At 64.3% G+C, this 51,385-nt stretch carries 47 protein-coding genes; 13 read left to right on the top strand and 34 right to left on the bottom strand.

Features of this window, described 5'->3' with window-relative positions; translation table 11 throughout:
* Positions 1–121: 121 nt before the first annotated feature.
* The 14 genes from E5X34_RS28040 to E5X34_RS27975 form a co-directional block, all read right to left on the bottom strand.
* Positions 122–745: a sarcosine oxidase subunit gamma family protein gene (locus tag E5X34_RS28040; protein ID WP_292571651.1), complete on the bottom strand. Its 624-nt coding sequence runs from the start codon at positions 743–745 to the stop codon at positions 122–124.
* Positions 738–3,719: a sarcosine oxidase subunit alpha gene (locus tag E5X34_RS28035; protein ID WP_292571648.1), complete on the bottom strand. Its 2,982-nt coding sequence runs from the start codon at positions 3,717–3,719 to the stop codon at positions 738–740. Before E5X34_RS28035 ends, E5X34_RS28040 begins: the two co-directional genes overlap by 8 nt.
* The gene (locus E5X34_RS28030) at positions 3,719–3,994 is read right to left on the bottom strand and encodes a sarcosine oxidase subunit delta (protein ID WP_292571645.1); all 276 of its coding nucleotides are present in this window, start codon (positions 3,992–3,994) and stop codon (positions 3,719–3,721) included. Before E5X34_RS28030 ends, E5X34_RS28035 begins: the two co-directional genes overlap by 1 nt.
* Before the next feature lie 15 nt (positions 3,995–4,009).
* Positions 4,010–5,263, bottom strand: a complete 1,254-nt coding sequence (locus tag E5X34_RS28025; RefSeq protein ID WP_292571642.1) for a sarcosine oxidase subunit beta family protein — start codon at positions 5,261–5,263, stop codon at positions 4,010–4,012.
* Positions 5,264–5,301: 38 nt separating this feature from the next.
* Positions 5,302–6,609 carry a type III glutamate--ammonia ligase gene (glnT, locus tag E5X34_RS28020; RefSeq protein WP_126062335.1) on the bottom strand — a complete coding sequence of 436 codons (1,308 nt, stop codon included), beginning with the start codon at positions 6,607–6,609 and terminating at the stop codon, positions 5,302–5,304.
* A 35-nt stretch (positions 6,610–6,644) separates the two neighbouring features.
* Positions 6,645–7,973 (bottom strand): FMN-binding glutamate synthase family protein, encoded by a 1,329-nt coding sequence (locus tag E5X34_RS28015; protein WP_292571639.1) that lies wholly within the window; start codon positions 7,971–7,973, stop codon positions 6,645–6,647.
* A gap of 8 nt (positions 7,974–7,981) precedes the next feature.
* Positions 7,982–8,713, bottom strand: a complete 732-nt coding sequence (locus E5X34_RS28010; protein WP_292571636.1) for a GXGXG domain-containing protein — start codon at positions 8,711–8,713, stop codon at positions 7,982–7,984.
* Positions 8,714–8,717: 4 nt separating this feature from the next.
* Positions 8,718–9,614 carry a glutamine amidotransferase family protein gene (locus E5X34_RS28005; RefSeq protein WP_127409650.1) on the bottom strand — a complete coding sequence of 299 codons (897 nt, stop codon included), beginning with the start codon at positions 9,612–9,614 and terminating at the stop codon, positions 8,718–8,720.
* 86 nt (positions 9,615–9,700) lie between these two features.
* Positions 9,701–10,030: a hypothetical protein gene (locus E5X34_RS28000; protein ID WP_292571634.1), complete on the bottom strand. Its 330-nt coding sequence runs from the start codon at positions 10,028–10,030 to the stop codon at positions 9,701–9,703.
* Complete coding sequence (locus E5X34_RS27995; protein ID WP_292571632.1) at positions 10,027–10,716, bottom strand: hypothetical protein; 690 nt, start codon at positions 10,714–10,716, stop codon at positions 10,027–10,029. The genes E5X34_RS28000 and E5X34_RS27995 overlap by 4 nt, the downstream gene beginning before the upstream one ends.
* A 45-nt stretch (positions 10,717–10,761) precedes the next feature.
* The gene (locus E5X34_RS27990) at positions 10,762–12,168 is read right to left on the bottom strand and encodes an amino acid permease (protein ID WP_126078667.1); all 1,407 of its coding nucleotides are present in this window, start codon (positions 12,166–12,168) and stop codon (positions 10,762–10,764) included.
* Between the two features lie 13 nt (positions 12,169–12,181).
* Positions 12,182–12,343: a hypothetical protein gene (locus tag E5X34_RS27985; RefSeq protein WP_042645899.1), complete on the bottom strand. Its 162-nt coding sequence runs from the start codon at positions 12,341–12,343 to the stop codon at positions 12,182–12,184.
* 16 nt (positions 12,344–12,359) lie between these two features.
* Positions 12,360–12,737 (bottom strand): hypothetical protein, encoded by a 378-nt coding sequence (locus E5X34_RS27980; protein WP_042645898.1) that lies wholly within the window; start codon positions 12,735–12,737, stop codon positions 12,360–12,362.
* A gap of 12 nt (positions 12,738–12,749) precedes the next feature.
* Positions 12,750–13,037: a hypothetical protein gene (locus tag E5X34_RS27975; protein ID WP_126062327.1), complete on the bottom strand. Its 288-nt coding sequence runs from the start codon at positions 13,035–13,037 to the stop codon at positions 12,750–12,752.
* Positions 13,038–13,332: 295 nt separating this feature from the next.
* On the opposite strand from E5X34_RS27975, the gene E5X34_RS27970 reads away from it, so the two are divergent.
* From E5X34_RS27970 to E5X34_RS27955, 4 genes are read left to right on the top strand one after another with little or no spacing between them, the layout of a single operon-like run.
* Entirely contained in the window at positions 13,333–14,466 is a 1,134-nt protein-coding gene (locus tag E5X34_RS27970; RefSeq protein ID WP_292571629.1) for an aminomethyltransferase family protein, read from the top strand.
* A 41-nt stretch (positions 14,467–14,507) separates the two neighbouring features.
* Positions 14,508–15,104: a dimethylamine monooxygenase subunit DmmA family protein gene (locus E5X34_RS27965; protein WP_292571626.1), complete on the top strand. Its 597-nt coding sequence runs from the start codon at positions 14,508–14,510 to the stop codon at positions 15,102–15,104.
* Entirely contained in the window at positions 15,101–16,066 is a 966-nt protein-coding gene (locus E5X34_RS27960) for a PDR/VanB family oxidoreductase (protein ID WP_292571623.1), read from the top strand. The genes E5X34_RS27965 and E5X34_RS27960 overlap by 4 nt, the downstream gene beginning before the upstream one ends.
* 9 nt (positions 16,067–16,075) lie before the next feature.
* On the top strand, positions 16,076–17,116 hold the full coding sequence (locus E5X34_RS27955) for a DUF3445 domain-containing protein (RefSeq protein WP_292571620.1): 1,041 nt from the start codon (positions 16,076–16,078) through the stop codon (positions 17,114–17,116).
* A gap of 145 nt (positions 17,117–17,261) precedes the next feature.
* Here the strand turns inward: E5X34_RS27955 and E5X34_RS27950 are convergent, their stop codons facing one another.
* The gene (locus E5X34_RS27950; protein WP_292571617.1) at positions 17,262–17,984 is read right to left on the bottom strand and encodes an XRE family transcriptional regulator; all 723 of its coding nucleotides are present in this window, start codon (positions 17,982–17,984) and stop codon (positions 17,262–17,264) included.
* Between the two features lie 306 nt (positions 17,985–18,290).
* Between E5X34_RS27950 and E5X34_RS27945 the strand changes: the two genes are divergently transcribed.
* Positions 18,291–19,649, top strand: a complete 1,359-nt coding sequence (locus E5X34_RS27945) for an NAD(P)/FAD-dependent oxidoreductase (RefSeq protein ID WP_127875542.1) — start codon at positions 18,291–18,293, stop codon at positions 19,647–19,649.
* 68 nt (positions 19,650–19,717) lie between these two features.
* On the opposite strand, the gene E5X34_RS27940 is transcribed toward E5X34_RS27945, so the two are convergent.
* The 3 genes from E5X34_RS27940 to E5X34_RS27930 form a co-directional block, all read right to left on the bottom strand.
* Positions 19,718–20,482, bottom strand: a complete 765-nt coding sequence (locus E5X34_RS27940; protein WP_292571613.1) for an SDR family oxidoreductase — start codon at positions 20,480–20,482, stop codon at positions 19,718–19,720.
* An 85-nt stretch (positions 20,483–20,567) separates the two neighbouring features.
* Positions 20,568–21,458, bottom strand: a complete 891-nt coding sequence (locus E5X34_RS27935; RefSeq protein ID WP_366664920.1) for a DUF427 domain-containing protein — start codon at positions 21,456–21,458, stop codon at positions 20,568–20,570.
* 2 nt (positions 21,459–21,460) lie between these two features.
* Positions 21,461–23,119 (bottom strand): ABC transporter substrate-binding protein, encoded by a 1,659-nt coding sequence (locus tag E5X34_RS27930; protein WP_292571607.1) that lies wholly within the window; start codon positions 23,117–23,119, stop codon positions 21,461–21,463.
* A gap of 129 nt (positions 23,120–23,248) precedes the next feature.
* Between E5X34_RS27930 and E5X34_RS27925 the strand changes: the two genes are divergently transcribed.
* A complete protein-coding gene (locus E5X34_RS27925; RefSeq protein WP_292571604.1) occupies positions 23,249–24,157 on the top strand; it encodes a LysR family transcriptional regulator in 909 nt (302 codons plus the stop codon).
* Here E5X34_RS27925 and E5X34_RS27920 read toward each other — a convergent pair whose 3' ends face one another.
* The 8 genes from E5X34_RS27920 to E5X34_RS27885 all read right to left on the bottom strand — a co-directional run bounded on the left by E5X34_RS27920 (position 24,158) and on the right by E5X34_RS27885 (position 33,895).
* Positions 24,158–26,191 (bottom strand): ABC transporter ATP-binding protein, encoded by a 2,034-nt coding sequence (locus tag E5X34_RS27920; protein ID WP_292571601.1) that lies wholly within the window; start codon positions 26,189–26,191, stop codon positions 24,158–24,160.
* Positions 26,184–27,065: an ABC transporter permease gene (locus E5X34_RS27915; protein WP_292571598.1), complete on the bottom strand. Its 882-nt coding sequence runs from the start codon at positions 27,063–27,065 to the stop codon at positions 26,184–26,186. Before E5X34_RS27915 ends, E5X34_RS27920 begins: the two co-directional genes overlap by 8 nt.
* Positions 27,062–28,015 carry an ABC transporter permease gene (locus E5X34_RS27910; protein ID WP_292571656.1) on the bottom strand — a complete coding sequence of 318 codons (954 nt, stop codon included), beginning with the start codon at positions 28,013–28,015 and terminating at the stop codon, positions 27,062–27,064. The genes E5X34_RS27915 and E5X34_RS27910 overlap by 4 nt, the downstream gene beginning before the upstream one ends.
* A 70-nt stretch (positions 28,016–28,085) precedes the next feature.
* Positions 28,086–29,750, bottom strand: coding sequence for an ABC transporter substrate-binding protein (locus E5X34_RS27905; RefSeq protein ID WP_292571595.1), 1,665 nt, complete (start codon positions 29,748–29,750; stop codon positions 28,086–28,088).
* 241 nt (positions 29,751–29,991) lie between these two features.
* The gene (locus tag E5X34_RS27900) at positions 29,992–31,176 is read right to left on the bottom strand and encodes a mandelate racemase/muconate lactonizing enzyme family protein (protein ID WP_292571591.1); all 1,185 of its coding nucleotides are present in this window, start codon (positions 31,174–31,176) and stop codon (positions 29,992–29,994) included.
* Position 31,177: 1 nt separating this feature from the next.
* Positions 31,178–32,281, bottom strand: coding sequence for a mandelate racemase/muconate lactonizing enzyme family protein (locus E5X34_RS27895; protein ID WP_292571588.1), 1,104 nt, complete (start codon positions 32,279–32,281; stop codon positions 31,178–31,180).
* A 15-nt stretch (positions 32,282–32,296) separates the two neighbouring features.
* Complete coding sequence (locus tag E5X34_RS27890) at positions 32,297–32,986, bottom strand: GntR family transcriptional regulator (protein WP_292571585.1); 690 nt, start codon at positions 32,984–32,986, stop codon at positions 32,297–32,299.
* Between the two features lie 117 nt (positions 32,987–33,103).
* Positions 33,104–33,895 carry a 2OG-Fe(II) oxygenase gene (locus tag E5X34_RS27885; RefSeq protein WP_292571582.1) on the bottom strand — a complete coding sequence of 264 codons (792 nt, stop codon included), beginning with the start codon at positions 33,893–33,895 and terminating at the stop codon, positions 33,104–33,106.
* 101 nt (positions 33,896–33,996) lie between these two features.
* Here E5X34_RS27885 and E5X34_RS27880 point away from each other — a divergent pair, with 101 nt between their 5' ends.
* Positions 33,997–34,920: a LysR substrate-binding domain-containing protein gene (locus tag E5X34_RS27880; RefSeq protein ID WP_292571580.1), complete on the top strand. Its 924-nt coding sequence runs from the start codon at positions 33,997–33,999 to the stop codon at positions 34,918–34,920.
* A gap of 73 nt (positions 34,921–34,993) precedes the next feature.
* Here the strand turns inward: E5X34_RS27880 and E5X34_RS27875 are convergent, their stop codons facing one another.
* The 3 genes from E5X34_RS27875 to E5X34_RS27865 are packed head-to-tail and all read right to left on the bottom strand — an operon-like array spanning position 34,994 to position 39,662.
* Positions 34,994–36,142, bottom strand: a complete 1,149-nt coding sequence (locus E5X34_RS27875; protein ID WP_292571577.1) for an efflux RND transporter periplasmic adaptor subunit — start codon at positions 36,140–36,142, stop codon at positions 34,994–34,996.
* A gap of 14 nt (positions 36,143–36,156) precedes the next feature.
* Positions 36,157–39,354 (bottom strand): multidrug efflux RND transporter permease subunit, encoded by a 3,198-nt coding sequence (locus E5X34_RS27870; RefSeq protein ID WP_292571575.1) that lies wholly within the window; start codon positions 39,352–39,354, stop codon positions 36,157–36,159.
* Entirely contained in the window at positions 39,348–39,662 is a 315-nt protein-coding gene (locus E5X34_RS27865) for a hypothetical protein (protein ID WP_292571572.1), read from the bottom strand. Before E5X34_RS27865 ends, E5X34_RS27870 begins: the two co-directional genes overlap by 7 nt.
* Positions 39,663–39,834: 172 nt before the next feature.
* On the opposite strand from E5X34_RS27865, the gene E5X34_RS27860 reads away from it, so the two are divergent.
* Entirely contained in the window at positions 39,835–40,416 is a 582-nt protein-coding gene (locus E5X34_RS27860) for a TetR/AcrR family transcriptional regulator (RefSeq protein WP_292571569.1), read from the top strand.
* A 54-nt stretch (positions 40,417–40,470) separates the two neighbouring features.
* Positions 40,471–41,259: a methyltransferase domain-containing protein gene (locus E5X34_RS27855; RefSeq protein WP_292571567.1), complete on the top strand. Its 789-nt coding sequence runs from the start codon at positions 40,471–40,473 to the stop codon at positions 41,257–41,259.
* 350 nt (positions 41,260–41,609) lie between these two features.
* On the opposite strand, the gene E5X34_RS27850 is transcribed toward E5X34_RS27855, so the two are convergent.
* The 5 genes from E5X34_RS27850 to E5X34_RS27830 all read right to left on the bottom strand — a co-directional run bounded on the left by E5X34_RS27850 (position 41,610) and on the right by E5X34_RS27830 (position 46,937).
* Positions 41,610–42,632 (bottom strand): LacI family DNA-binding transcriptional regulator, encoded by a 1,023-nt coding sequence (locus tag E5X34_RS27850; protein WP_292571564.1) that lies wholly within the window; start codon positions 42,630–42,632, stop codon positions 41,610–41,612.
* A 59-nt stretch (positions 42,633–42,691) separates the two neighbouring features.
* Positions 42,692–43,486: an ATP-binding cassette domain-containing protein gene (locus tag E5X34_RS27845; RefSeq protein WP_292571561.1), complete on the bottom strand. Its 795-nt coding sequence runs from the start codon at positions 43,484–43,486 to the stop codon at positions 42,692–42,694.
* Positions 43,487–43,490: 4 nt separating this feature from the next.
* Entirely contained in the window at positions 43,491–44,477 is a 987-nt protein-coding gene (locus E5X34_RS27840; RefSeq protein ID WP_292571558.1) for an ABC transporter permease, read from the bottom strand.
* Positions 44,478–44,577: 100 nt separating this feature from the next.
* A complete protein-coding gene (locus E5X34_RS27835; protein ID WP_292571555.1) occupies positions 44,578–45,510 on the bottom strand; it encodes a substrate-binding domain-containing protein in 933 nt (310 codons plus the stop codon).
* A gap of 269 nt (positions 45,511–45,779) precedes the next feature.
* Positions 45,780–46,937 (bottom strand): fumarylacetoacetate hydrolase family protein, encoded by a 1,158-nt coding sequence (locus tag E5X34_RS27830; RefSeq protein WP_292571552.1) that lies wholly within the window; start codon positions 46,935–46,937, stop codon positions 45,780–45,782.
* A 235-nt stretch (positions 46,938–47,172) separates the two neighbouring features.
* Here E5X34_RS27830 and E5X34_RS27825 point away from each other — a divergent pair, with 235 nt between their 5' ends.
* The 4 genes from E5X34_RS27825 to E5X34_RS27810 all read left to right on the top strand — a co-directional run bounded on the left by E5X34_RS27825 (position 47,173) and on the right by E5X34_RS27810 (position 51,326).
* Positions 47,173–48,414 (top strand): FAD-dependent oxidoreductase, encoded by a 1,242-nt coding sequence (locus E5X34_RS27825; RefSeq protein ID WP_292571549.1) that lies wholly within the window; start codon positions 47,173–47,175, stop codon positions 48,412–48,414.
* Between the two features lie 111 nt (positions 48,415–48,525).
* Entirely contained in the window at positions 48,526–49,413 is an 888-nt protein-coding gene (locus E5X34_RS27820; RefSeq protein ID WP_292571654.1) for an ABC transporter permease, read from the top strand.
* On the top strand, positions 49,410–50,228 hold the full coding sequence (locus E5X34_RS27815; protein ID WP_292571546.1) for an ABC transporter permease: 819 nt from the start codon (positions 49,410–49,412) through the stop codon (positions 50,226–50,228). Before E5X34_RS27820 ends, E5X34_RS27815 begins: the two co-directional genes overlap by 4 nt.
* A gap of 27 nt (positions 50,229–50,255) precedes the next feature.
* On the top strand, positions 50,256–51,326 hold the full coding sequence (locus tag E5X34_RS27810; protein ID WP_292571543.1) for an ABC transporter substrate-binding protein: 1,071 nt from the start codon (positions 50,256–50,258) through the stop codon (positions 51,324–51,326).
* Positions 51,327–51,385 lie beyond the last annotated feature (59 nt).

The raw sequence follows: 51,385 nt of genomic DNA, 5'->3' as shown, positions 1-51,385 counted from the left end.
GCGCCGAGACGGATGAGGGGTGTTCCAGCGGAGTGAGACGCTGGCGTTCCCTGGAGCCCCCTCATCCGTCGCCTTCGGCGACACCTTCTCCCACAAGGAGAGAAGGAGAGGGCGCGCGTCGCTACGCCAAGTCTTCCGAATGGCCGACCGCCACGCCGTACTCTGCAGCCGAATCCAGAATCGTGTGCCATAGGCTTTCGGCGAAGGTTGCAAACACCAGCAGATTGAAAACAGCCTGCCCGTTGCGATCACCACCGCGCCAGAGCGTGACGCTCGTATGATCCATCGAGGTCGCCGCCGCCGCACCTACGCCAAATACACTGGGGTGCAAATCGATCGACGACAGCTTGGCGAGCATCGCGCGCGCCTTCTCTCCGGAGACGCTGATCAACGCCCGCGCATGCGACTGGTCGGACAGCGATGCCGAACCGGCAAAGACGGAGGCTAGTGCCTCGATCGAATGCTTGCCACCCTTGGACAGCACCAGGAACTGATCCGGTCCCGACCAGATCAGTGTCGCATCGGCAGTGCCGGTCGCCTTAGGCGTCTCCGGCGCGGCAACGCCGAAGCGCGCCTGCGCGGCCTTCGCCGTCTCGTCGGCCTTGCCGCGCCGCGCCATCACCTGGACGAGGTCGAAATTGCGGATCTCGGTCAGCGCCACGCCGGAGTCGCCCTGCGCGCCGTAAGCGCCGGCGACCAGTGCTCGCTGGAGCGGGCTGCGGACGTCCCAGGAAAACTCAGCCACGCTGGCGCCCTCCATCCGGATCGTAGAAGACGGAATTGCAGAGCTCGACATCGTAGTCCTCTGAGCGCAGCGGATCATGCGCGCGCACGATCTCACCAATGCGCTCGCGGCCGCGCTCGACAAGGCCGAGCCCGATCCACTGGTCGAGCATCGGCGAGAAGCAGACCGAGGTGACATAGCCCTGGTCGTTCTCGGGGCCAGGGGTCTCGCCCTTCGGAATGATATGCGCGCCGGAACGCAGTCGGCGCGCCTTGTCGGTCGGCTTGATGCCGACGACCACCTGCCGGTTGGGCGCGACCAGTGCCTCGCGGCCGGCCATGACGCGGCCGATGAAATCCTTCTTGGTCGACATCATCTTGCCGAGGCCGAGATCGCCGGCCGTGGTCGTGCCGTTGAGCTCTGGCCCGGCGACGTGCCCCTTCTCGATGCGCATCACGCCGAGCGCTTCTGTGCCGTAAGGCGTCACCCCGAATGGCTTGCCCGCAATCATCAAATTGCGCGCCATCGCTTCGCCATAGCGTGCCGGCACCGAAATCTCGAACGCCATCTCGCCGGAGAAGGAAATGCGGAACAGCCGCGCTTTCAGGCCGCCGCACAGCTGGACCTCGCGCGCGCCCATGAACGGGAAACCTTCGTTCGACAGGTCCTCGGCCGGATCGACGACCTCCTTCAAGAGATCGCGGGTCTTCGGCCCGGCGATCGAGAACTGCGCCCACTGATCGGAAACCGACGTGAGCTGCACATCGAGCTCGGGGAACAGCACTTGGCGGCAGAATTCCAGATGCTGCATCACCAGTCCGGCCTTGGCCGTCGTGGTGGTGAGGAAATAATGGTCCTCGGCCAGGCGCGAGGTGGTGCCGTCGTCGTAGACAATGCCGTCCTCGCGCAGCATCAGCCCGTAGCGCGCCTTACCGACGGCGAGGCTGGAGAAGGCGTTGATGTAGACGCGGTCGAGGAAGGCGCCGGCATCCGGACCATGCACGTCGATCTTGCCGAGCGTCGAGACATCGCAGAAGCCAACGCCGTTGCGCACCGCCTTGACCTCGCGCGTCACCGATTCCAGCCAGTCCTTCTCGCCGGCGCGGGGATACCACTGCGCCCGTTTCCACAGGCCAGTGTCGACAAACACCGCACCCTGTTCGGCCGCCCAGTGATGCGACGGCGTCAGCCGCGTCGCATGGAAATTCTCGTCGCGGTGATGGCCGGCGAAGGCGCCGATGGCGACCGGCACATAGGGCGGCCGGTAGATTGTCGTGCCGGTCTCGGGAATGGATTTGCCGCTGACCGCCGCCATGATGGCGAGGCCGGCGACATTCGAGGTCTTGCCCTGGTCGGTCGCCATGCCGAGCGTGGTGTAGCGCTTCAGGTGCTCGACCGATTGAAAACCTTCGCGCTGCGCCAGCTCGACATCCGAAGCCGTGACGTCATGCTGCTGGTCGACGAAGGCCTTGCCCTTGCCGGCGACATGCCAGAGCGGGGTGATCGAGAAGGCCTCGTCGTCCGCGACCGGCATCGACCCGATATTGCCGCTGCGTCCGACATCGCGTGCGGCGGCAGCGCCGGCTTCGAACCCCTCGCGCAGGCAGGCGCCGAGACCGAAGGCGCCGTTGGCGGCGCCCGCGGCGACCATGCCGGGCGGCGCGCCGTCCGGCACGAAGGCGGCGATGTCGTCGCGCCATTTCGGCCGGCCGCGATGATAGGAAGTTAGGCCGACCGCCGGGTTCCAGCCGCCCGAGACAGCGAGCCCGTCGGCCTCGACCTCGGCGCGCGCGCCGCCGGTCAGCGAGACGGAAATCTTGCGCACTCCGCCCTTGCCGCCGTCGACGCCGCTGACGGAGCCGTGGAGCACCGGGAAGCCGCCCTTGCTGGCCAGCGAGCGATGCGCCGGCGACACATCCGGCCGGGCGTCGATCACCGCCGCCACCTGCAGCCCTGCCGCGATCGCCGTCTCGGCCGTGCGCCAGCCGTCTTCATTGTTGGTGAAGAGCGCGATGCGTCTCGCCGGCGTGGCGGCGTAGCGGTTGATGTAGCTGCGCATGGCCGACGCCATCATCACGCCGGGCGTGTCGTTGCCGGCAAAGACGACGGGACGTTCGATCGCGCCGGCGGCGACCACGCAGCGCTTGGCCACGATCCGCCACAGCCGCTGCCGAACCTGATGCTCCGGCGGCACCGGCAGATGGTCGTTGACGCGCTCGATCGCGCCATAGGTGCCGCCGTCATAGACGCCGAACAGGGATGTGCGCGTCATGATGCGCACATCGGGCATCGCAGCCAGTTCGGCAACTGCGCGCGCAACCCATTCGGCGGCGGGCAGCCCGTCAATCGCGCCGCCATCGGCAAGCAGCCGCCCACCAACGACGAAATCCTCCTCGCACAGGATGACGCGCGCGCCGCTACGGCCGGCGGCAAGGGCAGCCGCCAGACCGGCCGGCCCGGAACCCGCGATCACCACGTCGCAATGCGCCCATGCCTTGTCATAGTGGTCGGGATCGGAAACGCCCGCCGCGCGGCCGAGGCCGGCGGCGCGGCGGATCGCCGGCTCGTAGATCGCTTCCCAAAATTTTGCCGGCCACATGAAAGTCTTGTAGTAGAAGCCGGCGACGAAGATCGGCGAGAACAACTGGTTGACCGACATGACGTCGAAATTGAGCGACGGCCAGCGATTCTGGCTGGCGGCTTCGAGGCCTTCATAGAGCTCGGCCGTCGTCGCCTTGGTGTTCGGCTCGCGCCTGGCGCCGCTGCGCAATTCGACCAGCGCGTTGGGCTCTTCCGACCCTGCGGTCAGGATGCCGCGCGGGCGGTGATATTTGAACGAGCGGCCGACCAGCTTGACGCCGTTGGCGACCAGCGCGGAAGCCAGCGTGTCGCCCTTGAAGCCCAAAAAATTCTTGCCGTCGAAACGGAAGCTGAGCGCGGTCGAGCGGTCGATGAGGCCGCCGGATGTGAGACGGTTTGCCTGATCGCCGGCCATCACGCACCAACCTTGGCGGCGCCGGCGCCTGCAGCCGCCTCGACCGCCGAAATCTCATGCGTCAGCGTGTTGCGGGTGACCTTCAGCCATGCCCGGCAGCCGCCGCCATGGTACCAATGCTCGCTCATCACGCCGGCGATGTTGTCGCGCAGATAGACATAGTTGTAGACGGCGTCCTCGCCGGCGTCGGCCGCGGGGCGCTGTGGCTTGGCGTCGCCGAGATAGGTGAACTCGCCGAGCTCGCGTTCGCCGCAGAAGGGACAGGTGATACGCATGGTCTTCTGGCGGCCTCAGTGCAGGTTCGGTTGGGCACCCTGGCCCTTCTCGTCGATCATGGCGCCACGCTGGAAGCGGTCGAGGCGGAAGAGCGCGGCTTCCTTGTGCGATTGATCGCGGGCGAGGAGATGGGCGAAGACGAAGCCCGAGCCCGGCGTCGCCTTGAAGCCGCCATAGCACCAGCCGGCATTGATGTAGAGGCCGTCGACCGGGCTTTTGTCGATGATCGGCGTGCCGTCCATCGACATGTCCATGATGCCGCCCCATTGGCGTAAGAGCCGCACGCGGCCGATCATCGGGATCAGCGCCATGCCGCCTTCGCAGACATCTTCCATCACCGGCAGGTTGCCGCGCTGGGCATAGGAATTGTAGCCGTCAATGTCGCCGCCGAAGACCAGCCCGCCCTTGTCCGACTGGCTGACATAGAAGTGTCCGGCGCCAAAGGTCATGACATTGGGAAGCAGCGGTTTGATCGCCTCCGAGACGAAGGCCTGCAGCACATGGCTTTCGATCGGCAGGCGAAGCCCCGCCATAGCCGCGACGCGTGACGAGGAACCCGCCACCGCCATGCCGACTTTCCCAGCGCCGATCTTGCCGCGCGACGTCTCGACGCCGGTGACCTTGCCGTTGGCGTCGCGCGTGAAGCCGGTGACCTCGCAATTCTGAATGATGTCGACGCCGAGCGCGCTCGCCGCATGCGCATAGCCCCAGACCACCGCGTCATGCCGCGCCGTGCCGCCGCGGCGCTGCAGCAGCCCGCCCTGGATTGGGAAGCGTGCATTCTCGAAATTCAGGAATGGCAGCATCTTGCGCAGTGCCGCCTGGTCGAGCAGCTCGGCATCGATGCCGTTGATGCGCATCGTGTTGCCGCGCCGGGCGAAGGCGTCGCGCTGCGCGTCGGAGTGATAGAGGTTGAGCACGCCGCGCTGGCTGACCATCGCGTTATAGTTGAGGTCCTGCTCCATCCGCTCCCACAGCTTCATCGAAAGCTCGTAGAAGCCGGTATTGCCGGGCAGGCCGTAATTGGAGCGGATGATCGTGGTGTTGCGGCCGGCATTGCCGGAACCGATCCAGCCCTTTTCGAGCACAGCGACGTTGCGGATGCCGAACTCGCTGGCGAGAAACCAGGCGGTGGCGAGCCCGTGCCCGCCGCCGCCGATGATCACCACGTCGTAGCGATCCTTTGGCGCCGCATCGCGCCACGTAGGCCTCCAGTTCTTGTGGCCGGAGAGGGCGGCGCGGGCGAGCGAGAAGATCGAATATTTCATTGCGTCATTCCGAGGCCGCTCACCCGCAATGCTGGATGCTAGATATCCAGCGTGTGGTCGCGCTCCCACTGGGTGAAGTGCGAAGCATAGGAATTCCATTCCTGCTGCTTCAGCTTTAGATATGCCGACGAAAATTCCTCACCCAGCGCCGCCTTGAGCGATTTGTCGTTGTCGAACTCGCGCAGCGCGTCGAGCAGGTTGAGCGGCAGTTTCGGCGCGTCAGTCACGGTATGGCCGAACTGGTACATGTCGATATCGTAGCGCTTGCCGGGGTCGGCCTTGGAGCGGATGCCGTCGAGGCCGGCGGCGATGATCACGGCCTGCAGGAGGTAGGGGTTGGCTGCGCCGTCAGGCAGGCGCAGCTCGAAGCGTCCAGGCCCAGGCACGCGCACCATGTGGGTGCGGTTGTTGCCGGTCCAGGTGACGGTATTAGGCGCCCAGGTCGCGCCCGAAATGGTGCGCGGCGCGTTGATGCGCTTGTAGGAATTCACCGTCGGATTGGTGATCGCGGCAAGCGCCGAGGCATGCTTCATGATGCCGCCGAGGAAGTTCCTGCCCTTGGCGGAGAGGCCGAGCTCCTCCGAATTATCGGCGAAGACGTTGGTCTTGCCGGCCTCGTCCCACACCGAGATATGCGCATGGCAGCCATTGCCGGTCAGGCCCTGGAAGGGCTTGGGCATGAACGTCGCGCGCAGGCCGTGCTTCTCGGCGATCGACTTGACCATGAACTTGAAGAAGGAGTGCTTGTCGGCGGTCGCCAGCGCGTGGTCGAAGGTCCAGTTCATCTCGAACTGGCCGTTGGCGTCCTCGTGGTCGTTCTGGTACGGGCCCCAGCCCAGCGCCAGCATATGGTCGCAGATCTCGGCGATCACGTCGTAGCGGCGCATCACCGCCTGCTGGTCGTAGCAGGGCTTCGACGCTGTGTCGTATTCGTCGGAGATCGCCTTGCCGTCCGGCGAGATCAGGAAGAACTCGGCCTCGACGCCGGTCTTGACATGCATGCCGTCGCGGGCGGCTTCGTCGATCACCCGCTTCAGCGTGTTGCGCGGCGCCTGGTCGACGAGCTTGTCGTCCATCACGCAGGTGGCCGCCACCCAGGCGACGTCTTTCTTCCACGGCAACTGGATGACCGAATCCGGGTCCGGCACGGCCAGCATGTCCGGATGCGCCGGCGTCAGGTCGAGCCATGTCGCGAAGCCGGCGAAGCCGGCGCCGTCCTTCTGCATGTCGGCGATCGCCTGCGCCGGCACCAGCTTGGCACGCTGCCCGCTGAACAGGTCGGTGTAGGAGATCATGAAATATTTGACGCCGTTCTCCTTGGCGAATGCGGCGAGATCGTTCCCCATTATAGTTCCTCGCTTATGTGGTCTTGGAAGTTGTCCTAGAAGCCGTTCTTTCCCGGTATCCAGTTGGTGCCGGCCAAAGGCACGCCGGCCATGGCGGCGGATTCGATGGTGAGCGCAACGAGATCCTCGGGCTCCAGATTGTGCAGGCTGTTCTTGCCGCAGGCGCGAGCAATCGTCTGCGCCTCCAGCGTCATCACCTTGAGGTAATTCGCCAGGCGTCGTCCGGCTGCGATCGGATCGACCCGCTTCATCAGCTCCGGATCCTGGGTGGTGATGCCGGCCGGGTCGCGGCCCTCGTGCCAGTCGTCATAGGCGCCCGCCGTGGTGCCCAGCGCATTGTACTCCGCCTCCCACCGCGGATCGTTGTCGCCGAGCGCGACGAGCGCCGCCGTGCCAATCGACACCGCATCGACGCCGAGCGCCAGCGCCTTGGCGACATCGGCGCCGTTGCGGATGCCGCCGGAGATGATGAGCTGCACCTTGCGGTGCATGCCGAGGTCCTGCAGCGCCTGCACGGCCGGCCTGATGCAGGCAAGCGTCGGCTGGCCGACATTCTCGATGAACACTTCCTGGGTTGCGGCCGTGCCGCCCTGCATCCCGTCGATCACGACCACATCGGCGCCAGCCTTCACCGCGAGCGCCGTGTCGTAGTAGGGGCGAGCGCCGCCGACCTTGACGTAGATCGGCTTTTCCCAGTCGGTGATCTCGCGCAGCTCGAGGATCTTGATCTCGAGATCGTCCGGCCCGGTCCAGTCGGGATGGCGCGAGGCCGAGCGCTGGTCGATGCCCTTGGGCAGCGTGCGCATCTCCGCGACGCGGTCGGAAATCTTCTGCCCGAGCAGCATTCCGCCGCCGCCGGGCTTGGCGCCCTGGCCAACGACGACTTCGATGGCGTCGGCGCGGCGCAGGTCGCGCGGGTTCATGCCGTAGCGCGACGGCAGGTACTGATAGACCAGCGTCTTCGAGTGGCCGCGTTCTTCCTCGGTCATGCCGCCGTCGCCTGTGGTGGTCGATGTCCCGGCGATCGTCGCGCCGCGGCCAAGGGCTTCCTTGGCGGGACCGGAAAGCGACCCAAAACTCATGCCGGCGATGGTGATCGGGATCTTGAGCTCGACCGGCTTCTTGGCATGGCGCGAGCCGAGCACCACCGAGGTGTCGCAGCGTTCGCGATAGCCCTCGAGCGGATAGCGCGAGATCGAGGCGCCGAGGAACAACAGATCGTCGAAATGCGGCAGCTTGCGCTTGGCGCCGGCGCCGCGGATGTCATAGATGCCGGTCGCGGCCGCGCGGCGGATTTCGGAAAGCGTGTAGTCGTCGAAGGTCGCGGATTTGCGCGGCGTCGTGGGAGGATTGTGATAGGCCATTTCTGTCCTCAATACGCGTCGGCGTTGTCGATGTTGAAATTGTAGAGTTTGCGGGCCGAGCCGTAGCGCTTGAACTCCGACGCCTTGACGCCGGTGACGCCGGCCTTGTCGAGCAGGCCCTGCAGCAATTCGATGTGCTCGGGCCGCATCTCCTTGGCGATGCAGTCGGCGCCGAGGCTCTCCACCTTGCCGCGCACGAAGAGCCGCGCCTCGTAGATGGAATCGCCCAGCGCGTCTCCGGCATCGCCCAGCACCACGAGGTTGCCGGACTGCGCCATGAAAGCCGACATGTGGCCGATATTGCCATGCACGACGATGTCGATGCCCTTCATAGAGATGCCGCAACGCGACGAGGCGTTGCCCTCGATGACCAGCAGGCCGCCGCGGCCGGTGGCGCCGGCATACTGGCTGGCGTCGCCCTTGATGACGATCGAGCCCGACATCATGTTCTCGCCGACGCCCGGCCCGGCTGAGCCATGCACGGTAATCGCGGCACCGTCATTCATGCCGGCGCAGTAATAGCCGACGCTGCCGCGCACATCGATGCTGACCGGCTGGTCGACGCCGACGGCGACCGAATGGCTGCCCTTCGGATTGAGCACTTCCCATGCGGTCTCGTTCGAACCGGGCGTGAGCTTGTGCAGCGCCTGGTTCAATTCGCGCAGCGAATGTAGCGAGAGGTCGAAAACCCTCGCATCGCCTTGCTCGCGCTCGGCCTTCGACATTGGGGTTGCCGGCATCGGCTCAATGCTCCCAGAAATAGACGGTTGCGGGCTCGGGCTCCCAGACCCGCGCATTGTCGATGCCGGGCAGCTTGGTCAGCGCGCGATATTCCGAGCCGAAGGCGACATACTGGTCGGTCTCGGCCATCACGGCCGGCTTGCAGGCGATCGGGTCGCGCACCACGCCGAAGCCGTTCTTGGTGCCGACGACGAAGGTGAAGAAGCCGTCGAGGTCGGAAAGCGTGCCTTCGAGCGCCTCGCCCAGATTCTTGCCATGCGCCATCCGGTTGGAGAGATAGGCGGCGGCAACTTCGGTGTCGTTCTCGGTCTCGAACTTCATGCCGTCGCGGATCAGCTCGCGACGCACATTGTTGTGGTTGGAGAGCGAGCCGTTATGCACCAGGCACTGATCGGCGCCGGTCGAGAACGGATGCGCGCCCATCGTGGTGACCGCCGATTCCGTCGCCATGCGGGTATGGCCGATGCCATGCGTGCCGGTCATGGAGCGCACGTGGAAGCGATCGACGACGGTTTCCGGCAGGCCGACCTCCTTGTAGATTTCAACTGCCTCGCCGGCCCCCATGATGCGGATGTCGGGCCTTAGCGTCTGCAGCGCCTCGCGCGCTGCATCGACCTTGTCCGGCGTGGTCCTGATGACGGCGTGCGTCGAATTCACCGCCACGCTCACCGGCGCGCCGATCGCCTTGGCGAGTTCGGCGTCGAGGCCGCGGAAATCGCGATCTGCCTTCGGTGACTGCACGGTGATCTTGGCTTCATTGCCGGTGGCCGCGCCATAGATGGCGATGCCGGCGCTGTCCGGCCCGCGGTCGCTGAGCGACACCAGCATCTCCGACAGCATGGCGCCGAGCTTCGGCTCCAGCGCCTTGTCCTTCAAGAAAAGTCCGACGATTCCGCACATGCCAGCCTCCGGCGTTTTTTGGCTCCCAGATGATGTACTCAATGAGCGAGCCGAATTCAATTGCTATGAAAGAAATTTTCCTGTGGTTACATGTTGGACGGCGTATCGCCCTCGGCACTATCGCCGTCCGGGCGCGCCTTGTGAACCCAGATCGCATGGCGGATGCGCGCAATCTTGTAGGCGTCGAGGATCGAGAAGGCATAGATCAGGAAAGCGCCGGCATGGCGGCCGATGAAGCTGGCATCGGCCGGCGCCAGCTTGGTCGTTATCCAGCCAAGGATCACCATGAAGAACAGGAACTGCAGGCCGCGTGCCGGCACGCCGAGCATGACGTGGCCGCTTGCCGGTAAAATGACCGCCGCGCCGAGGACGAGATAGGGATTGACGGGAGCAGGGGTGGCGGTTCCGTCGCTCATGCGGCCTGTCTTTCGCGCCGGTTGATGGCATGGCGAAGCGTGGAGGCGGCATCGAGCAGCCTTTCGATCAGGGCCTGGTCGAGCCCGGCATCGCTGAAGGCGGCCTGCCGGAACACGCCATAACGCGCGCGCTCGGCCTCGGCCAACAGCCAGACGATGCGCACGCCGTTCGGCGTGATCAGCAATTCCTTGGCGCGCCCCTCGGCAAAGATGTCGATATGCGCGGCGATCAGGTCCTGCGGGAAGGCAACGCCTCTGCGGTCCGTCTTGAGCACCGCGTCGGCGGGAAAGCCGAGCACCTTCGGGAGCGTGTGCGGCAGATGGTCGAAATTGGAGAACGTTGTCGCCGAATTCGGCCGCATCATCATGTCGAAGACACCCGGGACGGCGACCGGCTCGGTGATCGAAACGGCGAGCCAGCGAGTCGGCAGCTTTCGCGTCGCCAGCGTGTCGACGATGGTGCGCAGCTGAACGCGCTGGCCGTTCCACGTGCCGGCCCAGGTGACGATGCCGGCCGTGCCGTCGGAAATGTCGGCGGCATCGGGAACGACGCCGCGGACACTCGCCGTATCGGTGGCCAGGGCCGCCTTCGCCCTGTTGCGGCTGGCGCGCGCCAGCCAGGCAATATGGCCGGCGACCGCCAATGCGATCGCCCCGGCAAGCAGTATTGACGTCAGTTCCGACATTTCGACACGCCACGGCCCGCCGTCGAAGGCGGGTCTTCACTCCACTCAATAACCCTGCGGTTTCGGCCACGGCATGGAGAACTGGTCGCCGCGCCGCACGAACTTGTAGCGATAGAAGTGGAACCACAGCGAGATCAGGAAATAGAACACCGTCATCGCGATCAGCTGCGAGCCGAAGCCGAGGAAGATGGCGAAGAATGTCACCATGCACAGGCAGAACAGCACGATCGCCGGCAGCGGGTGGAAGGGGTGCGTGTAGCCGCGGCGGATCGAGCCCAGCGGCCACTTCTTGCGGAACATCATGATGTTGATGCTCATGAAGGTGTATTGCAGCACGCCCGACAGGATCGAGAAGGTGATCGCCTGGTTGAGGTCGGCGATGAAGGCGAAGGCGAGCGCGATCGGCAGCAGGAACAGGATCGAGCGGTAAGGCGTGCGGTATTTCGGATGCACCGCCGAGAACCAGCTCGGCAGGTAACGGTCGCGGCCGAGCGAGAACCAGGCGCGCGCCGCGTCGTTGATGCAGCCATTGGCCGAGGCCAGCGCCGCCAGCAGCGTCGCGATGAACAAAAGGTTCTCCAGCAGCGGGCTGCCGGTGAGCTTGCCGGCGTCCCACAGCGGATAATAGGTGATGCCAAGATATTCCCAGGGCATCAGCGAGGCGCAGACATACCAGGTCATGGCGGCCGCGATCAAAAGCGTGATCATTCCGGCCATGGTGCCGTAGGGCAGGGAGCGCGCCGGCGAGCGCACTTCCTCGGCCGCCTGCGTGGTGCCCTCGATGCCGAGGTAGTACCAGATGCCGAACTGGAAGGCGGCGATGACGCCGATCCAGCCATAGGGCAGCGCGTTGCCGGGCGTGACCAGCTCGTTGAGCTTCAGCACCGCGCCTTGCGTCCACGGGCTGACGGAGAAGAACAGGATGACGATCGAGACATAGGCGATAGCGGTGATGACGAAATTGACGTTGAGCGTCATCAGCACGCCGCGATAGTTGAGCCAGGCGAGCACGACGATGGTCGCGGCGATGAAGGAATTGTGCGTCAATCCTTCGACGCCGGCCTTGGCGACGATCGTGTCGCCGAGGAGGATGGCGTCCGACACTTCGAGCATGGTGTAGGCGAACACCAGGAACAGCGCGACGTTGAAGGCCATCAGCGGTCCGACAATGTGCTTGGCCTGCGCGTACTGGCCGCCGGCGGCGGCGACAGTGGACGTCACTTCCGAGTCGATCATGGCGACCGAGGTGTAGAGCAGTCCGACGATCCAGCAGACGATCAGCGCGGCCAGCGCGCCGCCCTTGTCTGCCGCGAAGTTCCAGCCGGTGAACTCGCCGACCAGCACGATGCCGACACCGAGCGCCCAGACATGGGCGGGGCCGAGCACCCGAAGCAGCGAGACCCTGTCGCCGTGGATCGTCGTCGTCAGTCCCGTTTCAACCGCAGCGGTCATCGTCAGTCCCCACTCAGATCCGGTGTTTCTCGGAAACGGCTTCAAGCTCGCCTTCGCGCGAGGAAGTCAGCACGTCCTCGGAATAGGTCGTGTCGATCTTGAACCAGTCGTAGAGCATCCAGAGCGCAAGCAAGACCGAGATGCCCCAGCAGGCGTAGTTGATTGCCATCCACATGGATCTTGTCCCCGAATTATTTGTCGTCGAATTTTTCGTTGATCACCTCGCGATACTCGCGATCGGAGGCGCGGAACAGGAAGACGAAATAGGCGACCAGCACGATCGCCATGATGATCAGCGTCGGCCAGTCGATGATGTAGTGGAAACGGTTCTGGATGATGTCGTGCGCGGTCTCGGGCGTATAGCCGAGCTTCTCCCAGATCGACGCCATGGTCGCATTCTGGCCAAGCGCGTCCCAGGTCTTGGCGTCCAGGGGATCGATGGATTTCGCCGCGCCGGCGAGGCCGAGCTTCAGCGGCAGCCACAGCGCCACGAAGATGGCGACCACAACGACGGCGATGTCGAAAATCTGGCCGGCCTTGCTCTGTTCCGGCGGGATGTAGCGGGACATGGTCTTTCCCCCTCAGGACTTGCTGTTGCGGAATGCGTCGGCGTTCTTGATATCGAGGCCGTAGATGAAGTCCTTGTCTTCCTTGTAGTGGTTGAGCATGGCGAGGATGGCGGCGGTGTTGAAGATCAGCACCGCGGCAGCCGCGATCACCACCACGAGCTTGATCCCGCTGTCGGGGATGTAGGCCCAGGTCATCAGGAGGACGAAGAGGATCGTCGCCCACAGGCATACGATCAGGAGCACGGATCCGCGCACGTCAGAACGGTACAGCGCTTCGATGCGCTGCTGCAGGTCGGACATCGGTTTTTCCCCTTCTGGCGACGTCCGGCCCCGAAATCGACCGGGCGTCCACTCTTTCTAGAGAGTGAAATTTTTTTCATAAATTCCGACCGATCTTCGAAATTGTCAAGCCGGATTTACGCTTCGTAAGGCGTTTGTCCACGGGCAAGAAATTTGCCTGACAATGAAATTATTTGCTTCAAGGGGATTGCAGGGTCTCATCGTTTGCGGTCAATATTCAGGCAAGCTCCGCCAGCAAGCAGGAGCAGGGAACAGCAACCGCTTAAAGCGACCTAATCGCACGGAGGACGATCGGATGACGGCATCCTGGAGATTCTCGACCCTGGCGGATCGCCATCGCGCGCTCGGCTCGAAACTCGAGGACTGGAGCGGCATGGGCACCGCCTGGACCTATGACAAGGATGCCGACGAGGAATATATCGCCATCCGCACCAAGGCCGGGCTGATGGATGTCTCCGGCCTGAAGAAGGTCCACATCACCGGGCCGCACGCCTCGCATCTGATCGACCTCGCCACCACGCGCGACGTGGAAAAAATCTATCCCGGCAAGTCGGCCTATGCCTGCATGCTGAACGAGGCCGGGAAGTTCACCGACGACTGCATCCTCTACCGCATCAGCCCGAACTCGTGGATGGTGGTGCATGGCTCCGGCACCGGCCATGAGGAGCTGCAGCGCGCTGCCATGGGCCGCGACGTCTCGCTGCGCTTCGACGACAATCTGCACGACCTTTCGCTGCAGGGGCCGACCGCCGTCGATTATCTCGCCAAGCATGTGCCCGGCATTCGCGACCTTCCTTACTTCCATCACATGCAGACGCAGCTCTTCGGATTCCCGGTGATGATCTCGCGCACCGGCTACACAGGCGAGCGCGGTTACGAGATCTTCTGCCGCGGCCAGGATGCCGGCACGATCTGGGACCGCATCCTGGAGGAGGGCAAGAGCGCCGGCATCATTCCGTGCCGCTTCACCACGCTCGACATGCTGCGCGTCGAGAGCTACCTGCTCTTCTACCCCTACGACAATTCCCAGAAATATCCGTTCGAGAACGAAGGCCCCGGCGACACGCTGTGGGAGCTCGGCCTCGACTTCACCGTCAGCCCCGGCAAGACCGGCTTCCGCGGCGCCGAGGAACACTATCGCCTGAAGGGCAAGGAACGTTTCAAGATCTATGGCGTGCTGCTCGACGGCAAGGAGCCGGCCGACGAAGGCGCGCCGGTTTATCGCGACGGCAAGAAGGCGGGCGTGGTGACCTGCGCCATGTATTCGCCGCTGGTCGAGAAATCGATGGGCATCGCTCGTCTCGACGTCGACTGCGCCGTCAAGGACACCAAGCTCGAGATCCGCAACAGGAGCGGTTCGATCAAGGCGACGGCGCAGCCCTTGCCGTTCGACGACCCGAAGAAGACCAAGCGCACCGCCAAGGGTTGAGGCAACATCAACGGGGAGGGGTTTTAGGGTACGAAGGACGAATGGCAGCCAAGACGATCATCAGCCGGCCCATTTACGGAACGCTCTCTCCGCAGCCGGGCAAGCATCATCTCTTCGTCGCCGATGCCGAAGGCGCGCTGGCGATCATCGACATGGCCGGCAAGGCGCCGCCCGGCTTTTTCGACGGCGCGGAAATCGACTTCATTCCAGGCCCGGAGGGCAAGCACATCGCCGCCCTTGAAGCATTGAGGCCGGCGCAACTCCACATCGCGCCGTCTTTCGCCAGCCTCCTGCCGCGTCTCAAGCAGACGCTGACCAACGCGCATATGGGATTGCGCCTCTATCTTGCCGGCACCGAGGGGCTGATCGGCCAAGCCATGCAGGTGGCGCTCGAAGCCGGCATGGACCACACCTCCATACAGACCGAGCATCGCGGCTCGCTGGCGCGCCGCATGCAATGCGTGCACTGCAAGGGCATCACCGAGAACGTCACGACGCAGCCGGCGCTCTGCGCGCATTGCGGCCTGCTGCTTCTGGTGCGCGATCACTATTCGAGGCGCCTCGCCGCCTTCCAGGGCGTGTGCATCAACGCCGAGGATCGCTCGGAGATTCCTCCGATGGAGGAGGCTTTCCCATGAGCACCGGCACCACCAAGCTCGATGTCGTCGTCAGCGACGTCGTTCCCGTCAACGACCTCGTCACCCGCTTCCATTTCCGCCGCCGCGACGGCGGGCTGCTGCCGACCTTTTCCGGCGGCGCCCATGTCGTGGTCGAAATGCGCGACAGTGATCGCACCAGGCTCAACCCCTATTCGCTGATGGGCTCGCCGCTCGACACGCGCGAATACACGATCTCGGTGCGCCGCGACGATGTCGGCCGCGGCGGCTCGCTATTCATGCACCGGCAGGTCAAGCCCGGCCTGGAAATGGTGATCAGCTATCCGGTCAATCTGTTCTCGCTGGATCTCAGGGCGAAGAAGCACCTGATGCTGGCTGGCGGCATCGGCATCACGCCCTTCATGGCGCAGACCTCGCAGCTGGCAGCGGCCGGCGGCAATTTCGAATTGCACTACACCTGCCGTACCGCTTCGCTCGGCACCTACGCCGATGTCTTGCAGCAGCGCTACGGCAACCGCGTCCACCTCTATCACGATGACCGCGAGCAGCGCATCGATCTCGACCGGCTCCTCTCGTCGCAGCCGCTCGGCACGCATCTCTACGTCTGCGGCCCGGCCGGCATGATCAACTGGGTTCGCCACCGCGCCGCGGCGCTCGGCTGGCCGTCGGAGACGGTGCATTTCGAGCATTTCGCCGCACCCCAGCCCGGCGCGCCGTTCGACGTGACCTTGGCCGTCAGCGGCAAGACGATCCGCGTCGGCGAGCAGCAGAGCCTGCTGGAAGCCATGGAAGCGGCCGGCGTCGACCCGCCCTATCTCTGCCGCGGCGGCGTCTGCGGCCAATGCGAGACCAACGTGATCTCCTCCGACGGCAAGTTCATCCACAACGATCACTGGCTGAGCGAGGAAGACCACCGTTCCGGCTGCAAGATCATGCCTTGCGTCTCGCGTTTCGAGGGCAAGTCGCTGGTCCTGGAAAGATAGGAGGCGTCAATGGGCATCACCTTCCGCAAGGAAACTTTCCGCGACGACTACACCTTCAGGAACAGCCCGGAGCACATCAGGCGCTTTCCGTTCCCGTTCAACGAAGACGCCTACATGTATACCGTCAACATCGAGCCGCATGTCGTCGGGCCGAAAGGCTCAGTGCTGGAAAACCTGATCGACGTCGACGAGCACTATGTCGCCGAGATGCAGGACCGCGCGCTGGTGCTGGCCGAAGATCCGCTGCGCTGCCAGTCGTTGCCACATATGACGCTGGCCGGCTGGGACCTGCTCGAGCTTTTGATGGAGCAGCAGGCGCTCGGCTATCCCGAGCATTTCACGCTGGAGCGCGATGGCGACCGCTGGCGCTGGATCAACCGGCCGCTCGGCATCGACGACACCTTCACCTTCGGCGACACCTCGACGCTGCCCTATGGGCCGATGGAATACATCACCCGCCAGAGCCAGGGCGATTTCTGCATCCTCGACCAGCGCGACGGCAATCTGTGGATGGATGCCGGCATGGTCACCACCCAGGCCGACTGGTCGCTCGATTTCGACATCGGCATGAACTTCTTCGAATGGCACGCGCCGGTACCGCTGGCGCATGAGAAGGGCATCTTCACCCGCGCGCTGAAATTCCTCACCAACATCCAGCAGGGCAAGCCGGCGCGGCGCCTCAACTGGACGATGACCATCAATCCGCGCCTCGACACCAGTCCCGAGAATTATCATAAATGGGGTCCGGACCGCGCCACCGTCACCCCCGAGAACGTCGGCCAGAAGGTGCATCTGCGGGTCGAGCTGCAGAGCTTCTGGCGTCTGCCGCGCTCGAACGCCATCGTCTTCCCGATCCGCTGCTACCTGATCAAGATGGACGAACTGGTCACCCAGCCGAAATGGGCCCGCCGCCTGCACCGCGTCATCCGCGACCTGCCGGAAGAACTCGCGACTTACAAAGGCTTGACGCGGTATCGGCCGACGCTGGTCGAGTGGCTGTCGAGGCTGGATGATGGCAGCCCGACGTCACCGGGGTTTGGGCCGGACTGAAGACTTGGCTTCCTCGCCTCCGCAAAGCGGGGGAGAGGTGTCCGCGAAGCGGACGGAGAGGGGGCCTTCGTAGGGCGCTCCCCTCTCCGTCTCGGCTTCGCCGAGCCACCTCTCCCCACTATCTTGGGGCGAGGAACCAGGTGGCTCACCCCGCGCTGTTCTGCGGATAGCAGATGATCGACAAATACCGCATCGGCAGTTGCGTCAGCTCTTCCGGTCCGTGCGGCGCGTCGGCGTCGAAGAACAGGCTGTCGCCCGGCTTCATCGGATAGAGATTGTTGCCGTGCCGGTAAACCACCTCACCTTCGAGCATGTAGAGGAACTCCATGCCCGCATGCTGGAAGGTCGGGAACACATCCGAATTCTCGGTCAGCGTGATGAGATAAGGCTCGACCACGACGCCGCTGGTGTTGGCGCCGATATGTCCGAGCAGATTGTACTGATGGCCGGCGCGCGTGCCGCGCCGCTCGACATCGACGCCTTCGCCGGCCTTGACGAAGACGGCGCTGTGCTCTTCCTCGAAGCGCCGGAAGAAGGCGGTCACAGGAACGCCAAGCGCCCGCGACAGCGCCTGCAATGTCGTCAGCGACGGCGAGGTGATGCCGTTCTCGATCTTCGACAGCATGCCGAGCGAGATGTCGGTGGCGGCGGCGAGATCGGCGACGGTGATGCCGAGCTTCTTGCGGAACGCGCGCACCTCATGGCCGATCGCCACTTCGAGTACCTTCTCGCGCGTGTCGCGGATTGCGTGCGGGTTTTGGGTCAGCGGCGTGCGGATCGAGCGTCCGTCGGCCGAAACGCGTTTCGGCGGCGCCTTGTCCTTGGGGGCCGCAGCGGCGGGCTTTGTGTCAGAAGTCTTGTTCGGCATGTCGCCCCCGAATCCGCGGATTTATTTCACTCTAGGTGAACATATGCGGTGGCGATACAGGAGCGCAACCGCAAGGGCAAGCCATCGGATGTCGCGGCAATTCTTTATGGCGGTTTCCGTTTTCCGCCGAAATCCGTTTGCCGCAAAGCCCTTGCCCCCAGATGGCTGTTGACAGCACCGAAGACCCAATTACTGTCACTGTGAGTGAAATTTGTTTCGTGAGAGCAATTCCAGGTAAAGTGTCGAACGGTTTCCCGCCCGGAATTGCGTCAAGAAAAAAGTCGAAATCAAAAAAGGAGGCCCGCAATGAAATCTCGTGTCGCCGTCATCGGAGCCGGACCGTCGGGCCTGGCCCAGCTCAGGGCCTTCAAGTCGGCCGCCGACAAGGGCGCCGAGATCCCGGAAATCGTCTGTTTCGAAAAGCAGAGCGACTGGGGCGGCCTGTGGAACTACACCTGGCGCACCGGCCTCGACGAGCATGGCGATCCGGTGCATGGCTCGATGTACCGCTATCTGTGGTCGAACGGCCCGAAGGAATGCCTCGAATTCGCCGACTACACTTTCGAGGAGCATTTCGGCCGGCCGATCGCCTCCTATCCGCCGCGCGCCGTTTTGTGGGACTACATCAAGGGCCGCGTCGAGAAATCCGGGGTGCGCAAATGGGTGCGGTTCAACACGCCGGTGCGCATGGTCACCTACTCCGACGAGACGAAGAAATTCACCGTCACCGCGCATGACCGCACCAACGACGTCACCTATTCGGAAGAGTTCGACAATGTCGTCGTCGCCTCCGGCCATTTCTCCGTGCCGAACGTGCCGTATTTCGAGGGCTTTTCCACCTTCAACGGCCGCATCCTGCACAGCCACGATTTCCGCGATGCCATGGAGTTCAAGGGCAAGGACATCCTGATCATCGGGCGTTCCTACTCGGCCGAGGACATCGGTTCGCAATGCTACAAATACGGCGCCAAATCGATCACCTCCAGCTACCGTTCCAAGCCGATGGGCTTCAAATGGCCGGAGAACTGGAAGGAGGTGCCGCTCCTGCAGAAGGTCGTCGGCAAGACGGCGCATTTCAAGGACGGCACCACCAAGGATGTCGACGCCATCATCCTGTGCACCGGCTATCTGCACTCCTTCCCCTTCCTCACCGACGACCTCAAGCTCAAGACCGCCAACCGCATGTGGCCGCTGGATCTCTATGAAGGCGTCGTCTGGGAGAAGAACCCGAAACTGTTCTATATCGGCATGCAGGACCAGTTCTACACCTTCAACATGTTCGACGCGCAGGCCTGGTACGCGCGCGACGTCATCATGGGACGCATCAAGCTGCCGTCGGCAGAGGCGATGGCCGAGCACAGCGCCAAGTGGCGGGCACGCGAGGAGACGCTGGAAGACGCCGAGCAGATGATCTGGTTCCAGGGCGACTACACCAAGGAGCTGATGGACCAGACCGATTATCCGGGCTTCGACGTCGAGGCGGTCAACCACACCTTCATGGAGTGGGAGCACCACAAGATGGAAAACATCATGACGTTCCGCGACAACGCCTATCGCTCGCTGATGACCGGCACCATGGCCCCGGTCCACCATACGCCCTGGCTGCAGGCGCTGGACGATTCGATGGAGAGCTATCTTGAGGTGAAGGGCGTGGCGGCGGAGTAGCGTCGCGCGCGTCCGATGCGTTCTTTAAATCAGCATCGATGGGGTGCCTCACAGGGCACCTCATCGTTTTACCAGCACACGTAGCCGCCATCGACGATCAGGTCGAGGCCGGTCACGAAGCTGGACGCGCGGCTGGCCAGGAACACGGTCGGCCCGACCATCTCCTCGGGTGCCGCCATGCGTCCCATCGGCGTGTCGCGCTTGAAGATCTTTATCTCCTCCGCGACCTCGGGCCGCTTGTTCATCGGCGTCAGCGTGTAACCCGGGCTGACGACGTTGACGCGCAGGCCGCGATCCGCCCACTCCATCGCGAGACTCTTCGACATGTGGATGACGGCGGCTTTTGAGGAATTGTAATGCGCTTGCGTCAGCCCGCGGTTGACGATGGTGCCCGACATCGAGGCAATGTTGATGATCGAGCCCGCGCGCCGGGGAAGCATGACGCGCGCCTCGGCCTGGCAGGACAGAAACACACCTGCGACATTGACCTCGTGGACCTTGCGCCATTTTTCCAGCGGCATGGTCTCGGCCGCTTCCGATCCGGCGATGCCGGCATTGTTGACGGCGACGGTCAGCGCGCCGAGTTCGGCTTCGGCCCGATCGATCGCCGTGGCCAGGTCGGCTTCGGATGTCACGCTGCCTGTCAGCACCAGCGCCTTGCGGCCGAGCGCCTTGATCTTCTCGGCAGTCTGCTCCAGCCCGCCGTTCGAGGCATGGCCGAAACAGGCGACATCGGCGCCGGCCTCGGCAAGCCCGATCGCGATCGCCTGACCAATGCCGCTGCCGGCGCCCGTCACCAGCGCCACGCCGCCGTCCAGTTTGAAAAGATCCATCGCATCCTCCCTGCTTGCGGGAGGGTATGCGCTGAATGACACCTCGATCAATAGGTCTGATCTGGCCGGCCGCAGGCCTCGGGGCTCAGAAATAGCCGTCCGACGCTGCCGTCGCTTCCTTCGGGATCTCCACGCCGTCGACCAGGATCTGGTCGACCAGCTCGTGATGGAAGCAGATCAGGCCCTTGATCCGCTCGGCCTCGTGCACCGGCTCGGGATAGTACCAGACCAGGTTCTCGTGCCGCTTCTTCGGCGTCGTCACATGGTAGTAGTTGGAGATGCCCTTGTAGGGGCAGCGCGAGATGTAGCGGCTGGGCGAAAACATATCGAGCCTGGTGTCAGAGATCGGCAGATAGTGACGCACCGGATGTCCGGTCTCGAACAGGAACACGCCGCGCCGTGAATCGGCCACCTGCTCGCCGTCGAGGATCACCTGCACGCGGCGCGACGACGGCAGGCAGTCGACCCGTCGGAACGGGTCGCGGGCATGGACGAAGATTTCCTCGTCCTCTTCAAACCAGTGGGTCATCTTCGGCCAGTAGAAGGAGATGTAGTCCTGGATCGGCGGACAGCCCTTGACGGGATCGAGGTAGCGCCAGGCGCCGTCCTCGACCAGCGTGATGCCGGTGTTCAAAGAATAATGCGTGGCGACACCCTTGAACGGATCTTCCGTCGTCGTGCGGCTGGGCAGCAGGAACTCCTCGCGCACGTCGCTCATCGGGAAGTAGTAGACCGGCAGATGGTCGCTCTCCTGGAACACCAGCGCCTTGGTGGTATCGGCGACGATCATCGGTCCCACCTGCACCCTGATCCGCTTGGGCGAGGGCATGGTGAAGGCGACATAGCCCGGTTCGAACTCGTACTGCACGATGCCATCGAGGATCGGGAAATGCGGCCCGCGGCCGCGCAGATGGGGCTTGCGAATGGTCGTCGTCCTCTTCTCGTCGTTTGCCGCCGGGCCCTTGTGCGCCGTCATGGTCATGACGCCACCGATACACGATCGAGCAGCAGGCCGGCGGCGATCGGCGGCACGCCGCTGACGGTCTTGCGCACCGGCACCAAGAGGTCCGGGAAATAGCTGAAGATCACCGGCGTCTCGTCGAGCAGCAGCTTCTGGATGTCGGAAGCGGCCTTGCGCTGGGCATCGAGGTCGAGCGCCTTGAGGTAGCTGGTGACCAGCCCGTCATAGCTCGCGTTCTTGAAATGCGCCGCATTCCACGGGCCGTCGCTGACCAGCGGGCTCTTCAGGAACACGTTCGGCACGCTGCGATGCGCGTAGTCGGTGATGCCGAGCGGGCTGTCCAGCCAGTCCGACTGGCCGAACACCGCCTTGCCGTAATATTTGTCCTGGTCCTCGATGTTGAGCGCAATGCGCGCGCCGATCTCCTTGGCGAAGTTCTGGAACAGCTGCGCATAGCCCGGGATGTCGGAATAGCGCAGCGTCGTCAGCGTCATGTCGAAGCCGCTGGCAAGGCCAGCCGCTTCCATCAGTTGCTTGGCCTTGGCGATGTCCTGCGTTCGCTGCGCAACCGATTTGTCGGTGACCGGGAAGGCCGGCGCGAACGGGCTGTCATTGCCGGTCGCCGCCATGCCGCGGCAGAGCCCGTCGACCAGCTTGGAGCGGTCGATGCACAGAGCCAGCGCCTGGCGCACGCGCTTGTCGGTGAACGGCGCCATGTCGCAGCGCATATGCAGCTGGCGATGCGCGGTGGACGCCACGCGCAGCACCGTTATGTCGGGATTGCCGAGCACCACCTGGCTGACGTCGAGCGGGATGGCGTCGAGCACGTCGACCTCGCCCGCCTGCAGCGCGAGTATCCGCGGCTGCACGTCGCCATAGAACTTGAACTCCAGCCGGTCGGGCAGCGCCTTCTCGCCCCAGTAATCGGCATTACGCACGAAGGTCGCGCCGACCTTCGGCGTGTAGCTTTCGAGCCGGAACGGACCGGTGCCTTCGAAGGTCTTCTCGTAGTCGCCCTTGTAGCTCGCCGGCAGGATGACGGCGTTGTAATTGTCGATCGACACCGAATAGGGGAAGCTGCCGTTCGGTGCGTCGAGATGAAACTCGACCGTGTGGTCGTCGACCTTGCGCGTGCCGCCCTTCGACAGCAGGCCCTTGAACACCGAGAGAGCGTTGGACGGGCCGTTCGGATCGGCAAGGCGATCGAAGGTCGCCACGACGTCGTCGGCCTTGAAGTCCTCGCCATTGTGGAATTTCACGCCCTTGCGCAGCTTGAAGGTCCACACACTGCCATCGGCATTGGGCGACCAGCTTTCAGCCAGAACCGGCTTCAGCGTCAGGTCGGGCTGGGTCACACACAGGAACTCGGACGTCTGGAAGGCGAGCTGGTAGCTGCCGCTGTCGTAGAAAGTCACCGGATCGATGGCGCCGCCGGGCACGGCGATGCCGGCGCGCACCGTGCCGCCAGGCTCGCCTTCGGCGCGCGCTTGCGGAGCGCCGAGGCCGACAGCCGAAGCGATGCCGCCTAGGAAGGGCAGCGACAGGCCGAGCACGCTGCCATGGCGCAGGAATTCGCGCCGGCCGATCCTGCCGGCGAGCAATTCGTCGATAGCGGAATTTTCGATTGCGCTGAGGGTTTTGCGGGCGGCCTCGATCGTCGTGGAATGCTTCGGCATGGCGGCATACCTTGTTTGTCGCGGGGGGGCTTTGGCATTTAGGCCATTGTTGACCGCGCCCGGAAAGCGATATTTTCTGATCGAGGCCATCGAAGATTTCGATGGCGGCAGCTCAAGGGGCAGGGGTCCATGGACACCGAAAATCTGCGCAGTTTCCTGGAGGTCGCGGCGCATGGCAGCTTCACCGTTGCCGCCCACCGGCTGAACCTCGCCCAGTCGACCGTCAGCGCGCGCATTCGCGGCCTGGAGGAGCAGCTGGGACGAAAACTGTTCGTGCGCGATAGCGACGGCGTCACGCTGACGCCGGCCGGCCGGCAGTTCCTGCCGCATGCCTCGACCATCACCCGCACCTGGGAGCAGTCACGCCAGGACATCGCCGTTCCCGATGGCTACGAGACGCTGCTCAGGCTTACCGCGCCTGCCTATCTCTGGGACAGCATCACCTCGCCCTGGATCGACTGGATGCGGGCGAAGCGCCCAAATGTGGCGCTCAGGCTGGAAGGCAGCTTTCCGGACCTGGCGATCGACCAGATGGCCGAGGGTCTGCTCGACATCTGCATCCTCTATCTGCCCAGGCCGCATCCGGGCATCGTCTATGAGACCTTGGCCGTCGACCAGATCGTGCTCGTCCAGCACATCGAGCAGCCCGGATCATGGACCGACAATTACATCCTGATGGACTGGGGACTGGAGTTCCGCGTCGAGCACGACCGCGCCTTTGCCGGAATGGTGAAGCCGGCAATCTCGGCCGGGCTGGTCTTCATCGGCTTGCAGCACGTCCTGTCGCAGAAGGCCGCTGCCTATCTGCCGCTGAGCGCGGTCAGCGCTCATATCGAGCGCGGCGAGCTGAAGCGCGTCGAGGACACGCCGGTCTTCCAGCGGCCGATCTATCTTGCCTATCCGGAGAACCCTGTCTCTTCCGACGCGCTCGACGTCGCGCTCACGGGCCTGCGTACACTCGCCAGGAACCTGTCCTCCGATCAGGCTTTCGCGGAGAGCGACCGCGCCTTCAGCATGGCAGGCGCGGCGGCGTTCTGATCACGCGGGTTCCACGACCTTCGGCTTCTGCAGCCTTGCCAATTCCGCATAAGGGATGTGGCAGCGGATGGTGTGTCCGGGTTCGGCTTCGGAAAGCTCCGGCTCCTGCGTCTCGCAGATCGCGCCGATCTTGCGCGGGCATCTGGTGTGGAAGACGCAGCCCGTAGGCGGGTTGGCGGCGCTCGGGATCTCGCCGTCGAGGCGGATACGCGAGCCCTCGGTGCGGTCGAGTTTCGGCACGGCCGACAACAGCGCTTCAGTGTAGGGATGATGCGGGCCGGAGAACACCGCTTCCGATGGCCCGAACTCCATGATGCGGCCGAGATAGAGGACGGCGATCTTGTCGGAGAGATAGCGCACCACGCCGAGGTCATGCGAGATGAAGATGTAGCTCACATCCTGTCTCGTCTGCAGGTCGGCCAGAAGATTGAGGATCGCCGCCTGCACCGAGACATCGAGCGCCGAGGTCGGCTCGTCGCAGACCACGATGCGCGGATCGCCGGCAAAGGCGCGCGCGATCGCCACGCGCTGCTTCAGCCCGCCTGAGAGCTGGCGCGGCTTGACCGCGAGATGACGGTCGGTGAGCCGCACCGAACGGACGAGCTCTTCCAGCCGCGTGTCTAGCGTCTTGCCGCTGAGCCCGCCCAGCCGCTTCAAGGCGCGGCTCAATATATGCCGGATCAAATGCGAGCGGTTGAGCGCCGAGTCCGGATTCTGGAAGACGATCTGCACCGCCTTGACCTGATCCTCCGAGCGGCTGGCAAGCCGTGGCGCGAGCTTCTTGCCTTCGAGCTCGATCGAGCCGCCGTCGTCCGGCGCGACGAGGCCGAGCAGCAGCCTGGCGAAGGTCGTCTTGCCGCTGCCGGATTCGCCGACTAGGCCAAGCGTCTCGCCGGGCCTCAGGCTGACCGAGACATCCTTCACCGCCCTCAATGGGCGGCCGTGGCTGGCATAGGTCTTGTTCAGCCCCTCGACCTGCAGCACCGGCGGCGCCTGCTTCGGCTGGGCGACAGCGATCTCGGCGGGCGTGGCGCGCGGCAGCGACTGCGCGTGATCGTGATAGTGGCAGCGCGACAGCCGGCCGTCGCCGAGGTCGTAGAGCGGCGGCGGCTCGGCACGGCAGCGTTCGGTGGCCAAAGCGCAGCGGTCGGCGAAGGCGCAGCCGACGATATCGGCGCCGATGCCGGGCAGGAAGCCGGGGATGGTGTCAAGCCGGCCCTGGTCCTTGCGCTGGCCGCCGCGCGGCAGGCAGCGCAGCAGCGCCACCGTGTAGGGATGGCGCGGGTCGTTGAAGACTTGCCTGGTCGAGCCTTCCTCGACCAGCATGCCTGCATAAAGCACGCCGACGCGGTCGCACATGTTGGACACGACGGCGAGGTTGTGGCTGATGAACAGGATCGAGGCCGACAACTCGCGCCGCAACTGGCCGATCAGGTCGAGCACCTCGGCTTCCACCGTGGCGTCGAGGCCGGTCGTCGGCTCGTCGAGGATCAGCATCGAGGGATCGTTGGCCAGCGCCATGGCGATCGCCACGCGCTGCTGCATGCCGCCGGAAAGCTGATGCGGATAGCGCTGCATGACGCTTGCCGGATCGGAGATGCGCACCCGGTTCAGCATGGCGAGCGCCTTGTCTTCGGCCGCCTGTCCGCTGATGCCGGCAAGCTCGAAGATCTCGGTCAGCTGGCGGCCGATGCGCAGCGATGGGTTCAGCGCCTTGCCGGGATCCTGGTAGACCATCGACACGCTGTCCGCGCGAGCACGCCGCAGCGCCTCGCTATCGAGCTTCATCACATCCTTGCCGTCGAGCGCGATCGAGCCGCCAGTGATCGAGCCGTTGCGCGGCAGGTAGCGAACCACCGACAGCGCGACAGTGGATTTGCCGCAGCCGGATTCGCCGACCAGCCCGTAGGCCTCGCCGGCCTTGATGGTCAAATTGACGTTGCGCAGCACCGCGCGGTTGCGGCGGCCGACCCGATAGGCGACCGAAAGGTCCTTCAGTTCGAGCGCGTTGGCGGCTTGCCTGGGCTCAGTCATTGAACGCTCCATGCATGCCGTCGGCCACCAAATTGACGCCGATCACCAGCGAGGCGATGGCCAGGGCATCGAACAGCACCGTCCACCAGAAGCCGCCGCCGATCATGCCGTAATTGGAGGAGATCGACAGGCCCCAGTCGGGCGAGGGCGGCTGGATGCCGAAGCCCATGAAGGAGAGCGTGGCCACGGCGAAGATGGCGTAGCCAAGTCGCACCGTCGTCTCGACCAGGATCGGCGGGATGACGTTGGGCAGGATCTCGACGAACATCGTGTGCAGCGCGCCTTCATGGCGCAGCTTTGCCGCGGCGACATAGTCGAGCTCGCGTTCGGCAAGCACGGCCGAGCGCACCGTGCGGGCGATGATCGGCGCGAAGCTGAGACCAATGACGACGATGACGGTGATCTTGGACGTGCCGAGCGCGACGATGGCGAGCAGCGCGATGATGACCACCGGGATCGCCATGAAAGCCTCCAGCACGCGGCTGACGATGTCGTCGACGATGCCGCGGAAGTAGCCGATGACGAGGCCGAGCGCGGTGCCGGCGATGGTGGCCAGGATCGTCGCCAGCGGCGCCACTGTCAGGATGTCGCGGGAGCCGACGATGACACGCGAGAACACGTCGCGGCCGAGCTGGTCGGTGCCGAACCAGTGTTCGGTCGATGGCGGCGCAAGCGTGTTGATGATGTCGGCGTCGAGAGGATCGTAGGGCACGAAATGTTCGCCGAGCAGCGCGCAGATGACCCAGAACAGCAATATGCCCAGGCCGGTCAGGAACGTGGGGGATCTCAGGAGCGAATGCAGCACCTCGCCCCAGGGGCTGCGCTGCGCGGTGTCGGGCGTCGGCAGGCTGACGGGGGTGTCGGTCGCGCTCATTGCTCTGCTCCCAGCCGGATGCGCGGATTGAGCACGGAATAGAGGAAGTCGGCGACCAAGGTCGCCACCGCATAGACGATGCCGATGGTAAGGATTCCGGCCTCCAGCATCGGAAAGTCCTTGCCGCGCGCGGCGGTGAAGATCAGCGAGCCGATGCCCTGGTAGCGGAACAGCGTCTCGATCACCACCAGGCCGCCGATGAGATAGCCCGTCTGGGTAGCGATCACCGTGATGGTCGGCAACAGCGCGTTGCGCAGCACATGCCGCCAGATGACGGTTCGCCAGGGCAGGCCCTTCAGCACGGCGGTGCGCGTATAGTCGGAATCGAGCGCCTCGATCATGCCGGACCTGGCCATGCGGGCAATGTAGCCGAACAGCACCAGGAACAGCGGCAGCGAGGGCAGGATCAGGTAATAGATCTGGGTGAAGAAGCCGGCGCCTTTCGGCCATGCGGCGGAGATCGGCAGCCAGCGCAGCCACACCCCGAAGATCAGGATCAGGATGATGCCGGTGACGAATTCCGGCAGCACCGTGACCGACAGGCCGCCGAGGCTGATGATGCGGTCGAGCGGCCGGTTGAGATTGAGCGCGGCGATGACGCCGCCCAGGATGCCGATCGGCACCACCAGCACGAAGGCGATCAATGCCAGCTTCAGCGAATTGCCCAACGCATCGATGACGAAGGGGGCGACCGGCGCGCGGAAGATGTAGGACGTGCCCATGTCGCCATGCAGGAAATTCCAGATCCAGGTGCCGTACTGGACGAGCAGCGGGCGGTCGACGCCGAGTGAATGGTTGAGCGCATCGACGGCGCGCTGATCCGCGAACGGCCCCAGAATGGCGCGCCCGACATTGCCGGGCAGCACCTGGCCGCCGAGGAACACCATGACGCTGAGCAGGAACAGCGTGACGAGCGACAGGGCCAGGCGCCGGACGAGGAAGACGAGGATGGCGAATACTCCTATTGGAGCCGGCTCTCTGTGGAGAGCCGGCTGTCAGGGATAAGCTTGTTCGCTTTCGTCAGGCCTTGGACGCCTTGTCGAGGAACAACTGCGACATGGCGGTGGGCTGCACGCCCGTCACGCCTTTCGCCGTCGCCGTCAGGTAGTCGTAGAAATAGCCGAAGACGACCGGCGTTTCCTCCAGCAGCAGCTTCTGGATCTTGCCCGCGGTGGCCTTCTGCGCCTCGAGGTCGAGGGCCGCGATATAGCTCGTCGCCATCTGGTCGTAGTCCTTGTTCTTGAAGTGGGCGGCATTCCAGGTGCCGTCGCTCTTCAAAGGAGCCGCCAGATAGACATTGGGCACGCCGCGGTGGCCGTAGTCGGTGATGCCCATCGCCGAATCCAGCCAGTTCGACTTGCCGAACACCGCATCGCCGTAATAGGCGCCCTGGTCGAGGATGTTGAGCTCGAGCTCGATGCCGATTTCCTTCACCCAGTTCTGGATGAGCTGGGCGTATTCCGGGATTTCCAGATAGCGCTCTGTGGTGAGCGTCATCTTGAACCCCTGGGCGAGGCCGGCCGCTTCCATCAGCTGCTTGGCCTGGGCGATATCCTGCTTGCGCTGCGGCACGCTGGTATCGGTCGAGGGGTAGACGGCGGCGAACGGGCTGTCATTGCCCAACGCCGAGCGTCCCTTCATCAGGCCGGCGGCGAGCTTCTCGCGGTCGAGGCAGAGCGCGATGGCGCGGCGCACGCGCGCGTCCTTCGTCGGGCCCTCGTCGCAGTGCATGTGCAACTGCTGATGCGCGGATGATTTCAGGCTGATGATTTCGAAATTCGGATCGTTGAGGAGCGCAACGCCGGCCAGCACAGGCATCTGGTTAATGATGTCGATCTGGCCACCCTGCAGCGCCAGGATTTGCGGCTGGATGTCGGTAAAGAAGGTGAACTCGGTGCGGTCCGGCAGGGCCTTGTCGCCCCAGTAGTCGTCGTTGCGCACGAAGGAGGCGCCGACCTTGGGCGTGTACTTCTCCAGCTTGAACGGACCGGTGCCGTCGAAGCTTTTCTCGTAGTCGCCCTTGTAGCTCGCCGGGATGATGACGGCGTTGTAGTTGTCGGACGACACCATGTAGGGGAAGTTGCCGTTCGGCGCATCGAGATGGAATTCGACCGTGTAGTCGTCGACCTTCTTGGTGTTGCCCTTCTGCAGGATGCCGGTGAACACCGACAGCGCGTTGGACGAGTTGGCCGGGTCGGCGAGCCGGTCGATGCTGGCCACCACGTCTTCGGCCTTCATCTCGCCGCCCGAATGGAACTTGACGCCCTTGCGCAACGTGAAGGTCCACACCGTGCCGTCGGCATTCGGCTTCCAGCTTTCCGCCAGCGCCGGCTTCAGCACCAGGTCCGGGCCGTCGACGCAAAGGAATTCGGCCACTTGCTGCATGACGAGCAGGCCGCCGGCATCGGCGATGGTGACCGGGTCGATCGCCGCCGCCGGCACGCTGCTGCCGACGCGGATGGTGCCGCCGGCAGCACCTGCGGCGCGCGCGAGCGAGGGTGCCGCGCCGAAGCCGGCCGCCATGCCGATGCGGCCAAGCAGCGGCAGCGACAGGCCGAGCAGGCTGCCGTGGCGGACGAATTCGCGGCGGCTGATGCGGCCGTCGACAAGGCCGTCGATCAGATGGTTTTCGAGGGGCGTGCGGCCACGCCGCAGCAGATCGAGAATGCGATAGTTCTTGCTCATGGGTCTAAGCCCTTTCCCCAATTGTTGTGGTTGGCGGGTGCATTCCAGCTGACGAGTGCCGTGGAGTTCTCCTGTTCCCGGCTTTCGTCAGTATCGGTCGATATACAGTAGCATGCGGTTCCGACCGGTCCATCCGCTGGTTGGGACGGAAAAGTCAGATTTTCTTGACGGATTGTCTGTCGGCCAGGCGACTTGTGGCCGCCTGTTTCCGGATAAGTCCTGCTGGTTTTTCGACATCCTCCTAATTCAGCGGCAATCTGCGGTAAGTCCCGGGCTTTTCCGGGTCGTGATATTTGTTGCAGGGGCCGTTTTCGACGAAATCGCGATGGCAGGCGGCGAGCCTTTCTTGCGACAACGTGACCCCAAGGCCGTGGCCTTCCGGCACCGGCACGGTGTTGTTCTTCGGCGCGAACGGGCCTTCCTCGATGATGTCCATCGGCTGCATGCGAAACAGCGACTGGTTGGGTTCCCTGATCCAGCCGAGCGCGGCGCACAGATGCAGGTAGCAGGCGCTGCCGATGCCGGTGTCGCCGCTGTAGCACCAATAGTCGATGCCGGCATGCTCGCAGGCGCCGACGAAGCGCAGCATGCGGTTGATGCCGCCATGCGCCGTCGGATTGCCGACGAAGGCATCCGGGACCTTCAACTCCATGGCGCGCGCGATGTCGATGTTGTGGGTCGAGAATGGGATTGAGGTGTGACGGCGCAATTCGCGCATCTCCTCGATGGTCGCGACCGGGTCCTCCCAGTTGCGCACGCCGAGCTCCTCCAGCGGCCGCGCCAATTGCCTCGCGCTGGCCAGCGAATAGGCCTGGTTGGAGTCGATGCGGATCATTGCTTTGTCGCCGAGCTTCCTGCGGATCAGCTCGACCATCTTCATCGAAATCTTCGGATCATGCGTCGAGAACTTGCCTTCGAAGAAGGTCGTGCCGTGGCGCTCGTGGAGCTCGACGCAATAGTCGGCGACTTCCTCCGGCGTCCTCTCGCCCTTGACCCTGGCGCCGTCGCGGCGCAGCGAGAAATAGTCGGTGAACGGGATGTCTTTGCGCACCGCGCCGCCGAGCAATTGGTAAAGCGGCTGCTTCCACGCCTTGCCGCGCAGGTCCCACAGCGCCATCTCGATGGCGCCGAAGGCCATGATGCGGGTGCGGTCGTTGATCGACTGCACGCCGCTCCAGAAGGGCAGGCAGACTTCCTCCGCCCCGGCGATGTCGAAGGCGTCACGGCCAACAAGCCTCGGCGCCAGCACGTCGTTGATGACGGCCGCCGCACCCGGTGTCGGCGCCTCGCCGATGCCGGTGAGCCCGTCCTCGGTCTCGACCTCGACGATGGTCGGCGAGAAGCCGTCGAGCTCGCCGAAGACCCAGACATAAGGGGCCTCCAGTCGGTAGTTGATCGGTGTTGCCTTGACGCGCCTGATCTTCATGTCAGCCGATCTCGAAGAAGGGTTCGCCGAGCAGGCCCGGATCCACGTCGATGCCGAGGCCGAGGCCGTCGGGAATGCCCATATGGCTGCCGGTCACCGGTGGCGCGTTTTTTGCCGTGCGCACCGTGACCCATTCGTGGAAGGCGATGGCATGCAGCCGGCGCTCTGCCGGCGTCGACAGCGACAGATGCGCCATGGCGGCGGTGTCGATCTCGGCGCCGCCTGTGTCTTCCACGGTGATCATGAAGCCAAGGTCCACGGCGACGTCGCGGATCAGCCTTGTCTGCGTCACGCCGCCTAGCCGCGAGATCTTCAACGTCAGCCCGTCGGCGGCACCCCGGCGATGGATTTCCAGCATCTCGCCGAGCGAGGTGACCGATTCATCCAGCACCATCGGCTTGTCGAGCATGCGGCGCACCGACATGTTCTCATCCAGCGTCGTGCAGGGCTGCTCGAACGTGTAGTCGATGCCTCGCGTGGCGTCGGCGAACTGGCGCGCCTGGTAGGGCGTCCAGCCGGCATTGGCGTCGCAGAAGATCACCGTGCCCTTGGGCACCGCCGAGGCAACAGTCGTCACCCGCTCGATGTCGTCATGCACATTGCCGCCGACCTTGACCTGCAGGCGGCGGCAGCCCTCGGAAATGATCCGCTTGGCGAGTGCGGCCATCTGGTCGAGCGTGCCGTGGGTGACGACCCGGTAGGTCTCCGCCATATCGCTCTCGCGGCCGCCGAGCATGGTCACCAGCGGCACGTCGGCCGCGCGAGCGGCGAGATCCCAGCACGCCATGTCGAGCGCCGACTTGATGTAAGGGTGGCCGTTGAACACCGTGTCCATCAGCCGGCCGATGCCGGCAAGCCCGCGCGGATCCTGGCCGATGAGATGCGGCGCGATTTCCGGCACGCCCGCGCGCGCTCCCGCCGGGAAGGCGGCCGAATAGAAATTGCCGAGCGGCGCCATCTCGCCCCAGCCGGTCACACCGCTGTCGGAGGTGATGGCGACGATCACCGCATCGAAACAGTCGGCGACGCGTCCCTTGGACATGCGGTAAGGCCCATCCACGAAGGGCTGGACGACATGATAGGCCTTGATGCTCTCGATCTTCACTTTGCTGTCCGTTTGTCAGTTTTTCGATGGGCGCTTTTCGAGGCCGCGCGCATAGGCGAGAAGCTCCTCGAAATCGAGGTCGATATGCTCGCGCGCATGGCGCTGGGCGGCGCGCATGTCGGTGCCTTTGAGCAGGGCCACATAGGTTTCGTGCACATCCTCGGCCGGCACCGGCTCGTTGCGCGCCCGCTGATGCAGGGCGAAATACATCTGCAGCCGGCTGGTCAGCCGCTGCCAGGTCTCGAGCAGCACCGAATTGTCGGCCCATTCATAGATGAGCCCATGCAGCTGCAGCGCCGTCTCGATCTGGCGCGTGGTGTCCACCGCCCGCGTCGCCTGCTTCACCGCCTCGTGGCGGCGGTCCAGCTCGTCGAAGAAGCGCGGGTCGCGTTGCGGCCAGGCGAGTTCGATGGCGAATTCATCGAGCACCTTGTTGAGCGAATAGGCGTCGATGATGTCCTTGGCGGTGACGTCGATGACGAAGGTTCCGGCATAGGGGATGCTGGTCAGGATGCCTTCCTGCACCAGCTCGCGCATGGCCTCGCGCAGCGGCGCGCGGCTCACTCGCATCTGCTCCGAAATCCTCAGCTCGTTGAGCTTCTGCCCCGGTTCCAGCTGTCCGGTGAGGATGGCGCGCCTGAGCAGGGCGACGATCTCCGCCCTGCGCGTCGTATCCGCGATCGGACCGAAATCCAGCTTTGCCATAGGTCGACCCCCGGGAATGAATTTCTGCAAGACAAGCAGATTGTCGACAATCTAACAAGCGCTTTTTGACGGGGATCAGCGGTTATGGAGACTGTTCCGAAATTCCTCTTGCGAGTCTCAAGCCGCTCGTCCGTAGAAGCCGATCCGCTCCTCGTCGGTGAACATCACGCCGGGACGTTCGTAGTAGGAGAACACCGCGATCATGCGCTCGCGATTGCCCTCGACCGTGGTGACGCGATGCGCGGTGTTCTTGCCGCGGAAGACGTTCAGCGTGCCGGCCTTGATGCGTAGGATCTTTGCTTCCGGGTCGCGCCCCTCGAGCAGCTTGGCGACCCCGTCATAGTTCGGGTCGCTGTCCGTGCGCAGGTCGGTGCGGTACTCGAAGTCGCCGCCGCGCTCGGGCGCCTGCAGCAAAAGCGTCGTGGTGAATTCCGAGCGGTCGAAATGCCAGTTGAGCGCTTCGCCGGCGCGGTAGCCCATGACGTTGGCACGGGCCAGCGGATCCTGCATGACATGCAATTGCGGCTTGTCCATCGTTGCCGCCAGGAATTGCAGCAGCGGCTCGTATTCATAGATCGAAAGAACGGTGCTGCCGGGAATCTGGTCGGCGCAGACCGTATGGCTGATCGTCTCGACCTTGCGCAGCGCCGGATGGTCGGGCGCCAGCTCCGGGATCGATGGCTTGAAGTAGATGTTGTGCATGCGCCTGTGGACATGCGAGCGGGTGTCCATCACCGGCCGTATTTCCGCGACCGCCTTTTCGGCAACGCCGGGGCGCAGGAACCCATCGAGATTGAACATGCCGTTTGCCGCTAGCCCGGCTTTCGACTCGTCGACCAGCCGCTGCCATTCGGCACTGCCTTCGCGATTCAGTGGGTAGCGGTCCAGGTCGAGAATGGTTTCGATCATAGCGTCCTCCAAAAATCTGAGATCACTACACCGCAAGGAAAACTTTGCCGCAACGCAGAAAATTGTTAGGCTCTGCTAAGAAAATCTTTCGAGGATAAAACGTGGAAAAGCTTCCACCATTGAATGCGATGCGGGCCTTCGAGGTCGCAGCCCGCGCCGGCTCCTTTACGCTTGCCGCGAGCGAGCTCGGTGTCTCGTCGGCCGCGGTCAGCCAGCAGATCCGCAACCTGGAAGACTGGTTCGGCAAGCAGCTCTTCGTGCGCAATGGCAACCGCATCGCGCTGACCGATGCCGGCCACGCCATCTATCCGCAGACGGCGCATGCGCTGGGCGAGATCGCGGCGGTCGGCCGGCGCATGCTGGAAGGCGGCTTGCGCACGCGCCTCGTGGTGAGCGTGCCGTTCTCGCTTGCCGAGCTTTGGCTGGCGCCACGATTGGCGGTGCTGCTCGACGGCTTTCCGCAAATGGCGATCGATGTCCGGGTCGAGGACGATCCCGTCGACGTGGTGCGCCAGAACATCGATCTGCGCATCAGCTACGGCGATTACCATTATCCGGCGCTGAAAATGGTCAGGCTCGTCCATGACGAGGTGCTGCCGGTCGCAGCCCCTGAGTTCTGGCAACGCTACGGCCAAGGAGCTGCCGGCTTGGCCGATATGCATGATAGCCACTTCATCCACACCAACTGGGGGCCGAACTATGCCTCGCATCCGAGCTGGGCGGATTGGTTCGCCGCCGCAGGCGGTAGCCGCGAGCCCGACCCGTCGCATGGCCGGCGCGTCGGCCTGTCCAGCCTGGCGATCGGCGCGGCAAGGCTGGGGCTTGGAATAGCTCTTGGGCAGAAGGTGATGGCGAACGCGGATCTCGAAGCCGGCCGGTTGATCGCGCTGTCTTCCGTCTCGGTCCGCCTCGGCCAGCCCTATTGCGCCTTCATGCTGCCGGCCAAGGCCGAGAGGGCGGATATTGCAGGATTGGTCGCGCTGCTTGCAGGCAATGCGGCGAAGCAACCGCCGGGAGCCGTCTGAGACCCTCATAACAAAACGGCGCCCTCGACGTGGGAGTCGAAGGCGCCGTCGGACCGGAAACTGATGGGGGTTATCAGCTGGCCGGTTTCGGTTGCGGCAAGGGAGAAACCGGCATTCCGGGTCCGATCTTCTGCAGATTGCCCGTGATCACCTGGTCGGTCTCGGAAATGCCGGAGGTCACGGAAATCAGGTCGCCGTCGGTCGGCCCAAGCGACACCAGCTTCTGATCGACGGTGTTGCCCTTGCCGATGACATAGAGGTACTTGCCGAGCTGGCTGGAGCCCAGCGCCACCTGCGGCACCATCAGCGTGTTGGGCTGTTCCTTCACATGCAGCCGCACCCGCACATATTGCCCGGGCAGCAGCGTGAACTTGGCGTTGCCGATCGTGGCGCGCGCCGTGATCGTGCCGGTCGAGTGATCGATCGTGTTGTCGATGAAGGTCAGCTCACCCTTCTGGCTGGGCTGCGTCTCGCCGGGCAACAGCACGTCGACAGCGATCGGACCATTGGCCTTCGCCTGTTCGATCTGCACGAGATCGGTCTCGCTCGGGTTGAAGGTCACATAGATCGGGTCGAGCTGCACCAGCGTGTTCAGCACCGTGCCGGCGACGCTGACCAGCGTGCCGACCGAAGCCTGGTTGCGGCCGATCCGGCCCGAGAAGGGCGCCTTGATCTCGGCATAGCCAAGGTTGAGCTCGGCGGTCCGCACCGCCGCCTGGTCGACGGCAAGGGCGGCCTGCGCCGCGCGAAGATTGCTGGTGCGCTGGTCGAAGCTGTCCTTGTCGAGATAACCGGCCTTGGCGAGGTCGGTGCCGCGGCCGAGATTGGACCTTGCATATTCGAGCGTCGCGGTATCGCGCTGCACCTGCGCCTTCGCCTGGTCGAGCGCGGCCTGATAATCCTCCGGCGCGATCCGGTAGAGCAGGTCGCCCTGCTTGACGTCGCTGCCGTCGGCCGCGGTCTGCTCCTGCAGATAGCCCGGCACGCGCGCCTGCAGCGTGATGCTGCGGATCGACTCAACCCGCGCGGCATAGTCGAGATAGATCGGCAGCGTCTTCTTTACGACATTCACCACCGGCACCGGCATGACGAAGGCCGCCGGGGCGGGCGCCGCGCCCGCCGTGCCGCCGCCGAGATAGCCCGGGTTCAGCAAGTGGACGCTTGCAACCGACACTGCGCCCACCGCGACGGCGGCGCCTAAAGCGATTTTCCATCTACGCATTTTGCTCTCCAATCCTATTCCGCCGCCTGGGCGAGCGGCTGAAGCGCCGGCTCGGCGGTCGGTTCAATTTCCTTTGACTCAGGGGCGCCGTGATGTCCCTCGGCTGATTCCTTTTCGCCGCGCTCGCGCAGCTGTTCGATCACCGCGTAGAAGACGGGCACGAAGACCAGCGACAGGATGGTCGCCGCCACCATGCCGCCGAAGACGGTGGTGCCGATCGACTGCCGGCTTGCCGCACCCGCGCCTGTCGCGAACATCAGCGGCAGCACGCCGAGGATGAAGGCGAAGGCGGTCATCAGGATCGGCCGCAGCCTCAGCCGCGCGGCCTCCATCGAGGCCTCGACGATGGTGAGGCCTTCCTCGCGCCGTCGCCTTGCGAACTCGACGATCAGGATCGCATTCTTGGCCGCCAGGCCGATCAGCATGACGAAGCCGATCTGCGAATAGACGTCGATCTGCATGCCGCGCAGCATGAGCACGATGAAGGCGCCGAACAGAGCCAGCGGCACGGCGAGCAGCACCATGAAGGGCATCGCCCAGCTTTCATACTGCGCCGCCAGGATCAGGAAGACGAAGACGATCGCCAGCCCGAACACGACCGAGGCGATCGATCCGGCCTTGAGCTCCTGGAAGGTGATGCCGGTCCATTCGTAGCCGAAGTCGCGCGGCAGCACGTTGGCCGCCGCCCGCTCCATCGCCGCCACCGCCTGTCCGGACGAGAAGCCGGGGGCGGCGCCGCCATTGATCAGCGCCGAGGCATTGTTGTTGTAATGCGGCACGGTCTCGGGTCCGACGATCGGCACCAGCTTGCCCAGCGTGCTCAGCGGCACCATGCCGCCAGACGCGTTGCGCACATAGAGCCTGGAGATGTCGGTGGCGTCGGCGCGCGCGTCCTTGTCGGCCTGGATGGTCACGCGGAAGGTGCGGCCGAACAGGTTGAAGTCGTTGACGTAGAGCGAGCCGAGATAGATCTGCAGCGTGTTGAACACATCCGGCAGGTTGAGGCCGAGAAGCTTCGCCTTGCTGCGGTCGAGGTCGTAGTTGAACTGCGGCGTCGAGGTCGAGAAGGACGAGAACAGCTGCTGCGGGTTGAGTTCCGGCTGCTTGCGTGCTTCCGCTATCAGCGCCTGCGTGACATCGTTCAACGCGGCGCTGCCACGGCCCGAGAGGTCCTCCACCTGGAACTCGAAGCCGCCGGTGGTGCCGAGGCCTGGGATCGAGGGCGGATCGAAGGACAGCGCGAACGCATCCGGCATCTGCAGCAGCTTGCCGCGCACCTGCTCGACCAGTTTGGACGCGCTCTGGTCTGGCCCCCGCTCATCCCACGGTTTCAGGATGGCGAACTCCACCGCCGAGTTCGACTGCGCGGCGCTGGTCAGGAAGTTCAGGCCGCTGATCGAGCCGACGATGTCGACGCCGGGGGTGTTCTGCAGGATGTCGCGCGCCTTCTGCGCCACCGCGTCGGTGCGCTCAAGCGAGGCGCCGTCCGGCAGCTGGATGACGACGAAGAAATAGCCCTGGTCCTCGACTGGGAGGAAGGTCGAGGGCAATTTCTGCCAGACGAAATAGGTGGCGACGAGGCCGGCCGCGAACAGGCCGAGCATGATCCAGCGCAGCTTGATCAGGATGCGCACGCCATGCGCATAGGCATGCGACAGCCAGTCGAAGCCAGCGTTGAACCAGCGGAACAGCACGAACTGCGTTTCGCCGCGATGACGCAGGAAGGCAGCGCTCAGCGCCGGCGACAGCGTCAGCGAGTTGAAGGCCGAGATGCCGACCGAGATCGCCACTGTCAGCGCGAACTGGTTGTAAAGCCGGCCGGAGACGCCGGGGATGAAGGCGACGGGAATGAACACCGCCATCAGCACCGCCGTGGTGGCGATGATCGGTCCCGTCACCTCGGCCATTGCCGCGCGCGTTGCGGCAAGCGGCTTCAAGCCCGCTTCCAGCTGTCGCTCGACATTCTCGACAACGACGATCGCGTCGTCGACGACAAGGCCGATCGCCAGCACCATGCCGAGCAGCGAAAGCATGTTGAGCGAGAAGCCCAGCATGTACATGATCGCCAGCGTCGCGATCAGCGAGACTGGAATGGCGATGGTCGGGATAATGGTGGTGCGCCAGCTCTGCAGGAAGATGAACACCACGGCCACGACCAGCACCAGAGCTTCGCCGAGCGTGATCAGCACGTCATGCATCGAGGCCGACACGAAGCGCGTCGTGTCGTAATGCATGGCGTAATGGACGCCCTTCGGGAAACGCTGCGACAGCTCCTGCATCTTGTCCTTGACCCGCTGCTGCAGATCGAGGGCGTTGGAACCGGGCATCTGGTAGACGGCCAAAACCACCGTCGGATCCTTGCCGAAGAAGGCGGACGATGAATATTGCAGCGCGCCGAGCTCGATGCGGGCGACGTCGCGCAGCCGCACGAGCGAGCCGTTCTGGGAGTTGGCGCGCACGACGATGTCGCCGAATTCCTTCGGGTCGCTCAGGCGGCCGACGGCATTGACCTGCATTTCGAAGGCGGTCCCGGCCGGCGCCGGCGACTGGCCGATCTTGCCAGCCGCCACCTGCACGTTCTGCTCGGCGATGGCGTTCTGGACGTCGACGGCGGTGATGCCGAGATTGGCGAGCTTGTCTGGGTCGAGCCAGACGCGCATCGAATAGCGGCGCTCGCCGAAGATCTGCACGTCGCCCACGCCCGGCAGGCGCTTCAGAGGATCGACGACCTGCAGATAGGCGAGGTTGCTCAGCGCCACCGGATCGACCGAGCCGTCCGGCGAGGTCAGGTCGACGATCAGCACGAAATTGGGGTTCTGCTTCTTGATCGTCACGCCGCCCTGGTTGACGATGGCCGGCAGGGAGGACGCCGCTTGGCTGACGCGATTCTGCACGTCGACGGCTGCCGTGCTCAGCGGATAGCCGACGTCGAAGGTGATGGTGATGGTGGACGAGCCGTCATTCGAGCTCGTCGACGACATGTAGGTCATGCCCTGCACGCCGTTGATCTGCTGCTCGAGCGGCGTGGTGACCGTATCGGCCACGACCTGCGCGCTGGCGCCGGGATAGTGGGCACTGACCACGACCTGCGGCGGCGTGATGTCTGGGAACTGCGAGACCGGCAGCAGGAAATAGGCGATCGCACCGGCGAGCACCATGATGATGGCGATCGCCGACGCAAAGATCGGGCGGTGGACGAAGAAATTTACCATGATGCGGATGCCTCGCCGAACGGCTTTGCGAAATGGCGCAGGCGCCGGGTCCGGCCGGAACCGGAATCCTGCAGGAAGGAAGGCAGGACTTCATCGTCCGGCGCCTGTTTCGCCGCGCGCTGGCGCAGCATTCGTTCGAAGGCTTTGGGGTCGATTCCGTCTGCCTTCATCACCAGCCGGATCATCGGATCCCGGACGGCTTCGTCGATCGTCAGGTCTTTGCGCTTTTGCATAGGAGCGGCTCCTTGCTCGGTCCGCATCGATTGATCGCGGACCGCTTTTCTCTTTTTCACCGGCCGAAGCCGCATGACAGGCTGCTTTTTCGTCCTATCTCACTCTGGCAGGCTATCGGAGGGCCTTGTCGTTTGACGGCGAGTGATATAGGTGTTACCAGTAAGTAACATCTGAAAGTTACAGACCGGTAACACCCTAGTCAAGAGGTGGCGACGGTTTTTTTGGAAACGACGAAAGGAGATCATCATGAGTGACGGCGTCGCGGAGCGTTCCCGTCCCCGGGATCGAATCCTGGAGACGGCGCAGGACATGTTCCACAAGCACGGCATCAAGGGCGTTGGCGTCGACGCCATCACCGAGGCTGCCGGCACCAACAAGATGACGCTTTACCGCCATTTCGAGTCCAAGGACGAGCTGGTCGTGGAATGCCTGCGCGCCACGGCGGCGAAGGCTTCAAGGATCTGGGACGAGTTCGAGGCCAGGCATCCCGGCGACAAGCTCGCCCAGTTGCATGCCTGGGTCCAGAAGGCTTCGGAACTGCTCAGCGCCGACAGCCGTGGCTGCGACATGGCAAATGCCGCCGTCGAGCTCACCGAGGCCGATCACCCGGCCCGGCGCGTCATCAAGGAGCTGAAGGAAGCTCAGCGCGAGAAGCTGGTTGCGCTTTGCCGGGATGCCGGCATCGGCCAGGCCGAGCTTCTCGCCGACACGCTGTCGCTGCTGCTCGAAGGCGCCCGCGTCTCGATGCAAAGCGTCGGCGCGGAAGGCCCGAGCGCGCAATTCGTGCGCATGGCCGAGAGCCTGATTGCCTCGTTCCGGGCGCGCTGATCTCTTCGCCTCGTCCTGATTCTGTTATGCTGTCCCAGAAACGGGCGCTAGACGATGGGTCAGGCAAGTTTTGCGGAGATGTATGAGCGCTGGCTCGTGGGTCCTCTCTTCCGCCCCTGGGCCGAAGTGACCTTCGAAGAGGTGAAGCTCTCTCCAGGCCAGCGTGTGTTGGACATCGCCTGCGGCACGGGAATAGTCGCCCGCGTTGCCAGAGAACGGCTCGGTGCCGCCGGCTATGTCGTCGGCATCGACATCAACGCGGATATGCTTGCCGTCGCGCGCACCGTGGCGCCAGACATCGATTGGCGCGTAGGCAATGCAGGTGCACTGCCCGTCCTTGAGGGAGAGCAGTTCGACGTGATCGTCTGTCAGCAGGGGCTGCAGTTCTTTCCCGACAAGCCCGCCGCGGCGGCGCAGATGCGGCGGGCTATGGAGCAGGGCGGCCGGTTGGCGGTTGCTACCTGGCGCTCCGATGAGGAAATCCCATTCTTTCGAGAACTTCGCCGCGTCGCCGAGCGGCTCCTCGGCCCAATCGCCGACCTGCGCCACAGCTTTGGCAATGCGGCGCTGATCGAGGCGCTGCTCCGGGGCGCCGGCTTCCACGACGTTCGATCAAGGACGATATCGCGTAGGATACGCTTTGAGGACGGGGCGCCCCTTCTGCGATTGAACACGATGGCGCTGGTCGGCATGAGCGCTGACGGCAAGGCAATGGGCGATCACGAACGCATGCGCGTCGTGCAGGATATAGTGAGCGGGAGTGCGCCCGTGCTGCAGTCCTACGCCGATGGATCGGGAGTCGCTTTCGAACTCAGCTCCAATCTGGTGACAGCGAATGGCTAGAGCAATTCCAGGAGAAGTGTGATCGGTTTTCCGTCCGGAGTTGCGTTAAATCAAAGAGATAGCCCGTACTTGTTCGGGATCAGATGGGCTGGCTTCTCCCGCCTTTGGCGCGCAAAGAAAAAGCCCGCTGCCGGGAGGAGGTGGCAGCGGGCTTGATTTCGAATACGGCACGGGAGGAGGTGTACCGCACTCAGCGCCGGTGTCTGGGAGGAGGAAGACATCCGACAGGTTCATAAATACGAGTTGCCCAACGATTCGGCAATTGCGAAACGTGCATAGCTGCTGTGCAGAATTGCGGGATCAATTATCAGACAAATCCGAATAGCCGCCCGCCGGCACCCGTCGCCAGTCTACTGCACCGGCACGTTTTCCTTGAAGATCAGCCGCGGCTCGATGAATTTCTTGGTCAGGTAGGGGGCCGAGGAGGCGATCGAGCCGAGCAGGCGGATCACCGACTGTTCGGCGATCAGCCGCGCATTCTGGTCGATGACGACGTCGGCGAGGTCATCGACGAGATAGCGCCGTGTCTCCTTGGTCAGGTCGTGGCAGATGAAGACCGGCTTCCTGCGCGGCTTGGCTTCCAGCAACGCCCTGGCGACGCCGGAGCGTCCGCCGCCGACGCAGTAGATGCCGAGCAGATCCGGTTCGTCGTGCAGCGCCTTGATGGTGGCGCGGTAGCTGGCGTCCGGCTCGTCGTTGATCTCGACGGCGCTGGACACGGTGAGATTGGGGAACTCCTCGCTCAGCACCGAGCGGAAGCCCATCTCGCGCTCTTCATGGCCGCGATAGGAGCGCGAGCCGACCATCATCGCCAGATGCCCGGTGCGGCCGCCGAGGAAGCGCCCCATCAGCAGCGCCGCCGTGCGGCCCGCCACGCGATTGTCAATGCCGACATAGGCCGAGCGGGGCGCCGCCGGCACATCCGAGACCAGCGTGACCAGCCTGATTCCCGCCTCGACCAGCTCGCGCAGAATGTTGCGCGTGCGCGGGTGATCGACGGCGATGACACCGACGCCATTGGCCTTGAGCGACAGATTCTCCACAGCGCTCTGCAGCGCGCCGGGCGAAATGCCGGCAAGGTTGTGGATGCGGCAGGACGCGACCAGGGGCAGGCGCGCCGCATAATCCTCAATGTGGTGGGCGAGATCGGCCATGAAGGCGTTGGACCCCATCGGCAGGAAGAATTCGAGATGCGCCGGCTTCGACGGCAGCACGACCTGGTCGAGCGTCGGCAGGTAGCCGAGCTGCTTGGCCGCTTCCATCACGCGCTGCCGGTTGGCCGCGCTTGCGCCCGGACGGTTGTTCAGCACCCTGTCGACGGTCGCGGTCGACAGGCCGCAGCTCTTGGCGATGTCGGCTACGGTGGCTTTCATGGGTCCAGTCATAGGATGGGATGCGAGCCCCTGTCACGCCAAGTCAAAGTCAGCCGAAATCAGCCATGCGAGTCCCGGCCGTCTGAAATCGCGTCGCGGATTTCCTTGTCCGACATGCCGGTGATGACGCGCTCGACCTCGGCCACCGTCGTCTTCTTCGGATCGATGTCGTCGGCCACCACCTTGCCCCGGCGCATCACCACGATGCGGTCGACCACCTGGAAGACGTGGTGGATGTTGTGCGCGATGAAGATGCAGGAATGACCGGAATCGCGGGCGCTGCGCACGAAGCTCAGCACACCTTGCGTCTCGGCGACGCCGAGATTGTTGGTCGGCTCGTCGAGGATGATGAGATCGCTGTCGAAATGCATGGCGCGCGCGATCGCCACGGCTTGCCGCTCGCCGCCCGACAGCGAGCCGATCGGCGTCGTCGGCGGGATGTTCTTGGTGATGCCGACCTGCCTGAGCAGGTCGCGCGCCACCGCGTTCATTGCCTCCTGGTCCATGCGGTTCAGGAAGCGCGGCGGCTTGATCGGCTCGCGCCCGAGGAACAGGTTGCGCGCGATAGACAGCTGCGTGACCAGCGCCGAGTCCTGGTAGATCGTCTCGATGCCATGCGCGATGGCATCGCTGGTCGAGCGCAGCGTGACCTTCTTGCCGCGGATGAAGATGTCGCCACTGGTCAGCGGCACGGCGCCCGACAGCACCTTGATCAGCGTCGACTTGCCGGCGCCGTTGTCGCCGAGCAGGCCGACGATCTCCTTTTCGTTGACGTGGAAATTGGCGTCCACCAGCGCGTGCACGCGCCCGTAGGACTTGCGGATGTTTGCCATGCGGATCAGAGGCTCGGCCATCGTCTTAAGTCCCTGCCTGGTGCCGGCGTTCGAGCCACGAATGCAGCGCCATCATGCCGAGGATGATCGCGCCGATGAAGATGTTGTAAGCGAGCCCCGGCACGCCGATCAGCACGATGCCGTTGCGCATCACGCGCAGGATCAGGATGCCGAGCACGGTGCCGATGATGGTGCCGCGCCCGCCGGTCAGCGCCGTGCCGCCGATCACCACCATGGCGATGACCTCGAGCTCGTAGCCCGTGCCGCTGTTCGGATTGGCCGCGGAGGTGCGCAGCGACGAGATCACGCCGGCGAGCGAGGCCATCACCGCCGACACGACGAACAGGCCGACCTTGACGCGGTTGACGTTGACGCCACGCGCACGCGCCGCATTGGGGTTGCCGCCGGCGGCCTGGATCCAGTTGCCGGTGCGGCTCTGCGTCAGCACATAGCCGAGGATGATCGCGGCACCGATGAACCAGAACAGCGAGGCGTAGATGCGGAACGGTCCGACATAGAAGTCGCCGACCAGGATATCAGCCAGCCAGCTGCCTTCGGCGCTCCAGGTGCGCTGCGGGAAACCGTCGGTGATGAAGAGTGCTGTGCCGCGCACGACCAGCAGCATGCCGAGCGTCACCAGGAAGGACGGGATCTTGAGCTGGGTCACGAACCAACCATTCACCAGCCCGATCAGCGCCGCGACCACCAGCGCGATCAGCAGGCCCACCTCCAGCGAGGTGACGCCGCTGTTGTAGAGCGTCCACATCAAGACCGGCGAGAAGCCGAACAGCGAGCCGACGGAAAGATCGAATTCGCCCGATGTCATCAGCAGCGTCATCGCCAGCGCGATCAGGCCGAGCTCGACGGTGAAGGCCAGGATGTTGGAGATGTTCTGCGGCGACAGGAAGTCGGGATTGATGCCCCAGAAGACGGCGAGCTCGACCATGAGCAGCACCAGCGGACCGAATTCGGGCCGCGCGATCAGGCGTTGGACGAAGGAACGGTTTTCCATTGAACCCGCGACATGAGGGCCGGCCTGCCTGCGAAGGCGGGCGCGGCGGGACAGGAAAAGGCGGTCGCGGCGTTGCCGTCGCGACCGCTCGGATCAGGGGTTATTTGCCGGACAGGATCTTGTCGTAGACGCCGGCGGTGTCCTTCTCATAGAGCGCGCCGGTGATGACGTTGAAGCCCGGGGGAATGCCGCTCGCGGCCATGTTGGCGAGCGACAGCGCCACATAGCTGGTCGCCTGCGGGTCCTGCCACTGCGCGGCGTTGACATAGCCGTTCAGCACTTCCTGCGTGGTGTCGAGCGAGTTGCCCCAGCCGACGACCGGGATCTCGCCCGGCTTGACGCCCACCTGGTCGAACACGCGCTTGATCGAGCCGGTGACGAGGTCGCCGAGGCCGATGATCGCCTTCACCTTGCCCTTATGCGCGGTGAGGTAGTCGGCCATGCGGCTGATCACTTCGGCCTGGTCGAGCGTGGCCTCGGTGATTTCATAGGTGATGCCGAGCGGCTCGAAGACGCTCTTGATGCCTTCCTCTTCCTGCACGCCATAGGTGGCGCCGGGGACCTCGACCGGCATCCAGACGAAGTCGCCTTTCTTCACCAGGCCCTTGTCGACCAGGTATTGTGCCCAGTGCTTGCCGAAGGTGACGTTGTCGCCGCCGACATAGGCGTTGAAGTTGGCTTTCGGATCGGGCGTGTTGAAGTTGATGATCGGGATGTTGGCCGCGCGCGCTTCCTTGGCGAGCTCGATCAGGCTGCCCGGATCGGGGCTGGTGGTGACGATGCCGTCGGCCTTGGCCGAGATGGCGGCGCGGATCGCCTCCTGCTGCGAGGCAACGTCGCCATTATGGAACGACGTGTTGACCTTGTTGCCGGTGTCGCTTGCCCATTGCTTGGCGCCGGCAAGGAAGTAGGTCCAGACCGGGTCGGCCGGGCCGCCATGCGAAATCCAGTAGAACGTCTTGGCCTGCGCCATCGCCGGAATGGCGACGAGCGCGATCAAGCCAAGCACGAGCAGTCTTAGCCGCGAAAGCATTCGATTTCCTCCCATGTTGAAACTCTCCTCCATCAAGCGCGATGCGGCCCTCGGACCGCACCTCCTGCCAGCGCCGAGCGGGACGCCCAGAGCATTCCCCTCTTTCCAGCGGTGGCAAGCCTCCGTCGCCAATGGATGTTGGGTCAGGCGCACACGCCATCAGCAATCCCATCAGATTGCATCAGTTCAGGCGCTATTTTCTCGGGCAGGCGGTGCCGTTAGCGCTCGCTCTCTGCGGCGGGCTTGGACAACGTCGCCTCGGTTGGGCGCTAGAGAAGATTGGCCTTCGCTAGGTCGCGCATGAGGTGGCTGGCGCCATAAGTCCAGTACGGGCAGTCCGGCGACAGCCGCACGCGGTTGGTGAGCGCACCGAGCTTTTCCGATGAGATGGTGACGATGTCGCCGACCTTGTGGGTGAAGCCCTTGCCCTTCTCGCCACGGTCCTTGGATGGCACGAACATCGTGCCGAGATAGAGCGCCAGCCCGTCGGGATACTGGTGATGCGGCCCCATCGCGGCCTTGACCAGTTCTTCCGGCGAGCGGCTGATTTCCGCCATCGAGCTCGCGCCCTCCAGCGAGAAGTCATCCTCGCCCTCGACGCTGAGCCGCACCGTGGCGCGCTTGACGTCGGCAATCGAGAAGGTCTCGTCGAAGAGCCGGATGAACGGTCCGAGCGAGGCGGAAGCATTGTTGTCCTTGGCCTTGCCCAGAAGCAGCGCCGAGCGCCCTTCGACATCGCGCAGGTTGACGTCGTTGCCGAGCGTGGCGCCGACGATGCGGCCCGAGCTGTCGGCGATCATGGCGATCTCCGGCTCCGGATTGTTCCAGGTGGAGACCGGATGCAGGCCGACATCGGCGCCGAAGCCGACGGACGCCATCGGCTGGCATTTGGTGAAGATCTCGGCGTCGGGGCCGATGCCCACTTCAAGATATTGCGACCAGGCGCCGCGCGAGATCAGCTTGGCCTTGATCTCCATCGCCTCCGGCGAGCCGGGCTTGAGCTTCGACAAATCGTGGCCAATCAGCCCGGCGATGTCGGCGCGGATGGCGTCGGCCTTTTCCGCCGAGCCGCGCGCCTGCTCCTCGATGACGCGCTCGAGCAGGCTGACGACGAAGGTGACGCCGGAGGCTTTCACCGCCTGCAGGTCGACGGGCGAAAGCAGGATGGGCTTCGTGGCGTCGCGTTTGGCCTCGAAGCTGTTTGCCGCGATGTCGGCGAGCGCGCCGATCGCCGTGCCCTTGGCCGAACGCAGGTAGTCGGCCGGATCCTTCAACTCGCAAAGATCGCGCACCGTCGGCGCCGCGCTTGAAGTGATATCGATGACCTCGCCGTCTCGCACCGTCACCACCGACGGATGGGCGGCCTCGCTGGTTCTGGCGCGGCCGACGAAAAGTCCATCGGCGGGCAGACGGGTCGGATCGGTCATGGCATCTTTCCTCTCGATTGTCGCGCGGCACTTTCCCCGGATTTAGCGCAAACGTCTATCCCGTCGATGCCAAGGTTTATGGGCCATGGCTGTGCTGTCACATAGCCAGGACTTGTCTGGCCTATCGAGCGCTCTTTCAAATTCATGAAATTGACAATAGGATTTTCACGAAGTTCCAGCGCCGAGGTGATCTTTGCCCGCAGCCTTCTCCGATCCGGTCTGGCAGAAGCCACTGATGGCGCCGGCATTCCGGTTCGGATTTTCGGCCGGCGGTGCTTTCGACGTGATCATTGTCGGCGGCGGCATCATGGGCCTGTCGACGGCGCTTCATGCGGCGCGCGCCGGTCTGTCGGTCCAGGTGCTGGATGCCGGCGCGATCGGGCAGGGCGCGTCCGGTCTCAATGGCGGCCAGGTCATTCCCGGCCTCAAATACGATCCGGAATGGCTAATCGAGCATTTCGGCAAGGAGCGCGGCGAAGCCCTGGTCGAGTTCGCCGCCTCGACGGCCGATGCCGTGTTCGATGTGATCCGCAACGAGAAGCTGGCTGTGCCGTTCACGCGCAATGGCTGGATCCAGGCCGCGCACACCGAGACAGCGCTGAAGGCTGCCGCGAACCGCGACCGCCAGTGGCGGGCGCGCGGCGCCGACGTCAGGCTGCTCGATCAGGCCGAGATCGCGGCGATGACCGGCGCCAGGGGTTATCTCGGCGGCTGGCTCGACCGCCGCGCCGGAATCATCGATCCGCTGTCCTACACGCTCGAATTGGCCCGCGTTGCCTCGGCGGCCGGCGCCGGCATCGCCGAGCAGCAGCGAGTGGTGAGGCTCGCCAAGGAGGCCGGCGTCTGGCGGGTCTCGACGCAAGGCGGAGCCGAGTTGCGTGCCAGGTCGGTCGTGCTCGCCACCAACGCCTATACGGATGGCCTGCTGCCCGGGCTTGCCCAGACCATCGTGCCGCTGCATTCCTTTCAGATCGCCACCGCGCCGCTGCCGGCGGAGCTTGCCGCAAGCATCCTGCCTGGCGGGCAAGCGGTTTCCGATTCCCGTCGCATCCTGGTCTACTACCGAAAGAGCTCCGACGGCCGGTTGGTGCTGGGCGGCCGTGGCCGCATGGCGCTGCCTTCGAGCGCCGGCGACTGGGTGCATCTCGAACGCGCGCTTATCCGGCTCTATCCGGCGCTTGCCGGCATCGCCATCGAGAAGCGCTGGTTCGGCCGCGTCGCGCTGACGCCGGATCACCTGCCGCATCTGCATGAACCGGAAAAGGGCCTGCTTGCCGTGGTCGGCTGCCAGGGCAGGGGCGTCGGCCTGATGAGCGCGCTCGGCAAGCGCATGGCGAACTACCTCGCCAGCGGCGATGCCAGGCAATTGCCCTTCCCGCTGTCGCCGATCCGGCCGATCCCGTTCCACGCCTTTCGCCAGGTCGGCGTCGCCGCTGCCATCACCTGGTACCGGATGCTCGACGCGTTCGAACGTTGAGCCGAACGCGTGCAGCGCACAAGCGATTCAGCTTGACAGTTTCATGAATATGAAAAAGCATTAGGCGATTTCAAAATTCCGATGGACAGTTTCGCCAAACGGGCCATGAACATGTCGACCGTCGTTGCAGCACGGCCCTTGCCGGAAAACCGCATCTCGCCGGTCTTCCGCTTCGCGATGCTGCTGCCGGGTGGGCTGGTCACATTCTTCCTCATCCTCTTCGCGCTCGGCCTCGTGGTCTTCCTCGCCTTCAGGGGGAATGACGGCTCGCTGCTCGGCGTCGGCCTGACGGCGGAGAATTTCGTCACCGTCGCCACCGACCCGCTCTACTGGACGGTGACGCTGCGCTCGCTGGTCATCGCCGGCCTGGTGACGCTCGCGACCGTCGTCACCGCCTATCCGGTCGCCTATTACCTCGCCTTCCATGCCGGCCGCCGCCGCAACCTTTTGCTTTTCCTCGTCACGCTGCCCTTCTGGACCAGCTATCTCTTGCGCGTCTTCGCCTGGAAAATCGTGCTCGCCTATAATGGCGTGCTGAATTCCGCCTTCATCGAGACCGGCCTCTGGAAGGAGCCGACGCTGGCTTTCCTCAACACGCCGGCCGCGGTGGTGGTGACGCTCGCCCATGCCTATGCGCCCTTCGCCATTCTGCCGATCTATGTGGCGCTGGACACGATCCCGAAATCGCTGCTCGAAGCCGCCTCCGATCTCGGCGCGCGGCCCTTCACCTCGTTCCGCCGCGTCGTGCTGCCCAATTCCATGCCGGGCGTGCTGGCCGCGGCGCTCGTCGTCTTCGTGCCGACGGTCGGCGACTATGTCACGCCGGCCATGGTCGGCGGTCCGGCCAGCACCATGATCGGCACGCTGATCCAGTCGCAGTTCGGCAAGGCCAATGACTGGCCGTTCGGCGCGGCGCTTTCGGTCTGCGTCATGCTGGTCATCCTGTGCGTCGTGCTGGTCGCGCGCGGCGCCGACCGCCGGTTTGGCAGCCGCACATGAGCGCCCGGACCGACATCAACGCAGGCGGCGGCTGGCTGGGCCTCTACGTGCTTGCCTATCTCGTCTTCCTCTATCTGCCGGTGCTTTTGATCCCGCTGTTTTCCTTCAACAACTCCATCCAGGCGGCGTTTCCGCTGCAGGGCTTCACGCTCGAATGGTATCGCACGCTCTACGGCAACCCGGCGCTTTCCGGCGCCTTGGCCAACAGCCTGGTCATCGGCGTCATCTCGGCCTGCGGGGCGACGCTCTGCGGCATCACCGTTTCCTATATGGACCTCTATGGCCGCTCGCCGCTCGCCGCCACCATCAGCGCCATCGCCCGGCTGCCGATCCTGATCCCCGGCGTCATCGTCGGCATATCGCTGTTGATCCTGGTCAACCTCATCGGCCTCGGCCCCTCGCGCATCTCGATCGTGCTCGGCCATATCCTGGTCGCGCTGCCGACGACGGTGGTGGTCATGCGCAGCCGCTTCGCCGCCATTCCGAAGACCATTCGCGAGGCGGCGCTCGATCTCGGCGCTTCCGACTGGACGACGTTCCGGCGTGTCATGCTGCCGCTGAGCGCGCCGGCCGTGCTGTCAGCCTTCATGCTTTCTTTCCTGATTTCCTTCGACGAGTTCATCGTCGTCTTTTTCCTCGCCGGCACCGAGCCGACGCTGCCGCTCTACATCTGGAGCCAGCTGCGTTTCCCGCGCTCGCTGCCGACGGTGATGGCGCTGGGAACGGTGATCCTCACCGTGTCCTTCATCATCGCCGGAACCGCCGAAATCCTGCGCCATCGCGGCCTCGGCGCCGCGCGCCGCAATCCAGCCTGAAGCACAACAAAGAAGAGGAGAACGAAAATGACGATACAGCTGAAATCAATCACCGGCCGCAAGGCCGTGGCGGGTCTCGCGGCCCTGGCCATGGCGCTGTCGTCGACGGTCGCTTTTGCCGCCGACAAGCTGCAATATTTCACCTGGTCGGGCTACGAGCTGCCGGACTTCAACAAGAGCTTCCTCGCCGCGCATCCGGACGGCGTCGAGGCGACGATCTTCGGCGACGACGACGACGCCTTCACCAAGGTCAAGGCCGGCTTCCGGCCCGACATTGCGCATCCCTGCTACGACAAGGTGGCGCGCTGGAACAAGGAAGGCCTGCTGCAGCCGATCGACACCAAGCGCATCAAGAACTGGGATTCGGTCTTCCCGGTGTTCAAGAACCTTCCCGACCTGCAGGCCGGCGACGGCAAAGTCTGGATGGTGCCCTGGGACTGGGGCAACACCTCGATCCTCTACCGCACCGATCTGGTGAAGAACCCGGAGGCAAGCTGGAACCTTCTGTGGGACAAGCAATATGCCGGCCGCATGGCGACCATCGACGCCGTGCACGACACGCCCATCGTCGCAGCGCTTCTCGCGGGCGTTAATCCCTTCGACATGACGCCGGACCAGCTGGACAAGGTCGCGGCAAAACTGCGCGAGCAGCGGCCGCTGCTGTCGAGCTACACCACCGACATGACCTCGGTCGAGCAGGCGCTGGCGAGCGGTCAGCTGGTCGCTGCCATGACCTGGAACGCGTCGGCCACCTCGTTGAAGAAACAGGGCGTGCCGGTCGAGTTCATGAAGCCGAAGGAAGGCATGCTGACCTGGGCCTGCGGTTTCGTCATGCTCAAGGACGCCAAGAACGTCGATCTCGCCTATGATTTCATCAACAGCCGGCTCGACGCCGACTCCGGCAAGTTCCTGATTCAGTCTTACGGCTATGGCAGCTCGCTCTCGACCGCTTTCGCCGGCGTATCGAAGGACGAGCTCGACAAGCTGCAGCTGCCGGCGGATCCGGACGTGATGCTGAAGAGCACCATCTTCACCGGCCCGATGAAGCAGAATGACGATATGGCCAAGATGTTCGAGAAGGTGAAGGCGGGGGGATGACTAGCTCCCCCTTCTCCCCTTGTGGGGTGAGAAGCGGTCCGCGTCAGCGGACGAAAAGC

It is taken from the genome of Mesorhizobium sp. (assembly GCF_004963255.1).
Taxonomy (GTDB): Bacteria; Pseudomonadota; Alphaproteobacteria; order Rhizobiales; family Rhizobiaceae; genus Mesorhizobium.
This window is presented reverse-complemented; position numbering and strand designations above follow the sequence as displayed.

What these genes read in the sequence shown, in the direction of transcription:
- E5X34_RS27845 (WP_292571561.1), bottom strand. Translation starts at nt 43,486, where the DNA reads ATGGCCGAGCCTCTGATCCGCATGGCAAACATCCGCAAGTCCTACGGG.
- E5X34_RS27840 (WP_292571558.1), bottom strand. Translation starts at nt 44,477, where the DNA reads ATGGAAAACCGTTCCTTCGTCCAACGCCTGATCGCGCGGCCCGAATTC.
- E5X34_RS27920 (WP_292571601.1), bottom strand. Translation starts at nt 26,191, where the DNA reads ATGACTGAGCCCAGGCAAGCCGCCAACGCGCTCGAACTGAAGGACCTT.
- E5X34_RS27955 (WP_292571620.1), top strand. Translation starts at nt 16,076, where the DNA reads ATGGGCATCACCTTCCGCAAGGAAACTTTCCGCGACGACTACACCTTC.
- E5X34_RS27815 (WP_292571546.1), top strand. Translation starts at nt 49,410, where the DNA reads ATGAGCGCCCGGACCGACATCAACGCAGGCGGCGGCTGGCTGGGCCTC.
- E5X34_RS27830 (WP_292571552.1), bottom strand. Translation starts at nt 46,937, where the DNA reads ATGACCGATCCGACCCGTCTGCCCGCCGATGGACTTTTCGTCGGCCGC.
- E5X34_RS27995 (WP_292571632.1), bottom strand. Translation starts at nt 10,716, where the DNA reads ATGTCGGAACTGACGTCAATACTGCTTGCCGGGGCGATCGCATTGGCG.
- E5X34_RS27990 (WP_126078667.1), bottom strand. Translation starts at nt 12,168, where the DNA reads ATGACCGCTGCGGTTGAAACGGGACTGACGACGACGATCCACGGCGAC.
- E5X34_RS27950 (WP_292571617.1), bottom strand. Translation starts at nt 17,984, where the DNA reads ATGCCGAACAAGACTTCTGACACAAAGCCCGCCGCTGCGGCCCCCAAG.
- E5X34_RS28010 (WP_292571636.1), bottom strand. Translation starts at nt 8,713, where the DNA reads ATGCCGGCAACCCCAATGTCGAAGGCCGAGCGCGAGCAAGGCGATGCG.
- E5X34_RS28005 (WP_127409650.1), bottom strand. Translation starts at nt 9,614, where the DNA reads ATGTGCGGAATCGTCGGACTTTTCTTGAAGGACAAGGCGCTGGAGCCG.
- E5X34_RS27835 (WP_292571555.1), bottom strand. Translation starts at nt 45,510, where the DNA reads ATGCTTTCGCGGCTAAGACTGCTCGTGCTTGGCTTGATCGCGCTCGTC.
- E5X34_RS27965 (WP_292571626.1), top strand. Translation starts at nt 14,508, where the DNA reads ATGGCAGCCAAGACGATCATCAGCCGGCCCATTTACGGAACGCTCTCT.
- E5X34_RS27970 (WP_292571629.1), top strand. Translation starts at nt 13,333, where the DNA reads ATGACGGCATCCTGGAGATTCTCGACCCTGGCGGATCGCCATCGCGCG.
- E5X34_RS27855 (WP_292571567.1), top strand. Translation starts at nt 40,471, where the DNA reads ATGGGTCAGGCAAGTTTTGCGGAGATGTATGAGCGCTGGCTCGTGGGT.
- E5X34_RS27985 (WP_042645899.1), bottom strand. Translation starts at nt 12,343, where the DNA reads ATGTGGATGGCAATCAACTACGCCTGCTGGGGCATCTCGGTCTTGCTT.
- E5X34_RS27940 (WP_292571613.1), bottom strand. Translation starts at nt 20,482, where the DNA reads ATGGATCTTTTCAAACTGGACGGCGGCGTGGCGCTGGTGACGGGCGCC.
- E5X34_RS28025 (WP_292571642.1), bottom strand. Translation starts at nt 5,263, where the DNA reads ATGAAATATTCGATCTTCTCGCTCGCCCGCGCCGCCCTCTCCGGCCAC.
- E5X34_RS27980 (WP_042645898.1), bottom strand. Translation starts at nt 12,737, where the DNA reads ATGTCCCGCTACATCCCGCCGGAACAGAGCAAGGCCGGCCAGATTTTC.
- E5X34_RS27905 (WP_292571595.1), bottom strand. Translation starts at nt 29,750, where the DNA reads ATGAGCAAGAACTATCGCATTCTCGATCTGCTGCGGCGTGGCCGCACG.
- E5X34_RS27825 (WP_292571549.1), top strand. Translation starts at nt 47,173, where the DNA reads ATGGCGCCGGCATTCCGGTTCGGATTTTCGGCCGGCGGTGCTTTCGAC.
- E5X34_RS27850 (WP_292571564.1), bottom strand. Translation starts at nt 42,632, where the DNA reads ATGAAAGCCACCGTAGCCGACATCGCCAAGAGCTGCGGCCTGTCGACC.
- E5X34_RS27915 (WP_292571598.1), bottom strand. Translation starts at nt 27,065, where the DNA reads ATGAGCGCGACCGACACCCCCGTCAGCCTGCCGACGCCCGACACCGCG.
- E5X34_RS28000 (WP_292571634.1), bottom strand. Translation starts at nt 10,030, where the DNA reads ATGAGCGACGGAACCGCCACCCCTGCTCCCGTCAATCCCTATCTCGTC.
- E5X34_RS27870 (WP_292571575.1), bottom strand. Translation starts at nt 39,354, where the DNA reads ATGGTAAATTTCTTCGTCCACCGCCCGATCTTTGCGTCGGCGATCGCC.
- E5X34_RS27930 (WP_292571607.1), bottom strand. Translation starts at nt 23,119, where the DNA reads ATGCCGAAGCATTCCACGACGATCGAGGCCGCCCGCAAAACCCTCAGC.
- E5X34_RS28015 (WP_292571639.1), bottom strand. Translation starts at nt 7,973, where the DNA reads ATGGCCTATCACAATCCTCCCACGACGCCGCGCAAATCCGCGACCTTC.
- E5X34_RS27890 (WP_292571585.1), bottom strand. Translation starts at nt 32,986, where the DNA reads ATGGCAAAGCTGGATTTCGGTCCGATCGCGGATACGACGCGCAGGGCG.
- E5X34_RS27900 (WP_292571591.1), bottom strand. Translation starts at nt 31,176, where the DNA reads ATGAAGATCAGGCGCGTCAAGGCAACACCGATCAACTACCGACTGGAG.
- E5X34_RS27960 (WP_292571623.1), top strand. Translation starts at nt 15,101, where the DNA reads ATGAGCACCGGCACCACCAAGCTCGATGTCGTCGTCAGCGACGTCGTT.
- E5X34_RS27935 (WP_366664920.1), bottom strand. Translation starts at nt 21,458, where the DNA reads ATGACGGCGCACAAGGGCCCGGCGGCAAACGACGAGAAGAGGACGACG.
- E5X34_RS27945 (WP_127875542.1), top strand. Translation starts at nt 18,291, where the DNA reads ATGAAATCTCGTGTCGCCGTCATCGGAGCCGGACCGTCGGGCCTGGCC.
- E5X34_RS27925 (WP_292571604.1), top strand. Translation starts at nt 23,249, where the DNA reads ATGGACACCGAAAATCTGCGCAGTTTCCTGGAGGTCGCGGCGCATGGC.
- E5X34_RS28030 (WP_292571645.1), bottom strand. Translation starts at nt 3,994, where the DNA reads ATGCGTATCACCTGTCCCTTCTGCGGCGAACGCGAGCTCGGCGAGTTC.
- E5X34_RS27975 (WP_126062327.1), bottom strand. Translation starts at nt 13,037, where the DNA reads ATGTCCGACCTGCAGCAGCGCATCGAAGCGCTGTACCGTTCTGACGTG.
- E5X34_RS27860 (WP_292571569.1), top strand. Translation starts at nt 39,835, where the DNA reads ATGAGTGACGGCGTCGCGGAGCGTTCCCGTCCCCGGGATCGAATCCTG.
- E5X34_RS27810 (WP_292571543.1), top strand. Translation starts at nt 50,256, where the DNA reads ATGACGATACAGCTGAAATCAATCACCGGCCGCAAGGCCGTGGCGGGT.
- glnT (WP_126062335.1), bottom strand. Translation starts at nt 6,609, where the DNA reads ATGGGGAACGATCTCGCCGCATTCGCCAAGGAGAACGGCGTCAAATAT.
- E5X34_RS27875 (WP_292571577.1), bottom strand. Translation starts at nt 36,142, where the DNA reads ATGCGTAGATGGAAAATCGCTTTAGGCGCCGCCGTCGCGGTGGGCGCA.
- E5X34_RS27820 (WP_292571654.1), top strand. Translation starts at nt 48,526, where the DNA reads ATGTCGACCGTCGTTGCAGCACGGCCCTTGCCGGAAAACCGCATCTCG.
- E5X34_RS27865 (WP_292571572.1), bottom strand. Translation starts at nt 39,662, where the DNA reads ATGCGGCTTCGGCCGGTGAAAAAGAGAAAAGCGGTCCGCGATCAATCG.
- E5X34_RS27885 (WP_292571582.1), bottom strand. Translation starts at nt 33,895, where the DNA reads ATGATCGAAACCATTCTCGACCTGGACCGCTACCCACTGAATCGCGAA.
- E5X34_RS28035 (WP_292571648.1), bottom strand. Translation starts at nt 3,719, where the DNA reads ATGGCCGGCGATCAGGCAAACCGTCTCACATCCGGCGGCCTCATCGAC.